Genomic DNA, 54,970 nt, shown 5'->3' with positions numbered 1-54,970 from the left:
CTGGGCCGAGAGGTTCACCAGCGCATCGACATCGCTGGACGGGATGCCCGGCACCAGCGCGGTCAGGCGCGGGCCGATGGCGCGGCGTTCATCCTCGGACAGGATCAGGATGGTGAAATTGCCGTCGCCGCGCGACAGCGAGACGGGGGTGCCGCTGGCGGACTGCAGGCGGGCGGCAAGGGCTGTGATGTCGGCGCGGTCTCGGTCGCGCTGCACCGGCGGCACCGAGTCGCCGAATTCGATGCGCATGCGCACCGGCTGGGCCCAGCGGCGCAGCGGCGCGGGCACCGGGCGCGAGATCAACGCGTCGCCCTGACGCGAATATTCGTCATGCAGCGCGATCTGGACGAAATCCTCGGTCAGGCTTTCGGGGGTCAGCGGGATGCCGATCCCGCCGTCGGTGCGCAACATGCCGCGCGATTTCAGGGTCTGTTCGACCGTCACCAGATAGGTGCGCATGGTGCGGCTGGCCGGGGTTTCGGCGGCGCGGGCGGCGGCGCTGCTGGCGGCGCGGGCCTTTTCGGCGCGGGTGCGGCGCAGTTCGGCCTGATCGACGCGGGGCCGGTCGGGACGGGGCTGCGGCGCGGCGGCCTCGATCACCGGCGGCTTGGCGGGCGGCGTGGGCTGATCGCTGCAGCCGGCCAGCGCCAGCAGGCCCAGCGTGAGAAGCGCCGGCAGGGCGCGGATGGGGCGGCGCGCGGTCATCATTGCTGCGCCGGAGGCTGTGGCCGGCTGGCACGGGCCGAGGCGAGCGTGTCGCGCAGCGCGCGCTCCATCCCCTGCAATTCGGCCTCGGCGGCGGCGCGGCGGGTCTTGCCCTCATCGGCGATGCGCAGGCTGTCCTCGATGGTGGCGATCAGCTCGGCATTGGCGGTCTTGACGCTGTCGATGTCGAAGACGCCGCGTTCGACCTGAGTGCGGATGGTGGCATTCGCCTCGCGCAGGTTTTTCGCATTGGCGGTCAGCAGGTCGTTGGTCAGGTCATTGGCGGCCTTGACCGCGCTGGCGGCGGCGGCGCTGCGGCGGATGGTGACGGCCTGCGCCAGCTGGGTTTCCCAAAGGGGCACAGTGTTGACCAGCGTCGAATTAATCTTGGTGATCAGGGATTTGTCGTTTTCCTGCACCAGCCGGATCGAGGGCAGGGATTGCATGGTGACCTGCCGCGTCAGCTTCAGATCATGCACGCGGCGGTCCAGATCGTCGCGCACCGAGCGCAGGTCGCGCAGCTGCTGGGCGGCGAGGGTCTTGTCCTCTTCGGGGGCGGCGGCGACGGCGGTTTCGGCGGCGGGGATTTCGGTGCGGTCGATCTCGGCCAGTTTCTGCTCGCCCGCAGCGATATAGAGCGCCAGTTCGTTATAGAAATCCAGCGTGCGTTCATAAAGCAGGTCGAGCGACTTGATGTCCTTGAGCAGCCGGTGCTGATGGGCGTCGAGATCGGCGCTGATGCGGTCGATCTGGGTCTGGACCTGTTCGTAATTGGCGACGAATTTCGCAAAGGGCGCGGCGCGGCCGGTCAGGCGTTCCCACCAGCTGCGCTCGCGCCGGATGTCCAGCTCGGAGACGGAAAAGCCGCGGATCGTGGTCACGATCTCGCGCAGCGACTCGCCGGCGGGGCCCACGTCCTTGTTCTTGACATCGGCCAGCATGGCCTGGCTGATTTCTTGCAGCTCGTTCTGGGCGCGGGCGCCGAAATGCACGATCGAGCCGCTGTTGCCGAGGTCGATCTCGGCCTTGCGGCGGGCGATTTCGGGGTTGGCGGATTGGTCGGCGGCCGGCGGGACAGGCGGTTCGGGCAGGACGACTGAGGTCACGCTGTGGATTTCATCCGAGGCGGCGGCGGCGCTGGCCTGGGTCTGATCGGTCATTCGGTCTGTCCTTTCTGCGGTGCAGGAACCACGCGCAGGATAGTTGCATTTGCAGCGTGTTCAATAATTCGCGGGGCATTGGCGGCGAATTCTTGTTGCGGCGCCGCGTGGCGGGCGGGGCACGGGCGCAGGCTTGGCGTTGCGTGCGTGGCGGGGGGCGTGTAGAACCGCCCGAATTATGCGAGGGTCAAGGAGCCGTTTATGCGCAGAGTTGTCGTCACCGGTCTGGGTATGGTCACGCCTCTGGCCTCTGGGGTCGAAGAAACCTGGACGCGCCTGCTGGCCGGGGAATCCGGCGCCGGGCCGATCACGCGTTTCGATACCAGCGGCGTCGTGACGAAATATGCCTGCGAGCTGAAGCTGGGCGATGGCAGCAACGGTACCTTCAATCCCGACCAGTGGATGGAGCCGAAGGACCGCCGCAAGGTCGATGATTTCATCCTTTATGGCATGGCGGCTGCGACGCAGGCAGTGGCGGATTCTGGCTGGGAGCCCGCCAATGAGGAAGACCGCCAGCGCACCGGCGTCATGATCGGTTCGGGCATCGGCGGGCTGTCGTCGATCGCCGATACCGCCGTGCTGATCAAGGAACGCGGCGCGAAACGCGTGTCGCCGTTCTTTATCCCGGGCGCGCTGATCAACCTGGTTTCGGGTCAGGTCTCGATCCGGTTTGGCTTCAAGGGGCCCAACCATGCGGTGGTCACCGCCTGTTCGACCGGCGCCCATGCCATTGGCGATGCGGCGCGGCTGATCATGCTGGGCGATGCCGATGTCATGGTCGCGGGCGGCACCGAAAGCCCGATCTGCGAGATCGGCGTCGCGGGCTTCAACGCCTGCAAGGCGCTGTCCACCAAGCGTGAGGATGATCCCAAGGCCGCGAGCCGCCCCTGGGACGAGGATCGCGACGGCTTCGTCATGGGTGAGGGCGCGGGCGTCGTCGTTCTGGAAGAATACGAGCACGCGAAAGCGCGCGGTGCCAAGATCTATGCCGAGATCCTGGGCTACGGTATGTCGGGCGACGCCTATCACATCACCGCCCCCAGCGAGGATGGCGATGGCGGGTTCCGCAGCATGGCGGCAGCGCTGAAGCGGGCGGGGATCAGCCCTGCCGATCTGGATTACATCAACGCGCATGGCACCTCGACCATGGCCGATGTGATCGAACTGGGCGCGGTCGAGCGGATGCTGGGCGATGCGGCCGGGAATGTGGTGATGTCCTCGACCAAGTCAAGCATCGGGCATTTGCTGGGCGCGGCGGGCGCGGTCGAGGCGATCTTCTGCATTCTGGCGCTGCGCGACCAGATCTGCCCGCCGACGATCAACCTCGACAAGCCGGCGCGTGAGACTGTGGTGGATCTGGCCGCCAATGCCGCCGTGCGCCGCAAGGTGGATTACGTGCTGTCCAACAGCTTCGGCTTTGGCGGCACCAACGCCAGTCTGGTGATGGGGCGCGTGGCCGAATGATCTGGCGCCATATCGCGTCGAACTTTCTGACCCTGCTGATCGTGATCCTGATCGCGGTCGCGGCGGCGATTGCCTGGGCCAAGCATCAATATGCCGCGCCCGGGCCTTCGGCCGTGGCGGCCTGCGTGCGGGTGGCGCCGGGCGCCAGCCTGAGCGCGGTAAGCGAGCAGCTGGCCGGGCAGGGTGTGGTCTCGAACGGTTACATCTTTCGGACCGGGGCGGATTACGCCGGAAAGGCGCGCGATCTGAAATTCGGCAGCTATCTGGTGCCGCCGCATGCCAGTATGGCCGATATCGTTGCCACGATCACCGCCGGCGGGCCCAGCACCTGTGGCACCGAGGTGATCTATCGCATTGGTGTGCGCGAGAATTCGGTCATCCTGCGCGATACCGATGCCGAGACCGGGCTGATGGCCGAGAAGGCGAAATATGTGCCCGGCGTCGAGCCGGCGCCGCAGCTGGTGGCGGATGCCGAGGCCAAGGCCGATACGCGGTTGCGCATCACCGTGGCCGAGGGCGTGACAAGCTGGCAGGTGGTCGAGGGGCTGAAGGCTGCGGGTTTCATGGACGGCTCGGTCGCGAAACTGCCCGAGGAGGGCAGTCTGGCGCCCGATACCTATGACGTGCAGAAGGGCGCTGATCGCGGCACGCTTCTGGCCGAGATGGCGCGGCGGCAGTCGGCATTTCTGGCGCAGGCATGGGACAAGCGCGAGACCGGCTTGCCCTATCAGACGCCCGAGCAGGCGCTGATCATGGCCTCGATCGTCGAGAAGGAAACCGCCGTGCCCGACGAGCGCCGTCTGGTGGCCAGCGTCTTTGTGAACCGCTTGCGCCGGGGCATGCGGCTGGAGACCGACCCGACGGTGATCTATGGCATCACCAAGGGCGAGGGGGTGTTGGATCGCGGCATTCGCGGCAGCGAGCTGCGCCGGCGCACGCCTTACAACACCTATCAGATCGACGGTCTGCCGCCGACGCCCATCGCCAACCCCGGCAAGGCCGCCATCGAGGCGGCGCTGAATCCCGAGGACGCGGATTATGTGTTCTTTGTCGCCGATGGCTCGGGCGGGCATGCCTTTGCCCGCACGCTGGAGGAGCATAATCAGAACGTGAAGCGCTGGCGCGAGATCGAAAAGCAGCGCGGTCAGGCGCTGTCGCCGGTGCAGGGCGATTGAACCACGCGGCCACCGGGGGGCTTTGACAAACCCTCGGTGGCTGGGCACCATTGCGGGCATCGATCATGATAGAGGTGCCGCGATGAAACTGTCCGACCTGTTGACTGGCCTTGCCGAGAACGCCCGCGTCTTTGAGACGCGCGCCCGGAAATGGCAAGATGAGATGGAAGCCAAGGGCGAGGAGCTGATGGCCAGCGCCCGCCGCTGGCAAGAGAGCGCCAAGGCCCGGCAGGAGGATCTGGACAAGCAGATACAAGGCTATCTGGCCGATGCCAGCGAGAATGTCCGCACGCAATGGGCCGAGATGCAGGGCGGCTGGGACGAACAGGTTGCCCGCACCCGCGCCAAGGCCGAGGAGTTGCGCGCCAAAGCGGAAACCATGCAGGCCGAGGATTACGCCGACTGGTCAGAGGCCTATGCCGCGACCGTGGTGAGCTATGCCCAGCAGATGCAGGATCAGGCCAGCACCGCCGTTGCTGCCGCCACCGAGGCGCGCGCCAAGGCGGATGCGTTGAAAAACGGCGTCTGATGCGCGACATTGCCGGCCGATTCCCGGCGCGTTGCGGTGGAAATCGGGCGGGTGTTGCTCGTGCTGAACGCTGCTGTTGCGTGGGTTAGTTCATTGTGTTTCAACGTGAATGAACGGATCGTAAATCAACCATAGGTTTTGCGTTGACTTACCGAACGTTCTAAAGTAGAACTTATCCATGCTGGGAGAAATGGGCAAGCGGCCGGGTCGAAAGACCCCGGGCCGCTTTTTTCATGTCTCGCTCGTGCGGACAGGCACACGAGGGCAGGGCAAACGGAATGACAGTGAATTTCGATCCGGGGCGTGGCGAGCCTGCGGAAGGACCATTCGCGTCCGGCGCCGATGAGGCGCCGGAGCTGGACGTGCTGGCCATCGCGGACGGGCTGTTCCGGTCCTATGCGGCGGATCTGACCCGGCTGCGGGCGCAGATTCAGGCGGGTGAGACGGACGAGTTGAAGGAATCCGGCAAGCTGGTGCGCGCCCTGCGGGACGCGACCCATCTGGTGCTGGAGGAAAGGGGCAAGGTTGACAAGCTTCGCAAGGATGCTGCCGGACAGGTCGGTGCAGGCGCACTCGACCTTGTCGCGGCAAGAGATGAAGTCGGGCGCCGCCTGGCTTGCCTGCGCAGAGCCTCAGGAGGTTGATGCCTTTCTGGAGGGGTTGAGCAGCAATGCCCTGGCGGCGCTGCCCTGGCTTTTCGAGTTCTGGGCGCTGCCGCATCAGTTGCCGCCTGAGGGCGACTGGAAAACCTGGGTCATCATGGGTGGCCGTGGTGCCGGCAAGACCCGGGCCGGGTCGGAGTGGGTGCGCGGTCAGGTCGAGGGCGCAACGCCCGAGGCCCCGGGGCGCGCCCATCGCGTGGCATTGGTCAGCGAGACCTTTGATCAGGCGCGCGACGTGATGGTGTTTGGCGAGTCGGGCATTCTTGCCTGCTCGCCGCCGGATCGTCGTCCGGTCTGGGAGGCGGGGCGGCGGCGGCTGCTCTGGCCGAATGGCGCGACAGCGCAGGTGTTTTCGGCGCATGAGCCGGAAGCCCTGCGCGGGCCGCAATTCGATGCCGCCTGGGTCGACGAGCTTGCGAAGTGGAAAAAGGCCGAGGACACCTGGGACATGCTGCAATTCGCCCTGCGTCTGGGCGAGCATCCACAGCAGGTGGTCACGACCACGCCCAAGAACGTGAGCGTGCTGAAGCGGATTCTGGGCAATGCCTCGACGGTGACGACGCATGCACCGACGGATGCCAACCGCGCCTATCTGGCCGAGAGTTTTCTGGCCGAGGTCGAAAGCCGCTATGCCGGCACGCGGCTGGGCCGTCAGGAGCTGGAGGGCTTGCTGCTGGACGATGTCGAGGGGGCGCTTTGGACCACGGCGATGGTCGAGCGTTGCCGGGTCGAGGCGGCGCCGGCGCTGAGCCGGGTGGTGGTCGCGGTCGATCCGGCAGTGACCGGGGGCGCTGCCTCGGACGAATGCGGCATCGTCGTTGCAGGCGTGGTGTGCGAGGGGCCGGCGACGGATTGGCGGGCCTATGTGCTGGAGGATGCCACGGTGCGCGGCGGGCCTACGGATTGGGCGCGCGCCGCCATCGCGGCGATGGACCGGCACGGGGCCGAGCGGCTGGTGGCCGAGGTGAACCAGGGCGGCGATCTGGTCGAGAGCGTGATCCGGCAGATCGATCCCTTGGTGCCGTTCCGGGCGTTGCGCGCCGGGCGCGGCAAGGGGCTGCGGGCCGAGCCGGTGGCGGCGCTGTATGAGCAGGGCCGGGTGCATCATCTGCGCGGTCTTGGTGCGCTGGAGGACCAGATGTGCCGCATGACCGTCAGGGGCTATGAGGGCAAGGGATCGCCCGACCGGCTGGATGCCCTGGTCTGGGCGATCCACGAGCTGATGATCGAGCCTGCGGCGCATTACCGGCGTCCCTCGGTTCGGGGGCTATAGCCCGAAGGTTTGGGCGGCGCCGGAGGTGGGACCGGGGCTCTGCCCCGGACCCCGGGATATTTCGACACGAAAGAAGGGCCCTTGAGGTCCGCGAAGGGCTGCTGTTGCGGCCCTTTTTCATTGGGATTTCAGGAGGAACCGATGGCATTTTCCTGGTTTGGGCGCGGGGCAGGCGCCCCGGCCGCCGAGGTCGAGAAGAAGGCCAGCGCCACGGGCAAGCTGGTGGCCTTGGCGGCCGGATCGGGGCGGGTGGTCTGGTCGCCGCGCGATACGGTGTCCATGGCGCAGACCGGCTTTGTCGGCAATCCGGTCGGCTTTCGGGCTGTGCGGCTGATCGCCGAGGCGGCGGCGGCGATGCCGCTGCTGTGTCAGGACCGCGAGCGGCGCTATGAGGTGCATCCGGTGCTGGATCTGCTGCGGCGCCCCAATCTGGGGCAGGGCCGGGCCGAGTTCTTTGAGGCGCTTTACGGGCAGATCCTGCTGAGCGGGAATGGCTATCTGGAGGCGGTCGGCGACGGCGCCAAGGGCCTGCCGGGCGAGTTGCATGTCCTGCGCTCGGACCGGATGGCGGTGGTGCCGGGGCAGGATGGCTGGCCTGCTGCCTATGAATATGCCGTGGGCGGGCGCAAGTATCGCTTTGACATGACCGGCAGTCCAGATCCGATCTGCCATATCAAGAGCTTCCATCCGCTGGACGACCATTATGGCCTGTCGCCGATGCAGGCGGCCGCGGTGGCGGTCGACGTGCACAACAGCGCGTCGAGCTGGTCCAAGGCGCTTTTGGACAATGCGGCGCGGCCTTCGGGCGCCATCGTCTACAAGGGGGCGGACGGTCAGGGTGCGCTGGCGCCGGATCAATATGACCGGCTGGTGACCGAGATGGAGCTGCATCATCAGGGCGCGCGCAATGCCGGGCGGCCGATGCTGCTGGAGGGCGGGCTTGACTGGAAGCCGATGGGATTTTCGCCCTCGGACATGGAGTTCCATGAGACGAAGCTGGCGGCGGCGCGCGAGATCGCCCAGGCTTTTGGTGTGCCACCGATGCTGATGGGCATTCCGGGCGAGGCGACCTATTCCAATTATGCCGAGGCCAACCGCGCCTTTTACCGGCTGACAGTCCTGCCGCTGGTGTCGCGGGTGACCAGTGCCGTCGCGTGGTGGCTGTCGGAGCATCTGGGCAGCGAGATCGTGCTGCGGGCCGATCCGGATCAGGTTCCGGCGCTTGCCGAAGAGCGCGACCAGCAATGGAAGCGCATCGGGGAGGCGGCTTTCCTGACCGAGGCCGAGAAGCGCGCCGCCCTGGGGCTGCCGCCGCTGGCCGCGGAGGAGTGACATGGAGGGTTCGCGTTTCGTGAAGGAGCCCTTCGACTGGCACGACCAGCGTTTCGATACGCAGGAGCGGATCATGGCGCTGCAGTTCGGGCAGGTCGACCGCCGGCTGGAGCGGATCGAGGCGCTGATCGAGGGCTTGGAAAAGCGTCTGTGGATGACGGTCTATGGTGTGGTCGGGGTGATCCTGACCCAAGCCGTTCAATCCATCCTGGCCTATACGCCGAAAGGAGGTTGAGGTGAATTCAAAGGATTACGGTCTGGAGTTGAAATATGCTCCGGGCGCGTCCCTGGTGTCGGACGGCACCCGCATCGAGGGTTACGCAAGCCTGTTCGGTCTGACCGATCAGGGCGGCGATGTGGTCGTGAAGGGGGCCTATGCTGCCAGCCTGAAGCGGCTGGCGGCGCGTGGCGACCGGGTGCGAATGCTGTGGCAGCACGATCCGACCCGCCCGATCGGGGTCTGGGACGAGATCCGCGAGGATGACAAGGGCCTGTGGGTCAAGGGGCGGTTGCTTCCCGAGATCGAGCAGGCTCGCGAGGCGGCGGCGCTGATCGTGGCGGGGGCCATCGACGGGTTGTCGATCGGCTATCGCACGATCAGCGCCGAGCGGGACGGCAAGGGGCGCAGGCTGCTGAGCGAGGTGGAGCTGTGGGAAGTGTCGCTGGTGACCTTCCCGATGCTCGCCGAAGCGAAGGTCGGCCGCAAGTCCGACGGCGCATTGGAAATGGCGGCGGCCTTTCGGGCCGCGACGCAGGCGCTGCGCGCCGAGTGAATTTCACCAGATGGAGGGGACCATGACCGAGGTGAAAGCCGCGGCCGGGGCGGACATGCCCGGCGACCTGGGGGCCGAGATGATGGGGTTCGTAAGTGAACTCAAGACATTCCGGCAGGATATTCAGAAACGACTGGAAGCACAGGAAGAACGTATGACCATGCTGGACCGCAAGACCCTTTCGCGCGCCCGCGCCCCTCTGTCGGTCGAGGCCGAAGGGGCCGCGCCGCATCAGAAGGCGTTCGACGCCTATATCCGCCATGGCGACGACGGCGCACTGCGCGGCCTGCCTCTGGAAGGCAAGGCGATGTCCTCGACCTCGGACGCCGGTTTCCTGGCGGCGCCGACCGTGGCGATGCAGGTGCAGGAGGCGCTGAACAGCATGCCCTCGCTGCGCAAGGTGGCCAATGTGGTCACGGTGGAATCGGCCACCTTCGAGATGCTGGTCGATATGGGCGATATCGCCAGCGGCTGGTCGACCGAGGCGACCGCGCAGGCCGAGACCGGCACGCCCACGGTGCAGCGCGTTGTGATCCCGGTGCATGAGCTGTCGGCCATGCCGAAGGCCAGCCAGCGCCTGCTGGATGACGGCGCCTTTGACGTCGAGACCTGGCTAGCGGGGCGCATCGCCGACAAGTTCATCCGCGCCGAGCAGACCGCCTTTATCAGCGGCGATGGCTCGAATAAGCCCAAGGGGTTCCTGACCCATCCGCGCGCGGCCAATGCCTCGGCCAGCAACGTGCAGATCGGCACCATCGCCTCGGGGGCGACCGGCGATTTCGCCGCCACCAATCCGGCGAATGCGCTGATCGATCTGGTCTATGCGCTGGGGGCACAATATCGCGCCAATGCGAGCTTCGTGATGAACTCGAAGACCGCCGCCGCTGTGCGCAAGATGCGTGACACGGATGGCCGCTTCCTGTGGGCCGACAGTCTGGCGATGGGCCAGCCTCCGCAGCTACTGGGCTATCCGGTGCTGCTGTGCGAGGACATGCCCGATATCGCCAATGGCTCGGCCTCGATTGCTTTTGGTGACTTCCGGTCGGGCTATACCATCGTCGAGCGTCCCGATCTGCGGGTGCTGCGCGATCCCTTCTCGGCCAAACCGCATGTCCTGTTCTATGCCACCAAGCGTGTCGGCGGCGGTGTGACCGACGCCCGCGCCATCAAGCTGATGGTCTTCGGCTGATCCCAGGCCGAAGTGGGGGTCGCGCGGGCCCAATTCCGCCTGACCGGCTGAGCAACTGTCCGCGCGCGCGAAGGCGGACACGCGCGGCCCCCTTTTTCGTCCAGTTGATGCAGCGACCGTGCAAACGGGAGGGTCGAAGATGATGCTTGTGGAATTGACAGCGCCCGCCCTTGAGGCGCTGCCCGTCGCGGGGCTGCGCGCCCATCTGCGGCTGGGCTCGGGCTTTGAGATGGCCGAGGATGCGGCCGAGACGGCGGCACTGGCGGGCTTTCTGCGCGCCGCGATTGCCACCATCGAGGCGCGCACCGGCAAGGTGCTGCTGGCGCGCCAATTCCGGCTGCGGCTGGATGACTGGCGCGATCCGGCGGCGCAGCCGCTGCCGCTGGCGCCGGTCAGCTCGGTCGACCGGGTCGAGATCGATGACGGCGCGGGGCAGATCGTTCCAGTCGAACCGGGGCTGTGGCGGCTGTTGGCCGACAGCCAGCGTCCGGCGCTGGCCCCCCGGGGCGGTGCGTGGTTGCCGGGCGTGCCGCAGGGGGGATCGGTGACGATCACCTTTTCGGCCGGTTTCGGGCCGGGCTGGGACGCGGTGCCGGCCGATCTGGCGCAGGCGGTGCTGTTGCTGGCGGCGCGCTATCACGAGGACCGCAGCTTCGAGGGCAGCCAGTCGGCGCTGCCCTTTGGCGTCAGCGCGCTGATCGAGCGCTGGCGGTCGGTCCGGATGCTGGGAGGGCGCGGGGCCACGCGCGGGCATTCATGAGCGGGCCGCGACTGACGGTGCCGCTGGTTCTGGCCTCTCCGGTCCGGGTGGCCGACGGCATGGGCGGCTTCAAGTTGAGTTGGCAGCCGGTCGGGCAGGTCTGGGCCGAGATGCGGTCGGGTGCGGGCGGCGAGCGCTTTGCCGAGGTGGGAGCACAGAGCGTCGTGACCTGGCGGATCACCGTCAGGGCGGCGCCAGTTGGCGATCCTCGTCGTCCGCGCCCTGAGCAGAGGTTTCTGATGGGCGAGGGCGCGGCCCAGCGGCGGTTCCGCATCGAGGCGGTGGCCGAGGCCGATCCTGGCGGCCGCTATCTGGTCTGCGTCGCAAAAGAGGAGCAGGCGGCATGAGCTATGCGGCAACGGCGGCCCTGCAGGCCGCAGTCTATCAGGCGCTGCGCGAGGATAGCGCGCTGGCCGTTTTCGTCGGCGATGCGATCTATGACGCGATGCCGGTGGCGGCGCCGGCGGGCACCTATGTCTCGCTGGGGCCCGAGGAGGTGCGCGATGCCGGCGACATGACGGCGGCGGGATCGCAGCATGATTTCGTCGTTTCGGTGCTGTCGGGGGCCGACGAGGCCAATGGCTTTGGCGCGGTGAAGGCGGCGGCGGCGGCGGTGTCGGAGGCGCTGGAGCAAGGCCCGATCACGCTGGAGCGCGGGCATCTGACCGGCTTGTGGTTCCTGCGCGCCAAGGCGCGCCGGGCGGAAAACGGCGCGGGGCGGCGGGTCGATCTGACCTTTCGTGCCCGCATTGACCTGGGTTGAGGAGAGACGGACATGGCGGTGCAGAATGGGCGCGACCTGCTGATCAAGATGGACATGACCGGGGATGGGCTGTTCGAGACCATCGCGGGCCTGCGTGCGACCCGGATCGCGTTCAATGCCGAGACGGTCGATGTCACCAGCATCGAAAGCGAAGGCCGCTGGCGCGAGTTGCTGGGCGGGGCGGGGATGCGCTCGGCCACGATTTCGGGTTCGGGCGTGTTTCGCGACGGAACCACCGACGAGCGGGCGCGGCAGGTGTTCTTTGATGGCGAGGTGCCGAAGTTTCAGGTCGTGGTGCCGGATTTCGGCACCATCGAGGGGCCCTTTCAGATCACTAGCCTGGAATATTCCGGCAGCTACAACGGCGAGGCGACCTATGAGATTTCGATGGCAAGCGCGGGCGTCATCAGCTTTGCCGCGCTGTGAGATGGCCAATCCCCATGCGGGTGAGGTCGAAATCCGGCTGGATGGCCAGGCGTGGTGCGCCAAGCTGACGCTGGGCGCGCTGGCCGAGCTGGAAGCCGAGCTGGGCGCCGAGAGCATGATCGCGTTGGTCGAACGTTTCGAGAGCGGTGGGTTTTCCAGCCGGGACGTGATGGCGGTGCTGGTGGCGGGACTGCGCGGCGGCGGCTGGCCGGGGGACGGCGCGCAGTTCCTGCGCGCCGATCTGGCCGGGGGGCCGGTCGCGGCCGCGCATCTGGCGGCGCAGCTTTTGGCGCGCGCCTTTCGGATCGAGGGCGCATGAGCGGGCAGGGCCTGGACTGGCCCGGTCTGATGAAGGTCGGCATGGGCCCGGTCCGTCAGGGCGGGCTGGGGCTGCGGCCGGCAGAGTTCTGGGCGCTGACCCCGGCCGAGCTGGCGCTGATGCTGGGGATCGAGGCCGGCGCGCGCGGCATGACCCGCGACCGGCTGGCCGAGCTGGCGGCGCGCTATCCCGACCGGTCGAAACAACCGCGCAACGAGTAAGAGGAGGCGCCCCAGATGGCGGACAAGGACGGGTTCGGTGGCCTGGACGACAGCAGCGACAGCCTCGGGAAAGGGCTGGAGGACAGCGGCCGGGTCACGGCGGCATTCGAGCAGGAACTGTCGCGCCTGCGCGAGTCGATGCTTTACACCAATCGCGAGGTCGGCAGTCTGTCTTCGGGGATCAGCAGCGGCTTGCGCCGGGCCTTCGAGGGGCTGGTCTTTGACGGCGACAAGTTGAGCGATGCGCTGAAGGGCGTGGCGCGCAGCATGGCCGATACCGCCTATGCGGTGGCAATGAAGCCGATCCAGCAGGCCTTGGCGGGCGCGATCTCGCAAGGGGTGACGGGGCTGGTGTCGGGGGCGCTGCCCTTTGCCGATGGCGGGGCGTTCAGTCAGGGCCGGGTGATGCCCTTTGCCAAGGGCGGCGTGGTCAGCGCGCCCACCACATTTCCCATGCGCGGGGCGACCGGCCTGATGGGCGAGGCCGGGCCCGAGGCGATCATGCCGCTGCGGCGTGGCGCTGATGGCAAGCTGGGCGTGGCCGCCGGCGGCGGGGGGCGGCCGGTGAACGTGACCTTCAACGTCTCGACCCCCGATGTTTCGGGATTTGCGCGCAGCCAGAGCCAGATCGCCGCCCAGCTGGGGCGGATGCTGGCGCGCGGCGACAGGAACGGGTGACATATGGCATTTCATGAAATCAGGTTTCCGGCGAACCTGTCGTTTGGTTCGGTCGGCGGCCCGGAGCGGCGCACCGAGATCGTGTCGCTGAGCAATGGCCACGAGGAGCGCCGCAGCCCATGGGCGCATTCGCGCCGGCGCTATGACGCGGGGATGGGGCTGCGCTCGCTGGACGATGTCGGCGCGCTGATCGCATTTTTCGAGGCCCGCGCCGGGCAACTGCACGGGTTTCGCTGGAAGGACTGGTCGGATTACAAATCCTCGGCTGCGAGTGGCGCGCCGGCCTTTTCCGATCAGGTGCTGGGTTATGGCGACGGGGTGCGCAAGCTGTTCCAGCTGCGCAAGTCCTATCAGTCGGGCCCCGCGAGATACTGGCGTCCGATCGCCAAGCCCGTGGCGGGCACGGTGTTGGCCGGCGCCGGCGATGTCGAGCTGCACGAGGGGCAGGATTATGCCGTTGATCTGGGCACCGGCCTGCTGAGCTTTGCCGTGCCGCCCGAGGATGGGGCCAAGGTCACCGCCGGTTTCGAATTCGACGTGCCGGTGCGCTTTGACACGGATCGGATCGCGGTCTCGGTCGCGTCGTTTCATGCGGGGGATCTGCCGCAGGTGCCGGTGATCGAGGTGCGGCTATGAAGGGCGAGACGATAGCGCGGGCCTGGGCGGTGTCGCGGGCGGATGGGCTGGTCCTGGGCTTCACCGATCACGATATGCCGCTGGCCTTTGGCGGGATCGACTTCAGGCCGGACAGCGGGCTATCGGCCAAGGCGGTCGTGCAGGGGGCGGGGCTGTCTGTCGACAATACCGAAGCCGTCGGCGCCCTGTCGGACAGCGCGATCACCGAGATCGACCTGATGGCGGGGCGCTGGGATTCGGCCGAGGTGCGGCTGTGGGAGATGGATTGGCGCTTGCCCGACAATCGGCAGCTGATCTTTCGCGGCAGGCTGGGTGAGGTCAGTCGCAGCGGCGGTGCCTTTCGTGCCGAGTTGCGCGGGCTGTCGGAGCCTTTGAACCGTGCGCAGGGGCGGGTCTATCATCCGCGCTGTTCGGCCGAGCTTGGGGACGGGCAGTGCGGCGTCAACCTGATGACGCCGGGCTATTTCGCCGATGCCGTGGTGCAGAGCGAGCGCGAGGGCCAGCGGCTGGTCGTGACCGGCGCGGGCGGATTTGACCAGCGTTGGTTCGAGCGCGGGGCGCTTGTCGTCCTGTCGGGCGCGGCCAAGGGATTGCGCGGTCAGATCAAGAGCGATCTGGCAGTTCCCGGGGGCGCGCGCGAGCTGGAGCTGTGGGCGGGGCTGGGGCTGCGTCCCGTCGCCGGGGATCGGGTGCGGCTGACGGTCGGTTGCGACAAGCGCGGTGAAACCTGCCGGGCGAAATTCCTGAACTATCTCAACTTTCGGGGATTTCCGCATCTGCCCTCGGAGGATTGGCTGATCGCGCCGCAGGTGAAGTCATGAGCCAGCTGATCGTCGATGCGGCGCGCGCGTGGATCGGCACGCCCTATGTGCATCAGGCCTCGGTCAAGGGGGCGGGGACAGATTGTCTGGGGCTGATCCGGGGCATCTGGCGGCAGTTCTTTGGCCCCGAGCCCGAGAGGATGCCCGCCTATACCGCCGATTGGGGCGAGTGGGGCGATGACGAATTGCTGATCGGCGGGGCGGGGCGGTTGCTTCGTCCCGCAGATCCCGAAGAGGAGCCGGGCGATGTGCTGATCTTTCGCATGAGATCGGGTGCCATCGCCAAGCATATGGGCATACAGGCGCGGACCGGCGCGGCAGCGAGTTTTGTCCACGCCTATGACCGGCATGGCGTGGTCGAAAGCCCGCTTGCGGCGCCGTGGCGGTCGAAGATCGTCGGGAGATACCGGTTTCCGCCACTGAATTGAAGGGGAAGGCGCAATGGCGACGATTCTGCTGGCGGCAGCCGGCGCATCCATCGGGGCAGGTTTCGGAGGCACGATCCTTGGGCTGTCGGGGGCCGTCATCGGCCGGGCGGTCGGCGCGACCCTGGGCCGGGTCATCGACCAGCGGCTGCTGGGCTCGGGTTCGAAGGCGGTCGAGACGGGGCGGGTCGACCGGCTGCGGATCCAGACCGCCGGCGAGGGCACGCCGATTCCGCGGTTGTGGGGGCAGATGCGTGTGCCCGGTCATGCGATCTGGGCGGGGCCTTTGGTCGAGGTGCGGCGCAAACAGGGGGGCGGCGGCAAGGGCGGAACAGGCGCCAGCGTGACCGAGATCAGCTATCGGCTGAGCTTTGCCCTGGCGCTGTGTGAGGGGCCGATCCTGGGCGTCGGCCGGGTCTGGGCCGATGGCGAAGAGGTTTCGCCCGATGATCTGGGGATGCGGGTCTATCCAGGGGACGAGACCCAGCTTCCTGATCCGGCGATCGTTGCCGAGAGGGGCGAGGAAGCGCCGGCCTATCGCGGCATCGCCTATGTCGTGCTGGAGGATCTGGGGCTGGAGCGTTGGGGCAACCGCGTGCCGCAGTTGTCTTTCGAGGTCACGCGGGCGGCAAAGGGGGGGCGCGGCCTGTCGCGGCAAGTGCAGGCGGTGGCGATGATCCCCGGCACCGGCGAGTATTCGCTGGCGACCACGGCGGTCAGCTATGATCTGGGTCTGGGCGAGACCCGGGTGGCCAACCGCAATACACCCATTGCAAGTACGGATTTTCAGGCCTCGATGCGGACCTTGGGGCGGGAGCTGCCGAAGGTCGGGTCGGTGTCGCTGGTCGTGTCGTGGTTCGGCGATGATTTGCGGGTCAACCAATGCTCGGTCCGTCCCAAGATCGAGGACCGGACGCGTGACGGCAAGGAAATGGCTTGGCGTGCCGGGGGTGTCGATCGCGATACGGCAGACGAGGTGGCGCGGACGAATGGCCGTCCGATCTACGGTGGCACGCCGGCAGATGGCTCGGTCCTCGAGGCGCTGCGCGAGATCGCGGCCAGCGGGCGCAAGGCGGTGTTTTATCCCTTCATCCTGATGGAGCAGCTCGCGCGGAACGGCAAACCTGATCCCTGGACCGGGCAGGCCGATCAGCCGGTCATGCCGTGGCGTGGACGCATCACCTCGAGCGTGGCGGCCGGTCTGCCCGGCAGTCCCTCCGGCACTGCAGCCGCTGCGAATGAGGTCGCAGCATTCTTTGGCAGCGCCAAAGTGGCGGATTTCACGGTCTCGGACGGGAAGGTCAGCTATGGCGGTCCGCAGGAATGGTCCTATCGCCGGTTCATCCTGCATTATGCCCATCTTTGTGCGGCAGCAGGCGGGATCGACGCGTTCCTGATCGGATCCGAGATGATCGGGTTGACGCAGATCCGTGGGGCGGGGAACAGCTTTCCGGCCGTGGCGCAGCTGCGCCGTCTTGCCGCCGATGTCCGTGCCATCTTGGGCGAAGGCGTCAAGATCGGCTATGCGGCGGACTGGTCGGAGTATTTCGGCTATCACCCCGGCAATGGCGACGTGTTCTTTCATCTGGACCCTCTGTGGGCGGATGAGAACATCGACTTCATCGGTATCGACAATTACATGCCGCTGTCGGACTGGCGCGATGGCGAGGACCATCTGGATGCGGCGTGGGAGCGGATCGACCATCCCGATTATCTGCGCGGCAATGTCGCGGGTGGCGAGGGGTTCGACTGGTACTATGCCGGTGACAAGGACCGGCTTGCGCAGAAGCGCACGCCGATCCGCGATGGCCTGTTCGACGAGCACTGGATCTGGCGCTACAAGGACATCCGCAACTGGTGGCTGAACGAGCATCATGACCGGAGCAATGGTCAGCGCCGGGCCGAGGCCACCGCATGGGTGCCCCGCTCCAAGCCGATCTGGTTCACCGAGATGGGGTGTGCGGCGCTGGACAAGGCGACCAACCAGCCCAACAAGTTCCTTGATGCCATGAGCTCGGAATCCGTGCTGCCGCATTTCTCGGATGGGCGGCGGGATGATCCTTTGCAGGCGGCTTATATCCGGGCGATCACCGAATATTGGGGGGATGCACGCAACAACCCGGCGCGTGAGGCGCTTGGCCGCATACCGGCCGGGCGCATGATCGACATGGCGCGGGCGCATGTCTGGTGCTGGGACGCGCGTCCCTATCCGGCCTTTCCGGCCCGGACGGACCTCTGGTCGGACGGGCCGGCATGGGAGCGGGGCCACTGGCTGAATGGACGGGCGGGCGCCGTGCCCTTGGGGGACGTCGTTGCCGAGATTTGCCGCGAAGCCGGGGTGATTGCCTTTGACACCGAGGGTCTATCCGGTCTGGTGCGCGGCTATGCGGCGAATGGCGCCGAGTCGGGGCGGGCGGTGTTGCAGCCGCTGATGCTGGCGCATGGTTTCGATGCGCTGGAGCGTGACGGCGTATTGCGCTTTGCCATGCGCAACGCCTTTGTCGATGCCGAGTTGGGCCCGGACGACATGGCAGTGACCGGGGATCTTGCCAATGTCGAGATCACGCGGGCAGCCGATGCCGAGATCGTCGGCCGCGTCCGGCTGACCCATGTCGAGGCGGGGGGCGACTATGCCGCCAGCACGGCCGAGACGCGGATGCCGGGGGGCGAGTTTCTGGCTGTGTCGGACAGCGAGCTGCCGATGACGCTGACGCGTGCCGAGGGGCAATCCGTCGCCGAGCGCTGGCTGTCGGAAACGCTGATCTCGCGCGATACGCTGCGTTTCGCCCTGCCGCCCTCGCTGGATCATCTGGGACCGGGCGACGTGGTGCGACTGGTCGAGGCCAAAGGCGACGCTAAGCGTTGGCGCATTGATCGTGTCGAGCGGGGCGAGGCGATGACCGTCGATGCCGTGCGGGTGGAGCCGGGCGTCTATCGTCCGGCGCGCGTGATCGAGAGCCAGACGATGGTGCGCGCGTTCAACCCGCCGATCCCGGTGTGGCCGGTGTTTCTGGACCTGCCGCTGCTGCGGGGGGACGAGGCGCCGGATGCTCCGTATCTGGCGGTCACGGCGACACCATGGCCCGGGTCGGTCGCGGCATGGGTGTCGAGTCAACAGGTGGGGGGATATGCGCGCAACACGACGCTGCCTACCCGCTCGATCATGGGGGTGACGCTGGGGCCGTTGGCGGCGGCCCGGCCCGGCGCCTGGGATCGGGGGCCGGCGCTGCGGTTGCAGGTCAAGGGCGGGCAGCTGGAATCGGCCAGCGGGACGGCCCTGCTTGGAGGCGTGAACCTTGTTGCGATCGGGGATGGTTCGGCCGAGAACTGGGAGCTGATGCAGTTCCGCGATGCCCGGCTAATTTCGGCGGGGGTGTGGGAGATCTCGGCCCGCCTGCGTGGTCAGGCCGGAACCGACGCGTTGATGCCGCAGGTCTGGCCGGCGGGCAGCATCGTGGTGGTACTGGACGGATCGGCCCGGCAGGTGGATCTGCCACCCTCGGCGCGCAACCAGTTGCGGCACTGGCGTATCGGGCCGGGCACGCGGGCGCCCGACGATGCCAGCTATCGCCATATCGCGGCGGCGTTCCGGGGGGCGGGCTTGCGTCCGCTGTCGCCCTGTCATCTGCGGGCCAACGGCAATGAGGTGACTTGGATCCGACGCACACGCGTGCAGGGCGATGGCTGGGACGGGCCGGACGTTCCGTTGGGCGAGGCGCAGGAGCGTTACTCGGTCCGGCTGGTACAGAATGGCAATGTGCTGGCGCAGGCGCTGGTTGGCGAAGCGCGCTGGGTCGTGCCTTTGGAAAAATGGAATCAGGCAAGGGCAGCAGGTGCCTTTGCCATCGAGATCGCTCAGCTGTCCGACACCTTCGGCGCTGGGCCTATTGCAAGGATGATGATCGATGGCTGATGACATGACCGCAAGAATGGCGCTGCCTTTGCTGATGCCGGCGCAGGCCCAGAAACATGTGACGGTCAACGAGGCGATGCTGCGCCTTGATGGCCAGGTCGATCTGGTGCTGCAGTCGATCAGCCGCAGCACGCCGCCGGAGGCGGTCGTCGAGGGGTTGTGCTGGGGCGTGCCGGTGGGGGCCACCAACGCATGGCAGGCTCAGGGCGGCAAGATCGCCATCGGCGCGAATGGCGGCTGGATTTTTGTCACGCCGCAATTCGGCCGGCGGGCGCTGGTGGCGGACCGGGGGCTGGCCGCGATCCATGACGGGTCGCGCTGGGTCGTCGGCGCCCTGACGCTGGGCCAGCACGGTTCGGGGATGATTGCGGGCCAGTTGTCCGAGGATCTGACCCTGACCACGGGGAGCGTGGCCAATACCAGCATGGTCATTCCGACCGGGGCGATGGTGATCGGTGCAACCGCGCGGGTCCTGAATGCCATCACCGGCTCTCTGACCTCTTGGGCGATGGGCAATGCGGATTCGCTCAATCGCTTTGGTCAGGGGCTGGGCAAGGAGGCCGGCACCTGGGTTCGCGGGATGCTGTCGGCGCCGATGACCTTCTGGACGCCGACCCCGCTGCGGCTGTCGGCCACCGGCGGGCAGTTTTCATCCGGCAAGGTCCGCATCGTCGTGCATTACTGGGAGCTGCGGGTCCCCGACTGATGCCGCAGCGAGGCGGGCTTTCCGGCAGATCGGCTTTCGGCTAATACTGGGGGAACGGAATCTGCAGGGCATATTGTCATGAACCTTCGCAAAGACCTGATCGAACCGCTGTCCGATGAAATGCGGGACGATGCGCCGGGTTCGATCTGGGCACGCATCCAGCGCGAGGCACGTATCGCCGTTCGCGACGAGCCCTTGCTGGGTGCGCTGATCCATGCCGGGCTGCTGCATCACGCCACCTTCGATGCGGCGCTGGCCTATCGCTTTTCGTTGAAACTGGCCTCGCGCGAGATGAGTGAGCAGATCCTGCGCGAGATCGCCGACGGGGCCTATGCCAGCGCGCCGGAATTGTCGCGCGCGGCTCTGGCCGATTTGCTGGCGGTCTATGACCGCGATCCGGCGACGCATCGCCTGATGCAGCCGATCCTGTTCTTCAAGGGGTATCAGGCGCTGCAGGCCTATCGCATCGGGCATTGGCTGTGGCAGCAGGGCCGCTCGGACATGGCCTATTTCGTGCAGATGCGTTGCTCGGAAGTGTTCGGGGTGGATATCCATCCAGCCGCGCGCATCGGTACCGGTGTGATGATCGACCACGCGCATTCCATCGTGATCGGCGAAACGGCGGTGATCGGCAATGACGTGTCGATGCTGCATTCGGTGACTCTGGGCGGCACCGGCAAGGAGGACGGCGACCGGCATCCCAAGATCGGCGATGGCGTAATGATCGGCGCGGGCGCCAAGGTGCTAGGCAATATCCATGTCGGAAGCAATTCGCGCATCGCGGCCGGATCCGTGGTGCTGGCGGACGTGCCGCCCTGCAAGACGGTGGCCGGGGTTCCTGCCCGCATCGTGGGCGATGCCGGGTGCAGCGATCCGTCCACGACCATGAACCAGCTTTTGGGCCACGACGACCTGTTCTGAGGTCAGCTCCAGTCGGAGATGCCGCTGCCGGTCAGATCCTGCAGCGTCATCCCTGCGCGGGCAAGCCGCTCGTCGAGCTGGCGCGCGATCCGGTCGGCGAGTGAAAAGCCCTGATAGATCAGTGCCGAGTAGATCTGGATTGCGGTGGCACCGGCGCGGATCTTTTGCCACGCCTGTTCGGCCGAGCCGATCCCGCCGACGCCGATCACCGGCAGCTTCCCGTCGATCTGGCGGCAAAGCTTGGCCAAGACATGCGTGGATTTGCGGAACAGCGGTTCGCCCGACAGGCCGCCGGCCTCGCCGGCGTGGCGTGGCTGGATTCCATCGCGGGTCAGGGTGGTGTTCGTGGCGATCAGGCCATCGACCGGCGCGGCCAGTGCGACCGCAGCGATATCGGCAAGGGCTGCATCGTCCAGATCCGGCGCAATCTTGACAAAGACCGGCGGGCGATTGGGCAGGGCATTGCGGGCCGCAATCACGCCGTCGAGCAGGGCGGCCAGCGCCTCGGAGCCTTGCAGGTCGCGCAGTTTTTCGGTGTTGGGCGAGGAGACGTTCACCGTCAGGAAATCGGCAGCGGCGCCGGCCATACGGACTACGGCGGCGAAATCGGCGCTTTTATCGGCGCTGTCCTTGTTCGCACCGATGTTCAGCCCGACGGGGATCCCGGCCGGTCGCTTGGCAAGGCGCTGTGCGATGACCTCGGCGCCCTCGTTGTTGAAGCCGAAGCGGTTGATGATGGCTCGGTCCTCGGTCAGGCGGAACAGGCGCGGCTTGGGGTTTCCGGGTTGCGGGCGCGGCGTCGCGGCACCGACCTCGACAAAGCCGAAGCCAGCCTTCATCAGGCCGGGCAGCGCGCGGGCGTTCTTGTCATAGCCGGCGGCAAGACCGACCGGATTGTCGAGCCGCAGCCCCGCCAACGTGAGCCGCAGCCGGTCCGAGGTAAAGGGCCCGCCGGCCAATGGCACCAGCCCGGTTTCAAGCGCCCGGATCGAGAGATCATGCGCCGTTTCCGGCTGCAACAGGTGCAGGGCGCGCAGCCCCAGATTCTCGACCAGCCCGCTCATTCGAGGTCTCCGGTTTCGTGGCCATCGGGGCCCAGCGTGATCGGCCGCGTCCACAGCACGTCCTGCATCTGCAATTCGCGATAGAGATGCGGGAACAGCGCGCCGCCCCGCGACGGCTCCCAGCGCAGCCCGTCGCCCAGCGTGTCGGTTTCGATGGCCAGCAGCTGCAGGTCATCCTGACCCGCGAAATGCTTGTCCAGTGTGGTGGACAGCTGCTCGGCCGTCGAAAGATGGATGTAGCCATCGCGCAGATCGACGGCAGCGCCCAGGCTTTTCCCATTGCGCAGGAAAGCCAGGAATTCCTCGGCGGTGAATATCTTGTAGGCCAGCATGGCGCGGTTCATGCTCTGCGCCCGGTGCGGCGTCAAGCCGGAAACCTTGCCGCACCCGTCGCCGGTTGACGGCGGCGTCGCCATTGCCGAAGCTGTCGGCGGCGCAAACATCGGGCGACATGAGGGTAAAGATGAAACCGTGGCTTCTGGCTTCTGTGGCGGTCATTCTGGGGGCGGGCGCGGCGCAGGCGGATTACACGCTGCACGTCCTGCATATCAACGATTTCCACAGCCGGGTCGAGCCGATCAGCAAGTTCGACAGCACCTGCAGCGCCGAGGATGATGCCAAGGGCGAGTGCTTTGGCGGCATCGCCCGCATCGCGGCCAAGGTCGGCGAATTGCGCGACAAGCTGAAGGCCGAGGGCCAGAACGTGATCTTGCTGGACGCGGGCGACCAGTATCAGGGCAGCTTGTTTTATACGACCTACAAGGGCAAGGATACGGTCGAGCTGATGAACATGGTCGGCTTCGACGCGATGGCGGTGGGCAACCACGAATTCGACGACGGACCGGCGGGGCTGCAATTGCTGGCCGAAGGGGCGAAGTTTCCCGTCATCTCGGGCAATCTGGACGTGTCGCAATCGCCCGAGTTGAAGGGCAAGCTGGGCGATACGGTTACGCTTGAGGTTGGCGGGCAAAAGATCGGCATCGTTTCGGCGCTGGCGATGGACACGCCCGAAACCTCGTCCCCCGGAGACAAGGTGATTTTCAAGGACGATCTGGACAGCCTGAAGGGCGATGTGCAGGCGCTGAGCGATGCCGGCGTGAACAAGATCATCGCCCTGACCCATGAGGGCTACAAGCGCGACCAGCAGATCGCCGCCGAGGTGCCTGGCGTCGATGCTGTCGTGGGCGGGCACAGCCACACGCTGCTGGGGTCAATGGAAAAGGCCGAAGGGCCCTATCCGACCATGGTCAAAGCAGCCGATGGCGGCAAGGTGCCGGTCGTGACCGCCTATGCCTACAGCAAATATCTGGGTCACCTGGTCCTGACATGGAACGATGCCGGCAAGCTGATCAAGGCCGAGGGCGAGCCGATTCTGCTGGATGCCTCGGTGACGCCCGATCCCAAGGTTGCGGCGCGGGTCAAGGAACTGGCCGGGCCGATCGAAAAGCTGAAACAGCAGCGCGTGGCCGAGATCAAGGCGCCCATCGACGGTGATCGCACCAGCTGCCGGCAGCGCGAATGCGAGATGGGCAATGTCGTGACCGAGGCGATGCTGGACCGGGTCAAGAATCAGGGGATCAGCATTGCCATCGAGAACGGCGGCGGGCTGCGTGCCTCGTTGCCGGCGGGTCCGCTCGCCATGGGCGATGTGCTGGCGGTGCTGCCGTTCCAGAACACGCTTTCGACATTCCAGCTGAAGGGCGCGGATGTCGTGGCGGCCTTGGAAAACGGCGCCAGCCAGTATGACGACGGCGCGGGGCGGTTCGCGCAGGTCGCCGGGCTGCGCTATACGGTCGATCCGGCGGCTGCGGCGGGCAGCCGGATCTCGGATGTCCAGATCCGGGATGGTCAGGACTGGAAGCCGATCGACATGAACGAAACCTATGGCGTGGTGTCGAACAACTACCTGCGGCAGGGCGGCGACGGTTATAAGATCTTCGAAACCGGCGCGACCGATGCCTATGACTTTGGCCCGGATCTGGCCGATGTTCTGGCCGAGTATCTGGCCAAGCAGGGGCCGGGCTTTGCCCCGGCGCTGGATGGCCGCATCACGGTGAAATGAGCTTTGGGGCGGCTTGGCCGCCCCGGCGCCGCCTAGCGTCCCTCGAACAACAGGCCGGGGCTGTTGCGATAGATGGCGGCCAGCGCGTGGGCGTGCAGGCCGCTGATGATGCGGCGCACCGGGTCGCCATGCAATTCGGGAAACAGCGCCAGAACCTCGCGCCGCTCGGTCGGGTGCAGCGAGGTCATGGCCTCGATCTCGGTATAGAAGGTTTCGGTCCAGGCGCCGTTGGCCAGCACCAGTTCATGGTGGTCCAGCAGCACATGGACATAGCCGACGCGCTCGGCCTCTTCATCCTGGGTGATGCCGGGCAGGCCCAGAAGGTGGCTGGCGGCGATCAGCACCTCGTCCAGCCCAAAGAGATTGCGCGCCACGTTCGAGCGCACCACCACACGTTGGCGCGGCGAGACCAGCAGATCCTCGGCCGGCGTCGCATCGCCCAGAGCGCCGGCCGCGATGCGGATCGGCCGCAGATGCGGGCGCTGCGCCAATCCCTGCACTCCCAGTTCCATCACCGAAACCCAGCGGATGCGCTGCGCGCCGTGATCGCGGGTGCGCACCAGCCCGCCGGGGCGCAGCGTCTCGACCGGGCGCGGCCCGTCTGGCGTCAGGATCAGCGTGCCACGGCTGAAGCAGGCGGTTCCGCCCTGATGCGGGTCATAGCGGATGCCCTCGGGGGCAAGATCCATGTCGAGAATGCCGCAGGGCCGGTAATGCCCGTTGCAGCGCAGGGTCGGCCAATGCGTGCCGCCCCCGGGCAATTCACGCGGGCGCGGGATCAGCAGCACGCTGTGTCCGCCACCCAGCAGTTCCGGCCGACCGTCGCGGATGGTCGCGGGAAACAGCGCGTAGAACTCCTCTCCATCATCATCGCGCAGGATCGCGGCCTGGCTCAGCGTCAGCTGCGCGCCGGCCGGCAGGGTGCGGGCTGATGGGCCGCTGCCAAAGGTTACGTCGTCGACAAGCCGTTGCGCCGTGGAATTGCCGCGCCGCAGGTCGAGGAAATGCGGATGATCGCTCATCAGGCGCAATTCGTCCATTTCGGTCTGGGCAAAGCTGACCTCATCCATTCCGGCAAAGGGCAAGGGCTCGTCATCCGCCAAATCGGCCCCTTTCCGGATGAGACTGCCCAGAAATGTTGCGACGACAACGCGATATTCCATCCTGCCCTCGGATGCAATTTATGGTTGTGTTTTGTCTATATCGTATGAGGTGGATGTGGCAAGATGCTTTACCTAGTCGCGCAGCTGATTTTCGCCGTCCAGCTCGCTACGCAGGAAACGCTCGAAATCGTCGAGGTCCACGGCGTCGAATTGCCCAAACCCCTGCATCCAGATCGATGCGCTGCGCAGCCCGTCGGGGTCGAGCTTGCACCAGATGATGCGCCCGCGCCTTTCTTGCCGGATCAGCCCGGCGGCAGCCAGCACCGCCAGATGTTTCGAGATCGCGGCAAGGCTGACCTGAAAGGGCGCCGCGACATCCGTGACCGCCATGTCATCCTCAAGCAGCATCGACAGGATGCTGCGCCGGGTCGGGTCGGCCAGCGCGGCAAAGATCATGTCCAGAGGCGGGTTCGGGGCGGTCATCGGCTTTGTTTAACCGAGACGTTGAATATTGGCTATCGCCGAAATGCCAGCCTTTCCCGCGTCGATCCAGATTTTGCAGAATGATAAATCAATGTATTACAGTGGCTTCCGTCTAGAAACCCCTTGCTTGACTCATGCGGCGTCAGCCCCTATCACCTCCCCAGCCGATAACGGGGGTGTGAGCCATGGGTCAGGAACAGGACCATCAGGCAGAGCGCGCCCGGGATGCAGAGCGCCTGCGCGACCTTGAGGCCCGTTTGGGTGAACGGACGGGGCAGGCGCCCGGAATGCGCGGCGAGGAACATTTCAGCCAGGCCAATATGGCGTGGCGCATGGTGACCGAACTGGTGGCGGGATTGGCCATCGGCTTCGGGGTCGGGTTTGGGCTGGACTATCTGTTCGGCACGACGCCGTTCCTGATGGTCGTCTTCGTGCTGTTCGGCCTTGCGGCCGGGGTCAAGACGATGCTGCGGACGGCGAACGAGATTGGCAAGACCCCGGGGCAGCCGGGCGACGACAAGGGTGAATGACGATGGCGACAGAAGAGCAAGGCACGGGTCTGACTTTCCATCCGATGGACCAGTTCATCGTCAAGCCGCTGTTCGGCGGCCATGAAGTGAACTGGTACACGCCCACCAACGCCACCTTGTGGATGGCGCTGGCGGCGCTGGCGATCACGGCGCTGCTGGTGTTCGGAACCCGTGGCCGCGCCATCTTGCCGAACCGCGTGCAATCCATTGCCGAACTGCTTTACGGCATGGTTCACAAGATGGTCGAGGACGTCACCGGCAAGGACGGGCTGAAATACTTCCCCTATGTGATGACGCTGTTCTGCTTCATCCTGTTTGCGAACTTCCTGGGCCTCTTGCCGAAAAGCTTCTCGGCCACCTCGCATATCGCGGTTACCGCGGTGCTGGCACTGCTGGTCTTTGTCGGCGTGACCGTGCTGGGCTTTGTCAAGAATGGCGCGCATTTCCTGGGCCTGTTCTGGGTCAGCTCGGCGCCGCTGGCGCTGCGCCCGGTCCTGGCCGTGATCGAGCTGATCTCGTATTTCGTTCGCCCGGTCAGCCACTCCATTCGTCTTGCGGGCAACATCATGGCCGGCCACGCGGTGATCAAGGTCTTTGCCGCCTTTGCCGCCATCGCCACCATCGCCCCGGTCTCGATCATCGCCATCACCGCCATGTATGGCCTCGAAGTGCTGGTCGCGCTGATCCAGGCCTATGTCTTTACCATCCTGACCTGCGTCTATCTGAAAGACGCCCTGCACCCGGCGCACTAAGCGCCGGCCTGCAGTCAGGACAACAACCGAAACCCTTTCCAAAGCCTCAAGGAGCATGAACATGGAAAATCTGGGTCAACTGGGACAGTACCTCGGCGCCGGTCTGGCTTGCGTCGGCATGGCCGGTGCTGCCATGGGTGTGGGCAATGTTGCCGGCAACTACCTGTCGGGCGCCCTGCGCAACCCGTCGGCCGCCGCTTCGCAAACCGCCACGCTGTTCATCGGCATGGCCTTCGCCGAAGCTCTGGGGATCTTCTCGTTCCTGGTCGCGCTGCTGCTGCTGTTCGCAGTCTGATCCTTTGCCATCCTTGCGGTTGGGTGGGGGCGTGATGCGCCCACCCGATTGTGAAACGACCGGCATGGGGTAGGATATGTTCAGCCTGTTGCAACAGACCGCGCCCGTCGTGGTCGAAGAAACTGAAACGGTGATCATCACCGAGACCGCCCCCGATGCAGCGCATGGTGTGGCGGCACATGGTGCCGAGGCGGTTCAGGCCGCAGCCGGTACTGCCCACGGTGCCAGCGGCGCCGGCATGCCGCAGCTGGATTTCACCACCTTCGGCAACCAGATCTTCTGGCTGCTGGTGGTTCTGGCCGTGATCTACTGGGTGCTCTCGCGCGTGGCGCTGCCGCGTATCGGGGGTGTCATCAGCGACCGGCAGGGCGCCATTACCGGCGATCTGATGGCCGCCGAGGAATTCAAGCACAAGGCCAAAGAGGCCGAGGCCGCCTATGACAAGGCTCTGGCCGACGCCCGGGCCGAGGCCAACAAGATCATCGCAGCCAACAAGGCCGAGATGCAAAAGGAACTCGCCGCTGCCATCGCGCATGCCGATGCCGAGATCTCTGCGCGTTCGGCCGAGTCCGAAAAGCGCATCGGCGAGATACGCGCTTCGGCGGTCGAGGACGCGCGCACCGTTGCCCGCGACGTGACCGAGACGCTGGTGCAGACCTTTGGCGGCGCGGCCGACGCATCTGTGGTCAGCGAAGCGGTTGACCAGCGCCTGAAGGGGGGCCTGCAATGAAACGTCTGAGCGTCCTGCTGGCCCTTCTGGCCAGCCCGGCGATGGCTTCCACGGGGCCATTCTTCTCGCTGCACAACACCGATTTCATCGTGCTGTTGGCCTTCCTGCTGTTCATTGCCGTCCTGGTCTATTTCCGGGTGCCGCAACTGGTCGGCGGCCTGCTGGACAAGCGCGCCGAGGGCATCCGCAACGATCTGGCCGAGGCCCGTAGCCTGCGCGAGGAAGCGCAGGAGATCTATGCGAGCTACGAGCGTCGTCAGCGCGAGGTCAAGACGCAGGCCGAAGAGATCGTCGCCAATGCCAAGCGCGAGGCGGTGCTCGAAGCCGACAAGGCCAAGGCCGCGCTGAAACTGTCGATCGAGCGTCGGTTGAAGGCTGCCGAGGAACAGATCGCCAGCGCCGAAGGTGATGCGGTGCGCGCCGTGCGCGACCGGGCCATCCAGACCGCGATCTCGGCCGCGACCGAGATTCTGGGCAAGCAGGCGACGTCCGACCAGCGCAGCGCCGGCATCGACCGCGCCATCGCCGATGTCGAACGGCGCCTGAACTGAAAACGAACAAGAGGCACCGGCATCGGTGCCCGGACAGTGATCGAAAGGCTCCTGCGGCGGCAACGCCCAGGAGCTTTTTTAATTGGCGCGGGTCTTGCCCGGCTTTGCCCGCCGCACATGAAAAAAGGCCGGCAGCGCGATGGCTGCCGGCCCCGTCATTTCCGTTCCGGTCCTGCGGCTCAGCCGGTCGGAACGATCAGGATCTCGACGCGGCGGTTCTGCGCCCGGCCCGAAGCGGTCTCGTTCGAGGCGACCGGGTTCGAGGCGCCACGGCCGGCGGTCGAAACGCGGTTCGACGACACGCCACCGGCGGTCAGGATGCCCGCGACCGAACGCGCCCGACGCTCGGACAGGTCTTGGTTGTAGGCAGCCGAGCCGGTGCTGTCGGTATGGCCGATGACCTGAATGGTCGAGTTCGGATATTGGTTCAGGTTGCGCGCGATGGTGTAGAGGTCGTTCTGGCCCTGCGCACCCACGGCGGCGGAATCAGTGGCGAACAGCGTCGATTCCGGCATGACCACGGTCAGGTATTTGCCGTTGTTGACCACGCGGATATTGGGGTTGTTCAGCGACTGCTGCAGCGCCTTTTGCTGCTGGTCAAGGATGGCGCCGCCGACCCCGCCGATGGCCGCGCCGACGATGGCGCCCTTCAGCGCGTCCTTGCCTTGGCCATTCTTGTCATGGTCGCGGGTCGCGCCCAGAATGCCGCCGACCACCGCGCCGGCCAGTGCACCTTGCTGGGCGCGGCTCATGCCGGCTCCGGTTCCGGTTCCGGCACCAGTGGCATAGGGATCGCCGCCTTGCGCGCAGGCGCCCAGTGCGAATACGCCAGCCGAAGCGAGAAGCAGCGGGATACGGGTCTTCATGGTTCTACCTTTCTTGATGGGGCGATCTCAAATCGCCTGCCGATCCGGGCGACCCGGAAGGTCGCTGGCTTTGGCGAGCATGCCCAAACGCGGGCAAGATGGCACGAGTTCCGGCGCAACTCCACAGGAATAGACGAAAATCCGGGCACGGCCTCTCACAAACTGGCGATGGAGCGCGGCGCGATGACGGCGCCTTCGCGGGCCAGAAGGGCGCGCTTGATACCGGCGCCCCAGTGATAGCCGCCGATGCCGCCATCGGTGCGGGTGACGCGGTGACAGGGGATCGCCCATGACACCGGGTTCTGCCCGACAGCGGTTCCTACTGCCCGCAGCGCCGTGGGGCGGCCGATGCGATGGGCCAGCATGGCATAGCTGATGACCTTGCCCCGGGGCACCTCGGCCAGCGCCCGCCAGACCTGCACCTGGAATGCGGTGCCCGACAGCCGGACGGTGACGCTGCCGCGATCGTGGACCAGCGCCGCCACCGCCGGGGCCAGAGCCTCGGGCGCCTCGACCAGCCGCGCCGCCGGCCAGCGCCCGACCAGATCGGCCAGCACCGCCTCGGCCGTCATTTCGCCGGCAATGCCCAGCCCCCAAAGCGCGCCGCCGGCGCCAAGCGCGACGACTGTGCCGATGGGCGTGGCAAAGCGCCCGTGGCACAGCGTTGCGCCCTCGGCCGGCGCGGGTTGGGGGGCGATCAGGATGTCCAGCCGCTCAGGCTGGCCGGGATCCAAAGCGGCAAGGGTTCGGGTCATCGCGCTCTCCTCATGGCCCGATCAGATTAGCAGCGGCGGATGCGGAATCCAGCCTTGCGCGACGCGGCTTGCGGTCGCGGGCGGCTTGCGCTGGCCGCCGCGCCGGTGCATCTGTCGGCCATGGCACGCGCAGCATCCCCCCGCATGGCCCCGGCCTTGCCCTATGTCACGCAAGTGGCGATCTTTTCGCGGTTCCGCGAGGCCGAGCCGCATCCGCTGACCGAGCTGGAATATACCAATGCCTTCACCCTGTTGGTGGCGGTGGCGCTGTCGGCGCAAGCGACCGATGTCGGCGTGAACAAGGCCACCAAGGCGCTGTTCGCCCGGGTCTCGACGCCGCAGCAGATGCTGGATCTGGGTCTCGACGCGCTGACCGAGAACATCAAGACCATCGGCCTGTTCCGACAGAAGGCGAAAAACGTCATCGCCCTGTCGCGCATCTTGGTCGAGGAATATGGCGGCGAGGTGCCGCAATCGCGCGCCGCGCTGATGACCCTGCCCGGTGTCGGCCGCAAGACGGCGAATGTGGTGCTGAACAGCGTTTTTCACTTTCCGGCGCAGGCGGTGGACACGCATATCTTTCGCGTCGGCAACCGTACCCGCATCGCACCCGGCCGCGATGTCGAGGCCGTCGAGCGCGCCATCGAGGACAATGTCCCCGTCCCCTTCCAGCAGAACGCCCATCACTGGCTGATCCTGCACGGCCGCTATGTCTGTCAGGCGCGCCGCCCGCGCTGCAAGATTTGCCCCATCGAAGACCTCTGTCCCTACGAGGAGAAGACCGAATGACCACCCCCTATGTGATCGGGCTCGGCAATGCCGTGATGGACGTGATCGCCCCGGCCTCGGACGCGAGCCTCGTGCGGTTGGGGATCGAAAAGGGCATCATGCAGCTGATCGAGCGCGACCGCTCGGAATTTCTGATGGCCGCGCAATCGGCCGAACCCGAGGCCGGCAAGGCCCGGTTGGTGCCGGGCGGCTCGGTGGCCAATACGCTGGCCGGGCTCGGGATGCTGGGCCTGCGCACGGCCTTTGTCGGCAAGGTGGCCGCCGATCCGCTGGGGATCAGCTATGCCGAACAGACCGAGGCGCAGGGCACGGTCTTTGTCAATCCGCCGGTCGCGGGCGATGTGCAGCCGACCTCGCGCTCGATCATCTTCGTGACGCCGGATGGCGAGCGTTCGATGAACACCTATCTGGGGATCTCGGCCGAACTCGGCACCGAAGACGTCAACCCCGCCACCTTCAGCGGCTGCGACTGGCTTTTCCTCGAAGGCTATCTCTTCGACAAGCCCGAGGGCAAGGCAGCCTTCCTCAAGGCGGCGGATGCCTGCCATGCGGCGGGCGGACAGGCCGGGATCGCGCTGTCGGACCCGTTCTGCGTCGACCGCCACCGCGCCGATTTCCGCAAGCTGGTCGCCGGGCCGATGGATTACGTCATCGGCAATGTGCACGAATGGCAATCGCTTTATCAGGTCGAGGACCTCGAACAGGCGCTGGCGCTGGCCTGCGCCGATTGCAGCACGGTAATCTGCACACGCTCGGGCGATGACGCCATCCTGATCCGCAACGGCGAGCGCGTGACGGCGCCGGTCCGTCGCGTGGTGCCGGTCGACGCCACAGGCGCGGGCGACCAGTTCGCGGCAGGGCTGATCTATGGCCTTGCGATTGGAGCCGATCTGGCCGCAGCCGGGCGCATGGGCTGCATCGCCGCCGCCGAGGTTATCTCGCATGTCGGCGCCCGCCCCGAAAGCGATCTGCGCGTGGCATTCCGGCGAGAAGGGCTGATCTGAACCGCGCCCGCCTCATGCCCCGGTGCTGCGCCTGATTGCAGCGCTGGCATGGGTATTGGGAAAATGGTGAAAACCGCGCCACCCGAGCCGTGATGCTGGCCATGGCGCTTCGGCAACCGTTTCACCATCTTCCAAATACCCATGCGGCGGGGCAGCCAGACCGAGGGTGCCGGTCTGACGATACGCCTATCGCTCAGGCGGTCTTGCGCGCGTTGCTGCCGTAGAAGGTCTCGCCACTTTGCGCCATGTCGCGAAGAAGCTGCGGCGGAGCAAAGCGCGGGCCGAATTTCGCGGTGAGCCCGTCCGCGATTTCGACCGCGCGGGGCGCGCCCAGCATGTCGAGCCAGCCGAAGGGGCCGCCCGACCACGGGGCGAAGCCCCAGCCGAGGATGGCACCGACATCGCCCTCGCGGATGTCTTCCAAGACTCCTTCTTGCAGCGCGCGCACGGCTTCCAGGCTTTGTGCAAACATCAGCCGGTGCTGGATCTCGGTCAGCTCGGGTTGCTCGGCGTTTTCGGGCCATTCTGTGGCGAGGCCGGGCCATAGGCCTTGGCGCTTGCCGGTCTCGTCATAATCATAGAAGCCGGCCTTTGCCTTGCGGCCCAGTCGGCCTTGATCGGCCAGCTTGAAAATCACCGCGTCGACCGCGTCATCGGCGTAGCTGTCGCCCATGGCGGCGCGGGTGGCCTTGGCGATCTTGACACCCAGCTCGATCGAGGTTTCGTCCACCAGTTGCAGCGGCCCCAGCGGCATGCCCATCATCCGGGCAGCATTCTCGATCAGCACCGGGCTGACGCCCTCGGCGACCATGCGGATTCCTTCGTTGATATAGGGGATGATGCAGCGGTTGGCGTAGAAGAAGCGGGCGTCGTTGACGACGATCGGGGTCTTGCGGATCTGACGCACGAAATCCAGCGCCTTGGCCACGGCGACGGGGCCGGTCTGACTGCCCTTGATGATCTCGACCAGCCGCATCTTGTCCACCGGGCTGAAGAAATGGATGCCGATGAACCGATCGGGCTGGGCGCTGGCATGGGCCAGATCGCTGATCGGCAGGGTCGAGGTATTGGTGGCAAAGATCGCCTCGGCGGGGAGTGCCGCCTCGGCGCGGCGGGTGACCTCGGCCTTGACCTTGGGATCCTCGAACACCGCCTCGACCACCAGATCGCAGCCGGCCAGCGCTGCGTAATCGGTGGTGGCAGTGATGCGCGCCAGCAGCGCGGCCTTGTCCGTCTCGGTCGCCTTGCGCCGGCTGATGGCCTTGTCCATCAGATCGGCGGAATGGGCCTTGCCGCGGCCGGCGGCCTCTTGGGTGGCGTCGATCAGCACCACCTCGATCCCGGCCATAGCGGCGACATGGGCGATGCCTGCGCCCATCATGCCGGCGCCAAGGACGCCCAGCTTGCGGACCGTCTGATCAGGCGCCTCGGGGCGGTTCGCGCCTTTTTCAAGCGCCTCCTTGTTGATGAACAGGCTGCGGATCATCGCGGTCGAGGACGGGTTCATCAGCACATGGGTGAACCAGCGCGCCTCGATCCTCAGCGCGGTGTCAAAGGGCACCAACGCGCCCTCATAGACCGCCGAAAGCAGCGCCTTGGCCGCCGGATAGACGCCCATGGTCTTGCCATGCACCATGGCCGAGGCACCGACGAAGGTCATGTAGCCGGCCGGGTGATAGGGCTCGCCGCCGGGCATCTTGTAGCCCTTGGCATCCCATGGCTTGACCAGATCCGCGTCCACCGCCTGCAGCACCCAGGCGCGGGCGGCCTGCATCGGGTCGGGTGCCACCTCGTCGATCAGGCCGGCGGCCTTGGCGCGGGCGGGATCGCTGAGCTTGCCTTCCAGCAGGAAGGGCGCGGCCGCCATGGCGCCCAGCTTGCGCAGGAGGCGCGTGGTGCCGCCACCCCCCGGAAAGATGCCGACCATGATCTCTGGCAGGCCGATCCTTGCCTTGGGGTTTTCGGCGGCGAAGATGCGATGCGTCGCCAGCGGCAACTCCAGCCCGATCCCCAGCGCCGTGCCGGGCAGGACGCTGGCGATCGGCTTGCCGCCCTTTTTCGTCTTGGGGTCCATGCCGGCCAGCTCGATCTTGCGCAGCAGCCGGTGCAGGCTCATGATCCCGTCAAAGACCGCCTGTGCGCCGTCGTTCTTCATCGCGGCGATGACGTTCAGGTCCATCCCGGCGGCAAAGTCCTTTTTCCCCGAGGTCAGGATCACGCCCCTGACCTCCGGATCGGCCAGCGCATCGTCGATCAGCCCGTTCAGCTGCGTGGCGCTGTCCAGCGACAGCACGTTCATCGACTTGCCGGGCACGTCCCAGGTGATCGTCGCGACGCCCTCGGCGTCCTTGTGCATGGTGAAATCGGTCATTCCGTCTCTCCCTTGGTCGGGTAGGGGGTGCCGTCCAGGTGCACATACCCCTGGGGCGTCGCCATCAGGTCGAGGCCCGGGTAATGGGTGATATTGGCCGGATCGCGGCTGCCCGCGATCAGATAGACCGCCGGCTGGTCGCTGTCGTTGCGCAGGGCATGGGCGACGGGCGTGTTCGCCGGCCAGCAGCAGGCATCGCCCGGTGCGATCACCGTTTCGACGCCATTTTCGATCACGGTCAGCACGCCCGAGAGCAGATACAGGAACTCGTCCTCATGCTGTTCCCAATGCGGCTGGCTGGACTGGCCGCCGGGATGCAACGTTTCCAGCGCGACGCCGAACTGCGTCAGCCCGCCCGCTTCGGTCAGGTGGCGCCATGCCAGCCGACCGGCGGGCAAGGTATGGGGCGCGGGATAGCTGGCACTCGCGGGCGTTTCGGGGACGGTGCCCCGGCGCAGGATCGCCATCACAGCCTCTCGATGATGGTGGCCGCACCCATGCCCGAGGCGATGCACAGTGTCGCAAGGCCCAGCGTCTTGTCCTGCCGCTCCAGCTCATCAAGCAGCGTGCCGATGATGATGGCGCCGGTCGCACCCAGCGGATGGCCAAGCGCGATGGCGCCGCCGTTCACGTTGACGCGCCCGGCATCGACCTCGAAGGCCTGCATGAAGCGCAGCACGACCGAGGCAAAGGCCTCGTTCACCTCGAAGAGATCGATGTCGGCGATGGCGAGGCCGCTGTCCTTTAGGATCTTTTGCGTCACCGGCACCGGGCCGGTCAGCATGATCGTCGGATCGGTGCCGATCTTGGCGGTGGCACGGATGCGTGCGCGCGGCTTCAGGCCATGGGCCTTGCCGAATTCCGCATTGCCGATCAGCACGGCGGCGGCGCCATCGACGATGCCCGAGCTGTTGCCGGCATGGTGGATGTGGTCGATATGGTCGAGATGCGGGTATTTCAGCATCGCCACCTTGTCAAAGCCGGGCATCATCTCGCCCATGTCCTTGAAGGCGGGCTTCAGCCGGGCCAGATCCTCAAGCGAGGTGCCGGGGCGCAGATATTCGTCGTGCGCAAGGATGGTCAGCCCGTTCTGGTCCAGCACCGGCACGATCGATTTGGCAAAGCGGTCCTCGGCCCAGGCCTGCGCAGCGCGGCGCTGCGATTCCACTGCCAGCCGGTCGGCATCCTCGCGCGAAAAGCCATATTCGGTGGCGATCAGATCGGCCGAGATCCCCTGCGGCACGAAATAGGTCGGGAAGGTCAGATCGGGATCGACGGCGATGGCGGCGCCGTCGCTGCCCATTGGCACCCGGCTCATCATCTCGACGCCGCCGGCGATATAGGCCTGACCCGCGCCGGCCATGATCTGGTTTGCGGCCAGGTTCACCGCCTCCATGCCCGAGGCGCAGAAGCGGTTGATCGACAGGCCCGGAATCGATTCGTCGAGCCCGCTGGCCAGCACCGCCGAGCGCGCAAGACAGCCGCCCTGTTCCTTGACCTGTGTGACATTGCCCCAGATCACATCCTCGACGGCATGGCCTTGCAGCCCGTTGCGCATGCGGATCGCGTCGAGCAGCCGGGCCGAAAGCGCGACCGATGTGACCTCATGCAGGCTGCCATCGGCGCGGCCCTTGCCGCGCGGCGTGCGGGCGGCATCATAGATATAGGCGTCGGTCATGCGTCCTCCTTCGCGGCCCGGTCGGCAGGATTGCCGGGCATCAGGTCATAGGGGTGCTTCCAGCCGGGCAGGGCCTGAATGCGGCCGAGCCATGCGTCGATATGCGGCCAAGCCGCGCGGTCGAAACCGAAAGGCTCGGGGTAATAGAGATAGGAACAGCAAGACAGATCCGCGATGCTTGGCCGGTCCCCCACCAGCCAGTCGCGGCCCGCCAGATGCGTGTCCAGCGTTCTGAGCGCCGCCCGGCAGCGCCCCTGCAGCCAGCCGATCACCTCGGCGGGGCGTTTGTCGGGCGGCAGGAAATTCATCAGGAAACGCAGGGCGCCGAATTGCGACGATCCCTTGTGATTGTCCCAGAACAGCCAGCGCAGCACTTCCTCGCGGTCGCCGTCCAGAAAGCGCCCCGTCCGTTCGGCCAGATGCAGCAGGATGACGCCGGATTGCGTCAGGACGCGGCCATCCTCGACCAGAGCCGGCGCCTCGGCCATCTCGTTCAGCGTCTGGTAGTCCGGGCTGCGGGTGGCGCCGGCAAAGAAATCGACAAAGACGGGCTGCCACGAATATCCGGTCAGCTGCATCATCAGCGCCACTTTGTAGGAATGGCCGGATTCTCCAAAGCAGTGCAGTTGCGCCGTCATCGTGCTCTCCTGAACATGAACCCTTGCCGCAGCTTCGCCGTCGCAGGGGTATTTGTAAAATGGTGAAGCGGTTAGGGGTTTCTTAACCTCCCCATGCCATCGTGATTTTGCGGTACAGGCTGGGGAGCCGATGACCGCAAATGGTGAAAGCGCCCCGGTGGCCCGGTCCTCCCTTGTCCCTCAGGGGATCCCGGCTGGCGGGGCGCGACTTTCTCCATTCACCATTTCCCAAATACCCATGCAGGTCTGGCAACAGGCGCCACTGCCGGGGGATCAGAACTGCGCCGCGTCAAGCGCCATCACAGGTTCGGCGCCCGAGCGGATGCGGGCAAGATGCGTGGCCGTGGCCGGCAGCTGGCGGGCCATATAATAACGTCCGGTGGCGAGCTTGGTTTCGTAAAAGCCCGGGTCGGGGGGGGCAGCCGACAGGGCCCGTTGCGCGGCCGCGGCCATGCGCAGCCACATCAGCCCCAGCGCGACATGGCCGAAGAGATGCATGAAATCATGCGATCCGGCGAGTGCAGCCTGAGGGTTGGTCATGCCCTGTTCCATGAAGTACATGGCTGCTGCCTGCAGATCCTTCGAGGCGGCCTTCAGCGGCTGGCAGAATTGTTCGGTCAGCAGGACATCGTCGCGATGGGCGGCGATCTCGGCCTTGATCAGCTCGAAGAAGGCCATGATCGGCTTGCCGCCCTCGGCTGCCAGTTTGCGGCCGACAAGGTCGAGCGCCTGCACGCCATTGGCGCCTTCGTAGATCATGGTGATGCGGGCGTCGCGCAGGAACTGGGACATGCCCTGTTCCTCGATATAGCCATGGCCGCCAAAGATCTGTTGTGCCTGCACGGTGCTGTCGAAGCCCTTGTCGGTCAGGAAGCCCTTGACCACCGGGGTCAGCAGCGACACCAGCCCGTCGGCTTCGGTGTCGCCGCTGCGATGGCTGCGGTCGATCAGCACGGCGCACCATGCCGCCAGCGCGCGGGCGCCCTCGATGTAGCTTTTCTGGTCCATGAGGGCGCGGCGGATGTCGGGATGCACGATTAGCGGATCGGCGGCGCCATCGGGGTTCTGGGCACCGGTGATGGCGCGGCCCTGCAGGCGTTCGCGGGCATAGGCCACGGCGTTCTGATAGGCGGCCTCGGCCACGGCATAGCCTTGCAGGCCAACGCCGACGCGAGCCTCGTTCATCATGGTGAACATGGCCTTCATGCCCTTGTGCAGATCGCCCAGAAGCCAGCCGCGCGCGCCGTCATAATTCATCACGCAGGTGGCATTGCCGTGGATGCCCATTTTCTCTTCGACCTTGCCGGCCGAGACGGCGTTGTGCGCGCCCAGAGAGCCATCCTCGTTCACCAGAAACTTGGGCACGATGAACAGCGAGATGCCCCGTGTGCCCTCGCCGCCGCCGGGGGCCTTGGCCAGCACCAGATGGATGATGTTTTCAGCCATGTCGTGATCGCCGGCCGAGATGAAGATCTTTTGCCCGGTGATCAGATAACTGCCGTCCGGTTGTGGCTGGGCCCGCGTGCGCAGGAGGCCCAGATCGGTGCCGGCATGAGGCTCGGTCAGGTTCATCGTGCCGGTCCAGGCGCAGCTGACCAGATTGGGCAGGTAAAGCGCCTTTTGCGCCGCGCTGCCATGGGTGGAGATGGCGGAACAGGCACCATGGGTCAGGCCCTGATACATCGCAAAGGCCATGTTCGCCGACGAGAAATATTCGCCCGCCGCCAGCCCCATCACATAGGGCAGGCCCTGACCGCCATATTCGGCGGCGCAGTCGAGCGCGGTCCAGCCGCCGTCGCGCACCAGATCGAAGGCAGCCTTGAACCCGTCGGGGGTGCGCACCTGTCCGTTTTCCAGCCGGCAGCCCTGACGGTCGCCGATGGCGTTCAGCGGCACCAGCGCTTCGGCCGCCAGCGTGCCGGCGGCCTCAAGGATGGCGCCGGTGAAATCGGGGTCCAGATCGGCATAGCCGGGGATGTCCTGCGCCGAGATCTGCAGCAGATCGTGAAGGACGAACTGGGTGTCGCGCAGGGGGGCTTGATAGCGGGTCATAGGTCCTCCGGGGCAGCCGTTCAGGCTTCGGATTTCAGATTGTCGAGCAAGGCTTTGCCGTCGACGATCAACTGGCGCAATTCGGTGATGGCACTGGCCAGCTCGTCCTGCTGGCGGATCATGTCGCCCAGCCGCGCCTGCGCCGTGGCCAGCGTCGCCTCGGTCTGGGTGCGGTTGCGTTCGGCGGGGTCGTAGAGCTCCAGCAATTGCCGGATCTGTTCCAGCGAAAAGCCAAAGCGCTTGCCGCGCAGGATCAGCGTCAGCCGGGCACGGTCGGCGCGGTCGTAAAGCCGGTGCTGGCCGCGCCGCTCGGGCGAGATCAGTTCGCGCGATTCGTAAAAGCGCAGCGTCCGGGGGGTGACGTTGAACCGGTCGCACATCTGCCGGATGGTCATATGCGCGTCGCTCATGGCGCTGCCTCGTCTGCTCCGACCTCTTCGGCAGGACATATAGGGCAAGTTGACCTGCGCGTAAGTTGCGACGTGGCGTCAGCCGGCGTGGGGCCGGTATGGCAGGCTAGGGGCAGGGCCCGGTCAAGCAGGCTTGTCCATCGCCTCCAGCAGCGCGGCGGTGTCGTCGCGCAGCGCCTCAAGCTCGGCCATGGTCTGGTTCAGCTCGTCGCGCTGTTGGGTCAGCACGCCCAGTTGACGATTCGCCAGATCGATCCAGACGCGATACTGTTCGTGCGTGCCCTTTTCGCCGTAGATCAGCAGCCATTGCCGGATGTCCTCCAGCGAAAAGCCAAAGCGGCGGCCGCGCAGGATCAGCTTCATGCGGGCGATTTCCCGCGGCCCGTAAAAGCGCGAACGGCCTTCCTTGCGGGGGTTCAGCAGCTCGATATATTCGTAATAGCGCAGGGTGCGCGGCGTTACATCAAAGCGCGCGCACATGTCCTTGAAACTGATGAATTCGCTGTCGGGCATCGATCAACCTGCCTATGTCGCGGCCAGACTATCGCGCGGGCGTCTCAAACTCAACCGCTGGCCGTCTTGTGGCGCGGGGCGCGGGCGGCTAGCCTTGTCACCAGCAGATATGAGGTCCGCATGGCCCAGCCAGATGCCGCAGCCCAAGACCGGCAACGCCAGATCGCCCGCCAGTTCATCGAGTCTATTCCTCATGCCCGCGTGCTGGGGATGGAACTGCAAGAGCTGGGGCCGGGCAGGGCGGTGATCTCGCTGCCGTGGAACCCGGATCTTGTCGGCGATCCCCGCAGCGGCGTGATCCATGGCGGGGTGATCTCGACGCTGATGGACACCTGCAGCGGTGCGGCGGTCATGGCCCATCCTGACGGCGCCCGCGTCACCGCCACGATCGACCTGCGCATCGACTACATGCGCGCCGCGACCCCGCGTCAGGTCATTACCGCGCGGGCGGAATGCTATCACGTCACCCGCTCGGTCGCCTTCGTGCGCGCCTGGGCCATGGATGCCGACGAGGCGCGGCCCGTGGCCTCGGCCACCGGTGCCTTTACCTTCGAGCGCTAGCCCATGGACCGCAACGAACCCCTTGCCGCCATCAAGTCGCGCCGCAATACCACGCTGAGCGCGCTGTTTTCGGGCGTGCCTTATATCCGCTGGCTGGGCGTGCAATTCGACCGCCGGGGCGACGAGCTGACCGCGATCCTGCCCTATGACGAAAAGCTGATCGGCAACCCGGCGCTGCCGGCGATCCATGGCGGGGTGACGGCGGCCTTTCTGGAGGTGACCTGCATTGTCGAGCTGGCATGGAGCGCGATCTGGCAGGACATGGAGGCAGGCCGCATCGCCCCCGATCCCGCCCGCCCCGAGACCATGCCGCGCCTGCCCAAGACCATCGACTTTACCGTGGACTATCTGCGATCGGGCCTGCCGCGCGATTCCTATGCGCGGGCGCGGGTGGTGCGTCTGGGGCGGCGCTATGCCAGCGTGCAGGTCGAGGCATGGCAGGATCAGCGCGCGCGGCTGTTTGCGCAGGCGACCGGGCATTTCCTGATGCCGCAGGATGACTGAGCGCATCGGCGCGCTGACCAGCCGGCGCGTTCTGGCCATCGCCCTGCCGATCGTTCTGTCCAACGCCACCGTGCCGCTGCTGGGGCTGGTCGATATCGGTGTGATCGGCCAGCTGGGCGAGGCGGCGCCCATCGGCGCGGTCGGGCTGGGTTCGGTGATCCTTGTCTCGGTCTACTGGATCTTTGGCTTTCTGCGCATGGGCACCTCGGGGCTGGTGGCGCAGGCGCGCGGTGCGGGCGATCACGCCGACGAAGGCGCGCATCTGCTGCGTGCGCTGCTGATCGCGCTGGCGGCAGGGCTGGCGCTGGTCGTGGTGCAGCATCCGCTGGCGGCCTTGGCCTTTCGGCTGGCGCCGGGTTCGGTCGAGGTCGAGACGCTGGCGCGGGCTTATCTGGCCATCCGCATCTGGGGGGCGCCGGCGACCATCGGGCTATATGCGCTGACCGGCTGGCTGATCGCGACCGAGCGCAGCCGGGCGGTGCTGGCGGTGCAATTGCTGATGAATGGCGCCAATGTGCTTTTGAACCTGTGGTTCGTGCTGGGGCTGGGCTGGGGCGTGCGCGGGGTGGCTGCGGCCACCTTGATCGCGGAATATGCCGGGCTGGCGCTGGCGCTGTGGCTGGCGCGCGGCGCGCTGCGTCAGGGGCTGGCGGCGGCGGGGCTGTTTGCATCCGCGCCCCTGCGCCGGCTGATGCGGGTGAATGGCGATATCCTGATCCGCTCGGTGCTGCTGCAGGGCTGTTTCACCAGTTTCATGTTCCTTGCCGCCGGGCAGGGTGATGTCACGCTGGCCGCCAACCAGATCCTGTTGCAGTTTCTGGAGGTGACGGCCTTTGCGCTGGACGGATTCGCCTTTGCCGCCGAATCGCTGGTCGGGCAGGCGGTGGGCGCGCGCCGGCCGGACCTGCTGCGGCGGGCGGCATGGCTGGCCTCGGGCTGGGGGCTGGCCGGGGCGGGGCTGCTGGTGCTGGCCTTTGCGCTTGGCGGAGCGATGGCGATTGATCTGCTGACCACCGCCCCGGATGTGCGCGCGGCGGCGCGCGCCTATCTGCCCTGGCTGGTGGTGGCGCCGCTGGTCAGCCTTGCGTCCTATATGTTCGACGGCATCTTCATCGGCGCCACCTGCACGCGCGAGATGCGCAATTCCGTCGCGGTCTCGGTGCTGGTCTTTGCCGGGCTGGTGATGGCGCTGGTGCCGCTGATCGGCAACCACGGGCTATGGGCGGCGCTGATGGTGCTGAACGCGCTGCGCGGGCTGACGCTGTGGCGGCTGTATCCGCGGGTCGAGGCGGCGGCGCGCGCGCCGGTGCCGGGCGCGGCGGCGGGCAGGGCCGTGGGCTAAGGGACGAACGCCGCCGAAAACGGCGGCGTTTCCATGGCATGGGCCTTGTTGGGGCCCTGTCGGGGGGCTTTCGGGCCGATCGCGCGGGGATCAGATCTCGTTCAGGATCTGCTCGCGCGCGGTCACGCGCAGCTCGACCATCTTGGTGCGGATCGCGGTCTCGTCGGCCTTGCCGGCCAGATCGGCGCTGAGCTTGCGATAGACATCCTCATCGCCCGGCTCGTCGAAATCCGAGGTCACGATGGTCAGCGCGTAAGAGCGCGCGTCGTCGCCCGACTTGCCCAACAGGCCCGCCGCCCATTCGCCCAGCAGGCGGTTGCGCCGCGCCTCGGCCTTGAAGTTCAGCTCTTCGTCATGGGCGAACTTGTTCTCATAGGCACGTTCGCGGTCGTCAAAGGTGGTCATGGCGGCCTCCGGCTGCGTCTGGGTGTTCCTGAGGCAAGATATGCAGGTGGCGCCCCTCCATCGCAAGCCCGTATTGCCCCTGACCCCGTTTCTGGCCTATAGCCCGATAAAGACACGGCTACCTTGCGGACGGGAGAACGCGCAGCATGGCACCAAGGCGCAAGAAGATCTACGAGGGCAAGGCGAAGATCCTTTACGAAGGCACCGAGCCCGGCACCCTGATCCAGTATTTCAAGGATGACGCGACCGCGTTCAACGCCCAGAAAAAGGCGACGATCGAGGGCAAGGGCGTCCTGAACAACCGGCTGTCCGAGTTCTTCATGACCGGGCTGACGAATATCGGCGTCCCGAACCACTTCATCCGCCGCATCAACATGCGCGAGCAGCTGGTGCGTCAGGTCGAGATCATTCCGCTGGAAGTGATCGTGCGTAACTTTGCCGCAGGCTCGATCGCCAAGCGTCTGGGCATGGAAGAGGGCACGCCCCTGCCGCGCCCGATCGTCGAATACAGCTTCAAGAACGACGAGCTGGGCGACCCCTTCGTGTCGGAAGAATACATCATCGCCTTCGGCTGGGCCTCGCAGCAGGATCTGGACGATATCGTCAGCCTGGCGCTGCGGGTGAACGACTTCCTGTCGGGCGTGTTCTTTGGCGCCGGGATCAAGCTGATCGACTTCAAGATCGAGATCGGCCGGATCTGGGATGGCGACTTCATGCGCCTTGTCGTCGCCGACGAGATCAGCCCCGACAGCTGCCGGCTGTGGGATGTCAAGACCGGCCAGAAGCTGGACAAGGACGTGTTCCGCCGCGATCTGGGCAGCCTGACCGATGCCTATACCGAAGTGGCGCGCCGGCTGGGCCTGATGCCCGCCAACACCACCTCGCTGACCAAGCCGACCCTGATCAACTGAAGGACTGCCCGAATGAAAGCCCGTGTCACCATCATGCTGAAAGATGGCGTTCTGGATCCGCAGGGCGAGGCGATCCGCCACGCTCTGGGTGGTCTGGGCTTTGCCGGCGTCTCGGGCGTGCGGCAGGGCAAGGTCATCGAGCTGGACCTGGCCTCGGGTGATGCCGAGGCCGCCAGGGCCGAGGTCGCGCGCATGTGCGAGGGCCTGCTGGCCAATACGGTGATCGAGAAATACGCGGTCGAGATCGTCTGACCGGCCGGACCGGGGGCTTCGCGCCCCCGGACCCCCGCGGGATATTTTTCCACGAAAGAGGAACAGGAGGGCTGTCCGGTGATCGACAAGCTGTCCATGTTCATGGTGCTGGCGCGGGCCGAGCATTTCGGCCGTGCCGCCGAAGAGCTGGGCATCACCCAGCCGACCCTGTCCTCGGCCATTAAATCGCTGGAAGAGCAATTGGGCGTGCAGCTGGTGCGGCGCGGATCGCGCTATCAGGGGCTGACGCCGGAGGGCGCGCGCGTGCTGGATTGGGCGCGGCGCATCGTCGGTGATGCCCGCGCCATGCAATCCGAGATGCAGGCGCGCCGGCGCGGGGTGTCGGGCCTGCTGCGTCTGGGGGTGATCCCGACCGCCATGCCGCGCATCGCCGAGTTGACCGGACCGTTTCTGAAGCGCCATCCCAATGCCGGGGTGTCGATCCTGTCGCGATCCTCGGACGAGATCCGCGAGCAGATCGAGGCGCTGGAGCTGGATGCAGGTGTGACCTATCTGGACAGCGAGCCCTTGGGGCGCGTGCAGGCGCTGCCGCTTTATCGCGAGACCTATTGTCTGGTGACGCGCGACGAGGATGCCGGGCCGGTGGACTGGTCCGAGGCGGCGGCGCGCCCGCTGTGCCTGCTGACTCCCGACATGCAGAATCGCCGCATCGTCACCCGTCACCTGCTGGATGCGGGGGCCGAGGCGATGCCGCGCGTGGAATCGACCTCGATGCTGGCGATCCTGGCCCATGTCGCGACCGGGGATTGGGCGGCGATCCTGCCGCGCTCGCTGGCGCAGGGGCTGCCCTTGCCCAGCGGAGTGGTGGCGCGCGATCTGGCGGGCGACGGCCATCTGGTCGGGCTGGTCAGCGCCCGGCGCGAGCCGCATCCGCCGCTGGTCGAGGCGCTTTGGAAAACGGCCGAGTCGATTGAAGAAATCAATTGATGGACGGGACTTCGTGATTGTCCCGGCTATCGTGCGCGGGTAATTTGTCCAGACATTGGAACTGAGCCCGGATCACACCCAGCCATGACAGCCGCTGAACTTGCTGCCGATTTCCGAGACCGCCTTGATGCGATCTTGCTTGCCCATGTCGGCCGCGAGGGTCCGCTGTTGCCGATCCTGCATGACATTCAGGCGGAATGGGGCTTTGTCCCCGAGGCGGCGGAGCCGGTGATTGCGGCCGCGCTTGGCCTGACGCGGGCCGAGGTGCATGGCGTCGTCAGTTTCTATCACGATTTCCGCGACCATCCTTCGGGCAAGCATGTGCTGCGGCTGTGCCGGGCCGAGGCCTGCCAGTCGATGGGGGCGGATGCGCTGGCCGATCAGGTGCGCGCGGCGCTGGGGCTGGACTGGCACGAGACCACGCCGGATGGCCGGCTGACGCTGGAGCCGGTGTTCTGCCTTGGGCTTTGTGCCTGTGCGCCCTCGGCGCAGATGGGCGACCGGCTGGTCGGACGGGCGACGCTGGACAAGGTGCGCAAGCTGGTCGAGGAGGCGCGGGCATGAGGGTCTGGGTTCCTCTGGATGCGGCCGCCAAGGCCTTGGGCGCCGATGAAGTAGCTGCGGCGCTGGCGGCAGATTTCACCGTCACCCGCAATGGCACGCGCGGCATGATCTGGCTTGAGCCGCTGGTCGAGGTCGAGCGGGACGGCGTGCGGTATGGCTATGGCCCGGTCGAGGCGGGCGATGTCGCCGGGCTGGTCGAGGCGCTGAAAAGCGGCGCCGATCATCCGCTGGCGCTGGGTCCGGTCGAGGAACTGCCGTGGATGAAGGCGCAGCAGCGGCTGACCTTTGAACGGGTGGGCGTGATTGATCCGCTTTCGGTCGAGGAATATCAGGCGCTTGGCGGGCTTGACGGCTTGCGCCGCGCCATCGGGCTGGGCCCCGAGGCCATTGTGGCCGAGGTGACCGAATCCGGTCTGCGCGGGCGCGGGGGCGCGGGCTTTCCGACCGGCATCAAGTGGAAGACCGTGGCCGGTGCCAAGGCGCCGCGCAAATATATCGTCTGCAACGCCGATGAGGGCGACAGCGGCAGCTTTGCCGACCGCATGATCATGGAAGGCGATCCGCTGGTCCTGATCGAGGGGATGGCGATTGCCGGCATCGCGGTAGGCGCGGTGCAGGGCTATGTCTATTGCCGCAGCGAGTATCCCGACAGCATCCGCGTGCTGGATGCCGCCATCACCAAGGCGCGGCAGGCCGGGATCTTGGGGGATTCGGTTCTGGGCTCGGGCTATGCCTTTGACATGGAGGTGCGGACGGGTGCCGGTGCCTATGTCTGCGGCGAAGAAACCAGCCTGCTGAACAGCCTTGAAGGCAAGCGCGGCACCGTGCGGGCCAAGCCGCCGATCCCGGCGCTGGAGGGCTTTCTGGGCCGCCCGACCGTGGTGAACAACCTGATCTCGCTGGCGACCGTGCCGTGGATTTTGGCGCATGGCGGGGCGGAATATGCGAAACTGGGCATCGGCCGGTCCAAGGGCACGATCCCGATCCAGCTGTCGGGCAATATCAAGCATGGCGGGCTGTTCGAGGCGCCCTTTGGCATGACCCTGCGCCAGATCATCGAGGAATTCGGCGGCGGCAGCGCCTCGGGTCGTCCGGTCAAGGCGGCGCAGGTCGGTGGGCCGCTGGGGGCCTATGTCCCGCATTGGAATTTCGACATCCCCTTTGGCTATGAGGAACTGGGCGCCAAGGATGCGCTGCTGGGCCATGCCGGCATCACCGTGTTCGACGACAGCGCCGACATGCTGAAGCTGGCGCGCTTTGCCATGGAGTTCTGCGCCGAGGAAAGCTGCGGCAAATGCACGCCCTGCCGCATCGGCTCGGTGCGCGGGGTCGAGACCATCGACCGCATCGCCGCCGGTGACACCGATGGCATCGCCATCCTGAAAGACCTGTGCAACACGATGAAATGGGGCTCGCTTTGCGCGCTGGGGGGCTTTGCGCCCTTCCCGGTGATGTCGGCGCTGACGCATTTCCCTGATGAATTCACCGGCAAAGGCCGGACTTACCCGGAGGCCGCAGAATGAAAGACTTCATCATTCCCAGCCGCGACATGGGCACGCCGGCGGTAAAATCGGATGTGACCGTGACCCTGACCGTGGACGGCATCGCCGTCAGCGTCCCGGCCGGCACCAGCGTCATGCGCGCCGCCGCCGTCGCCGGGATCTCGGTGCCCAAGCTTTGCGCGACCGATCACGTCAGCGCCTTTGGCTCGTGCCGGCTGTGCGTCGTGCAGATCGACGGCATGCGCGGCACCCCCGCCAGCTGCACCACCCCGGTGTCGGAAGGCATGGTCGTCCACACCCAGACCGATGAGATCGCGACCATCCGCAAGGGCGTGATGGAGCTTTACATCAGCGACCATCCGCTGGATTGCCTGACCTGCGCCGCCAATGGCGATTGCGAATTGCAGGACATGGCCGGCGCCGTCGGCCTGCGCGAAGTGCGCTATGAGCCGGGCGCGAGCCATTTCGCCAAGCGCTCGGCCGAGGGGCCGAACCCGGAATGGCGGCCCAAGGATCAGTCGAACCCCTATTTCACCTTCGATCCGGCGAAATGCATCGTCTGTTCGCGCTGCGTGCGCGCCTGCGAGGAAGTGCAGGGCACCTTCGCCCTGACCATCGAGGGGCGCGGTTTCGACAGCCGCGTCAGCGCCGGGATGCAGAGCGATGATTTCCTGTCCTCGGATTGCGTCAGCTGCGGCGCCTGCGTGCAGGTCTGCCCGACGGCGACCCTGATCGAAAACAAGGTGATCGAGATCGGCACCCCCGAGCATATCGTCAAGACCACCTGCGCCTATTGTGGCGTCGGCTGCTCCTTTGACGTGCATATGCGCGGCGAGGAGGTGGTGCGCATGGTGCCGTCGATGGATGGCAAGGCCAACCGCGGCCACAGCTGCGTCAAGGGCCGGTTTGCCTGGGGCTATGCCACGCATCAGGACCGCAAGCTGGAACCGATGATCCGCGAAAAGATCACCGATCCGTGGCGCGTGGTCAGCTGGGACGAGGCGCTGGGTTTTGCCGCGAGCCGCCTGCGCCAGACGCAGGCCGATTACGGCCGCGACAGCATCGGCGTCATCACCTCGTCGCGCTGCACCAACGAGGAAACCTATCTGGTCCAGAAGCTGGCGCGTGCGGTCTTTGGCAACAACAACACCGACACCTGCGCTCGCGTCTGCCATTCGCCGACCGGCTATGGGCTGAAGACCGCCTTTGGCACCTCGGCAGGCACGCATGATTTCGACTCGGTCGAGGAAACCGATCTGGCGCTGGTCATCGGCGCCAACCCGACCGACGGGCACCCGGTGTTCGGCTCGCGCCTGCGCAAGCGGCTGCGGCAGGGCGCCAGCCTGATCGTCATCGACCCGCGCGAGATCGACCTGCTCAAGACCCCGCATATGGGGCTGGGCCTGCATCTGCCGCTGCGGCCGGGCACCAACGTGGCCGTCGTCACCTCGATGGCGCATGTGATCGTGGCCGAAAAGCTGTATGACGAGGCCTTCATCCGCGAGAAATGCGACTGGGACGAATTCCTTACCTATGCCGAATTCGTGCTGGATCCCAAACACGCGCCCGAAGAGGTCGAAAAGCTCAGCAAGGTTCCGGCCGATCTGATCCGCAACGCTGCCCGCGCCTATGCGGCGGCGCCGCGCGCCAGCATCTATTACGGCCTTGGCGTGACCGAGCATTCGCAGGGCTCGACCACGGTCATGGCGATTGCCAACCTGTCCATGCTCTGCGGCAATATCGGCGTGCCGGGCACCGGCGTGAACCCGCTGCGCGGTCAGAACAACGTGCAGGGCTCCTGCGACATGGGCAGCTTCCCGCATGAATATCCGGGCTACCGCCATGTGTCCGACACCGAAACGCGCGAGCTTTACCAGCGCGTCTGGGGCGTCGAGCTGTCGCCCGAACCCGGCCTGCGCATCCCCAACATGTTCGACGAAGCTCTGGCCGGCCGCTTCCGTGGTCTTTACTGTCAGGGCGAGGACATCGTGCAGTCCGATCCCGACACCCGGCATGTGACCAGCGCGCTTTCGGCCATGGACATCGTCATCGTGCATGACCTGTTCCTGAACGAGACCTCGAACTATGCCCATGTCTTCCTGCCGGGCTCGTCCTTCCTTGAAAAGGACGGCACCTTCACCAATGCCGAGCGCCGCGTCAATTTGGTGAACCGGGCGATGACGCCCAAGAACGGCTATGAGGATTGGGAAATCACCCAGATGCTGGCCAACCGTCTGGGCGGCCATTGGGCCTATACCCACCCGCGCGAGATCATGGCCGAGATCGCCCTGACCACGCCCAGCTTTGCCGGCGTGACCTATGACCTTTTGGAACGCGAAGGCTCGGTGCAATGGCCCTGCAACGAGGCCGCGCCCCTGGGTACGCCCCTGATGCATATCGACGGCTTTGTGCGCGGCAAGGGCAAGTTCATGCACACCGAATATGTCGCGACCGAGGAACGCACCGGGGCCCGCTTCCCGTTGTTGCTGACCACGGGCCGGATCCTGTCGCAATATAACGTCGGCGCCCAGACCCGGCGCACCGATAACGTCGCATGGCACCCCGAGGATATTCTGGAAATCCACCCCTCGGATGCCGAGAACCGTGGCGTGCGCGAAGGCGACTGGGTGCGGGTGGCCTCGCGCGCGGGGGAAACCACGCTGCGCGCCCATATCACCGAACGCGTGGCGCCGGGCGTGGTCTATACCACCTTCCACCACCCGACGACGCAGGCGAACGTTGTGACCACCGACAACTCGGACTGGGCCACCAACTGTCCCGAGTTCAAGGTGACGGCGGTGCAGGTCAGCCCCTCGAACGGGCCGTCCGACTGGCAGTCCGAATACCAGACCCATTCGGACCTGTCGCGCCGCATCCTGCCCACCGCAGCCGAGTGACATGCGCGACGTGACGGGGGTCCTTCGTTGGGACGGTAGCGGCTGGCAACAGGTGGTGCCGCCCGATGCGCCGCAGGAAATGCCGGTCGCCATCGTCATCGACGGCATGAGCCAGGCGGTGCTGATGGCGACGCCGCGCGACCTGCGCGACTTTGCCCTGGGTTTTGCGCTGACCGAGGGGCTGATCGCCGGCCCGGCCGATGTCGAGGATTTCGAAGAGGCCGAGGTCGAGGCGCAGGGCCTGCCCGCGCGCGAGGCGCGGCTGTGGCTGCGTCCGGGCCTTGCCGCCGGTCTGGCCGAACGGCGCCGCCATATGGTCGGGCCGGTCGGCTGCGGGCTGTGCGGCGTCGACAGCATCGCGCAGGCGCTGCCGGCGGTGGTGCCTGTCGTCTCGGACTGGAGCATGCCGCCTGCCGATGTCGCCCGTGCCATGGCGGCGCTGGCGCAGGGCCAAAGCCTGCGCCGGGCCACGCCCGCGATCCATGCCGCCGCCTTCTGGAACGGGCAGACCGCCATCACCCGCGAGGATGTCGGCCGCCACAATGCGCTGGACAAGATCGCCGGCGCGCTGGCCCGGGCCGGCTCCGATGCCGGGCAGGGGGCCATCGTCATGTCCTCGCGCCTGTCGGTGGATCTGGTGCAAAAGGCCGCCCGGATCGGTGCGCCGGTGCTGATCGGCGCCAGCGCCCCCACCGGCCTTGCGCTGGACTGGGCCGAGCGCGCCGGCATCACCATGATCGGCCGCGCCCGTGGCGCCGAGTTCGACCTTTACACCCATCCCCGACGCATTGCCGGAGCCTGACCTTGCACTATGACACGATGAAGCTGATCCGCATGGCCGGCCAGATGGCCGACTTCTTTCGCAACCAGCCCGACCGCCCGGCGGCCGAGGCGGTGGCCGAACATATCAACTCCAACTGGGCGCCGCAGATGCGCAGCGATTTTCTGGACCTGATCGCCTCGGGGGCCGAGGCCGATCCGATCGTGCGCGATGCCGCCGCCTTCGTGCAGCTGCCCGCCGCCTGATTTTTGCCCCTGCCGCCGGCCATGGCGCCATGCTAGCGTGGCGCCATGGCACAGATACCTTCCCGACAGCAGATTCTCGACTGGGTTGCGGCCCATCCCGACGCCACCGCCAAGCGCGACATTGCCAAGGCCTTTGGCATCAAGGGCGCCGAGCGCATCGAGCTCAAGCGCATCCTGAAAGAGCTTGAGGCCGAGGGCCTGCTGGAACGCCGCCGCCGCCATTACCACGATGCCGAAAAGCTGCCGCCGGTCACCGTGGTGCAGCTGCTGCCGCCCGACAAGGATGGCGATATCTTCGTCAAGCCTTTGGAATGGCAGGGCGAGGGCGCGATGCCACGCATCCTTTACGCCGCGTTGAAATCCGATCCGGCGATGGCTGCGGGCGAACGCATGCTGGCCCGCCTGATCGAGACCCGGGGCGAGGATCACGACTATCAGGCTCGCCTGATCCGCCGCATCGGCACCACCAGCCACAAGATCGTCGGCATCTACCGCGCCAGCAGCGGCGGCCCCGAGGCCGGTGGCCGCGTCCTGCCCATCGACAAGGGCGCCGACAAGGAATGGTCGGTCCCCGCGCGCGAGGTGCATGGCGCGCAGAATGGCGAACTGGTCGAGGCCGAACAGATCAGCCCGCGCGGCCGTCTGGGCCTGCCGATGGCCCGGGTGCTGGAACGTCTGGGTGATCCCTCGGCCCCGCGCGCGGTCAGCCTGATCGCCATCCACCAGCACGGCATCCCCGACGATTTCCCCGATGAGGTGATGGCCGAAGCCGACGCCGCCAAGCCCGCCGGCATGAAGGGGCGCGAGGATCTGCGCCATCTGCCGCTGGTCACCATCGACCCCTCGGACGCGCGCGACCATGACGATGCCGTCGCCGCCGAAATCCGCGAGGATGGTGGTGCCGATATCTGGGTCGCCATCGCCGATGTGGCGCATTACGTCACGCCGAATTCGGCGCTGGACCGCGAGGCGCGCAAGCGCGGCAACTCGACCTATTTCCCCGACCGCGTGGTGCCGATGCTGCCAGATATCCTGTCGGGCGACCTGTGCTCGCTGCACGAAGGCGTTGATCGTCCCATCATCGTGGTGCGGATGCGGCTGGACGCGCAGGGCAACAAGGCCAGCCACAGCTTTCATCGCGCCATGATGCATTCGGCGGCCAGCCTCAGCTACGAACAGGCGCAGGCGGCGGCGGATGGCAGTCCCGATGAGGCGACCGCGCCGCTTCTGGACAACGTGATCAAGCCGCTCTGGCACGCCTATGCGCTGCTGAAAGCCGCCCGCGAACGGCGCCAGCCGCTGGAACTGGACTTGCCCGAGCGCAAGATCATCCTGACCCCGGATGGCCGGGTGAAATCGGTGAATTTCCGTGACCGCTTCGATGCGCACAAGCTGATCGAGGAGTTCATGGTGCTGGCCAATGTCGCCGCCGCCGAGGAACTGGAACGCCTGCGCCGCCCGCTGCTCTATCGCGTTCATGAGGAACTCTCGGCCGAGAAGCTCGACGCGCTGCGCGAAGTGGCCGAGGCCTCGGGCTTTACCTTGGCCAAGGGGCAGGTGCTGCAGACGCGCCACCTGAACCGCCTGCTGGAACAGGCCGAGGGTTCGGATTTCGACGAGCTGATCAACATGACCGCGCTGCGCTCGATGCAGCAGGCCTATTACCACCCCGAGAATTTCGGCCATTTCGGGCTGGCCCTACGCAGCTATGCGCATTTCACCTCGCCAATCCGGCGCTATTCCGACCTGATCGTGCATCGGGCGCTGATCCTTGGCCATAAATGGGGCAAGGACGGGCTGTCGGAATGGGATATCGAAAACCTCTCCGACACCGCCAAGCAAATCAGCGACACCGAGCGCCGCTCGATGGCGGCAGAACGTGACACCACCGACCGCTATCTGGCCGCCTATCTGGCCGACCGGGTCGGGGCCGAATTCAGTGGCCGCATCAGCGGTGTGCAGAAATTCGGCGCCTTCGTGCGGCTGGACGAGACCGGCGCCGACGGCCTGCTGCCCATCCGCGAGATCGGCCGCGAGTACTTCCACTACGACCCCGATGCGCAGGTGCTGATGGGCTCGGAAACCGGGCTGGAAATCGGCATCGGTCAGCGCGTCACCGTGCGCCTGTCCGAGGCGGTGCCGCTGACCGGCGGCTTGATGCTGGAACTGCTGGAACTCGAGGGCAAGCCCTTGCCGCAGGGCGGCGGCGGGCGGCGGGCTTCGGGCAAGGGTCCATTCCGCAAACGCGCCACGCAATCGCGTCTGGCCGAGGTCAAGCGCGCGCAGAAACGTCGCCGCAGACGGGACTGAGATGCTGAACAGAAAGGCTGCGCCGTGGATCGTCACCGGGATGATCGTCAACGCGGCGGCCATATGGCTGCTGTGGATCGGGCGCGCGCCGATCTGCACCTGCGGCTATGTCAAGCTCTGGCACGGCCAAACCGTCAGTAGCGAGAATTCGCAGCATATCGCCGACTGGTATACGCCATCGCATGTCATCCATGGCTTCCTGCTTTATGCCGGGCTCTGGCTGATCGCGCGGCGCCTGCCGCTGGCCTGGCGGCTCAGCCTCGCCACGCTGATCGAGGCTGTCTGGGAGATCGTCGAAAACTCGGACGCCATCATCGAACGCTATCGCACCGTCACCATCGCGCTCGATTATTACGGCGACAGCGTGCTGAACTCGGTCAGCGACATCCTTGCGATGATGCTGGGCTTTTTCCTCGCCAGCCGCCTGCCACTCTGGACCTCGCTCACCCTCGTCATCGGCTTCGACCTGTTCACGACATGGCTGATCCGCGACGGGCTGACGCTCAATGTGCTGATGCTTGTCTGGCCGTTGCAGGCCGTCCGCGACTGGCAGGCGGCGCTATAGAAAAGCGGGCGACCTCGCGACCACCCGCTTTCATCATTTCCCAAATACCCCGGGGGAGCCCCGCAGGGGCGGGGGCAGAGCCCCCTTCCGCGATCAGCCGATCGCGGCCGCCTTCACGTCGTCGTCGATCTTGTCGGCATATTGGGCAAAGTTGTCGCTGAACATGCCGATCAGCTTCTTGGCCTGCGCGTCATAGGCGGCCGGATCGGCCCAGGTCTGACGCGGATCCAGCAGCTTGTCCTCGACGCCGGGGACCGAGACCGGAACCTCGAAGCCGAAATTCGGATCCTTGCGGAACTGCACGTCGTTCAGAGAACCGTCCAGCGCGGCGGTCAGCAGGGCGCGGGTCGCCTTGATCGGCATCCGCTTGCCGGTGCCAAAGGCGCCGCCGGTCCAGCCGGTGTTGACCAGCCAGCAATGCGCGCCGGTGGCGGCAATCTTTTCCTGCAGCAGCTTACCATAGACTTCCGGCCGGCGCGGCATGAAGGGCGCGCCAAAGCAGGTCGAGAAGGTCGGCGTCGGCTCGACCACGCCCACCTCGGTGCCCGGTGTCTTCGAGGTGAAGCCCGACAGGAAGTGATACATCGCCTGCGCCGGGGTCAGCCGCGCGATCGGCGGCAGCACGCCGTAAGCGTCACAGGTCAGCATGATCACGTTCTTGGGCATGCCGCCCAGCGAGGTTTCCGACGCGTTCGAGATCTGCTCCAGCGGATAGGCGCAGCGCATGTTGTCGGTCAGCGAGTTGTCCTCGAAGTCCAGCTCCAGCGTGTCGGGATCATAGACCATGTTCTCGACCACGGTGCCGAACTTGAAGCAGGTGGCATAGATCTCGGGCTCGGCCTCGGCCGAGAGGTTGATGGTCTTGGCGTAGCAGCCACCCTCGAAGTTGAAGATGCCGTGATCGGACCAGCCATGTTCGTCATCGCCGATCAGGATGCGCGAGGGATCGGCCGAAAGCGTGGTCTTGCCGGTGCCCGACAGGCCAAAGAACACCGCCGCATCCTCGGGATTGCCGATGGCGTGGTTGGCCGAGCAATGCATCGGCATCACGCCTTTTTCCGGCAGGATGTAGTTCAGCAGCGTGAACACCGATTTCTTGTTCTCGCCGGCATAGGCGGTGTTGCCGATCAGGATAAGCTTCTTGTCGAAGTTCAGCGCGATCACGGTTTCCGAGCGGCAGCCGTGGCGGGCCGGATCGGCCTTGAACGAGGGGCAGTTGATGATGGTGAATTCCGGCACGAAGCTGGCCAGCTCGGCCGCTTCGGGGCGGCGCAGCAGGTGACGGATGAACAGACCATGCCAGGCCAGCTCGGTCACGACGCGCACGTCCAGACGCAGCGCCGGATCCGCGCCGCCGTAAAGGTCCTGGACGAAATAGTCCTTGCCCTTCATGTGTTCCAGCATGTCGGCATGCAGGCGGTCAAAGGCTTCGGGCTCCATCGGGCGGTTGTTTTCCCACCAGATGGTGTTTTCGACCGAAGGCGTGCGCACGACATGCTTGTCCTTGGGCGAACGGCCGGTATGAACGCCGGTCGAAACCAGGAAGGTGCCGCCCAGACCCAGCTTGCCCTCGGCCCGCTGCACGGCGGCTTCGATCAGCGCCGGCTCCAGCAGGTTGTAATAGACATTGCCGAGCCCCGAGATCCCTTGATCCTCGAGACGGCAATTCGGGTTGAAGCGCGGGTC

General features: G+C 66.3%; 60 protein-coding genes (2 of these 60 cut by a window edge). 43 read left to right on the top strand and 17 right to left on the bottom strand.

The features are described 5' to 3' along the window. Both GL279_RS04840 and GL279_RS04835 read right to left on the bottom strand, forming a co-directional pair. Positions 1-708, bottom strand: partial view of a DUF2927 domain-containing protein gene (locus GL279_RS04840; protein WP_246175154.1) — the 5' portion only. Its footprint begins 327 nt before the window's first position; 708 of the gene's 1,035 nt are visible here — the first part of the coding sequence; its start codon is at positions 706-708; the stop codon falls past the left edge of the window. After that, positions 705-1,865 (bottom strand): toxic anion resistance protein, encoded by a 1,161-nt coding sequence (locus GL279_RS04835; RefSeq protein ID WP_155063469.1) that lies wholly within the window; start codon positions 1,863-1,865, stop codon positions 705-707. The genes GL279_RS04840 and GL279_RS04835 overlap by 4 nt, the downstream gene beginning before the upstream one ends. 201 nt (positions 1,866-2,066) lie before the next feature. On the opposite strand from GL279_RS04835, the gene fabF reads away from it, so the two are divergent. The 22 genes from fabF to cysE all read left to right on the top strand — a co-directional run bounded on the left by fabF (position 2,067) and on the right by cysE (position 20,851). Then, complete coding sequence (gene fabF / locus GL279_RS04830; RefSeq protein ID WP_155063468.1) at positions 2,067-3,329, top strand: beta-ketoacyl-ACP synthase II; 1,263 nt, start codon at positions 2,067-2,069, stop codon at positions 3,327-3,329. Then, positions 3,326-4,504 (top strand): endolytic transglycosylase MltG, encoded by a 1,179-nt coding sequence (mltG, locus tag GL279_RS04825; protein ID WP_155063467.1) that lies wholly within the window; start codon positions 3,326-3,328, stop codon positions 4,502-4,504. Before fabF ends, mltG begins: the two co-directional genes overlap by 4 nt. An 82-nt stretch (positions 4,505-4,586) precedes the next feature. Further along, positions 4,587-5,033 carry a hypothetical protein gene (locus tag GL279_RS04820; protein WP_155063466.1) on the top strand — a complete coding sequence of 149 codons (447 nt, stop codon included), beginning with the start codon at positions 4,587-4,589 and terminating at the stop codon, positions 5,031-5,033. Positions 5,034-5,311: 278 nt separating this feature from the next. After that, positions 5,312-5,677, top strand: coding sequence for a permease (locus GL279_RS04815; protein ID WP_155063465.1), 366 nt, complete (start codon positions 5,312-5,314; stop codon positions 5,675-5,677). Beyond that, the gene (locus GL279_RS04810) at positions 5,628-6,968 is read left to right on the top strand and encodes a DNA-packaging protein (RefSeq protein WP_155063464.1); all 1,341 of its coding nucleotides are present in this window, start codon (positions 5,628-5,630) and stop codon (positions 6,966-6,968) included. Before GL279_RS04815 ends, GL279_RS04810 begins: the two co-directional genes overlap by 50 nt. 141 nt (positions 6,969-7,109) lie before the next feature. Further along, on the top strand, positions 7,110-8,300 hold the full coding sequence (locus tag GL279_RS04805; RefSeq protein WP_155063463.1) for a phage portal protein: 1,191 nt from the start codon (positions 7,110-7,112) through the stop codon (positions 8,298-8,300). A 1-nt stretch (position 8,301) separates the two neighbouring features. Beyond that, entirely contained in the window at positions 8,302-8,535 is a 234-nt protein-coding gene (locus GL279_RS04800) for a GTA head formation protein, RCAP_rcc01685 family (protein WP_155063462.1), read from the top strand. Between the two features lies 1 nt (position 8,536). After that, a complete protein-coding gene (locus GL279_RS04795) occupies positions 8,537-9,073 on the top strand; it encodes an HK97 family phage prohead protease (protein ID WP_343039708.1) in 537 nt (178 codons plus the stop codon). A 22-nt stretch (positions 9,074-9,095) separates the two neighbouring features. Continuing rightward, positions 9,096-10,262 carry a phage major capsid protein gene (locus GL279_RS04790; protein ID WP_155063461.1) on the top strand — a complete coding sequence of 389 codons (1,167 nt, stop codon included), beginning with the start codon at positions 9,096-9,098 and terminating at the stop codon, positions 10,260-10,262. 139 nt (positions 10,263-10,401) lie between these two features. Further along, the gene (locus tag GL279_RS04785) at positions 10,402-11,022 is read left to right on the top strand and encodes a head-tail connector protein (RefSeq protein ID WP_155063460.1); all 621 of its coding nucleotides are present in this window, start codon (positions 10,402-10,404) and stop codon (positions 11,020-11,022) included. Next, positions 11,019-11,369, top strand: coding sequence for a head-tail adaptor protein (locus GL279_RS04780; protein ID WP_155063459.1), 351 nt, complete (start codon positions 11,019-11,021; stop codon positions 11,367-11,369). The genes GL279_RS04785 and GL279_RS04780 overlap by 4 nt, the downstream gene beginning before the upstream one ends. Further along, the gene (locus GL279_RS04775; protein ID WP_155063458.1) at positions 11,366-11,785 is read left to right on the top strand and encodes a DUF3168 domain-containing protein; all 420 of its coding nucleotides are present in this window, start codon (positions 11,366-11,368) and stop codon (positions 11,783-11,785) included. The genes GL279_RS04780 and GL279_RS04775 overlap by 4 nt, the downstream gene beginning before the upstream one ends. A 12-nt stretch (positions 11,786-11,797) precedes the next feature. Further along, entirely contained in the window at positions 11,798-12,211 is a 414-nt protein-coding gene (locus GL279_RS04770; protein WP_155063457.1) for a phage major tail protein, TP901-1 family, read from the top strand. A 1-nt stretch (position 12,212) separates the two neighbouring features. Continuing rightward, a complete protein-coding gene (locus GL279_RS04765; protein WP_155063456.1) occupies positions 12,213-12,530 on the top strand; it encodes a gene transfer agent family protein in 318 nt (105 codons plus the stop codon). Then, on the top strand, positions 12,527-12,751 hold the full coding sequence (locus tag GL279_RS04760) for a phage tail assembly chaperone (protein WP_155063455.1): 225 nt from the start codon (positions 12,527-12,529) through the stop codon (positions 12,749-12,751). The genes GL279_RS04765 and GL279_RS04760 overlap by 4 nt, the downstream gene beginning before the upstream one ends. Before the next feature lie 15 nt (positions 12,752-12,766). Continuing rightward, entirely contained in the window at positions 12,767-13,429 is a 663-nt protein-coding gene (locus GL279_RS04755) for a phage tail tape measure protein (protein ID WP_155063454.1), read from the top strand. Positions 13,430-13,432: 3 nt separating this feature from the next. Then, on the top strand, positions 13,433-14,065 hold the full coding sequence (locus GL279_RS04750; protein ID WP_155063453.1) for a DUF2460 domain-containing protein: 633 nt from the start codon (positions 13,433-13,435) through the stop codon (positions 14,063-14,065). After that, complete coding sequence (locus GL279_RS04745; protein ID WP_155063452.1) at positions 14,062-14,886, top strand: DUF2163 domain-containing protein; 825 nt, start codon at positions 14,062-14,064, stop codon at positions 14,884-14,886. The genes GL279_RS04750 and GL279_RS04745 overlap by 4 nt, the downstream gene beginning before the upstream one ends. Beyond that, entirely contained in the window at positions 14,883-15,314 is a 432-nt protein-coding gene (locus GL279_RS04740; RefSeq protein ID WP_155063451.1) for an NlpC/P60 family protein, read from the top strand. The genes GL279_RS04745 and GL279_RS04740 overlap by 4 nt, the downstream gene beginning before the upstream one ends. A gap of 13 nt (positions 15,315-15,327) precedes the next feature. After that, positions 15,328-19,224: a baseplate multidomain protein megatron gene (locus GL279_RS04735; protein WP_155063450.1), complete on the top strand. Its 3,897-nt coding sequence runs from the start codon at positions 15,328-15,330 to the stop codon at positions 19,222-19,224. Beyond that, positions 19,217-19,930 (top strand): DUF2793 domain-containing protein, encoded by a 714-nt coding sequence (locus GL279_RS04730; protein WP_155063449.1) that lies wholly within the window; start codon positions 19,217-19,219, stop codon positions 19,928-19,930. The genes GL279_RS04735 and GL279_RS04730 overlap by 8 nt, the downstream gene beginning before the upstream one ends. A 120-nt stretch (positions 19,931-20,050) precedes the next feature. Beyond that, entirely contained in the window at positions 20,051-20,851 is an 801-nt protein-coding gene (cysE, locus tag GL279_RS04725) for a serine O-acetyltransferase (RefSeq protein WP_246175170.1), read from the top strand. A 2-nt stretch (positions 20,852-20,853) separates the two neighbouring features. On the opposite strand, the gene GL279_RS04720 is transcribed toward cysE, so the two are convergent. Together GL279_RS04720 and GL279_RS04715 are read right to left on the bottom strand one after the other, a co-directional pair. Then, on the bottom strand, positions 20,854-21,915 hold the full coding sequence (locus GL279_RS04720; protein ID WP_155063447.1) for a quinone-dependent dihydroorotate dehydrogenase: 1,062 nt from the start codon (positions 21,913-21,915) through the stop codon (positions 20,854-20,856). Further along, positions 21,912-22,283, bottom strand: a complete 372-nt coding sequence (locus GL279_RS04715; RefSeq protein ID WP_343039707.1) for a DUF952 domain-containing protein — start codon at positions 22,281-22,283, stop codon at positions 21,912-21,914. Before GL279_RS04715 ends, GL279_RS04720 begins: the two co-directional genes overlap by 4 nt. Before the next feature lie 95 nt (positions 22,284-22,378). On the opposite strand from GL279_RS04715, the gene GL279_RS04710 reads away from it, so the two are divergent. Beyond that, positions 22,379-23,977, top strand: a complete 1,599-nt coding sequence (locus GL279_RS04710; protein WP_155063446.1) for a bifunctional metallophosphatase/5'-nucleotidase — start codon at positions 22,379-22,381, stop codon at positions 23,975-23,977. Between the two features lie 32 nt (positions 23,978-24,009). Here GL279_RS04710 and GL279_RS04705 read toward each other — a convergent pair whose 3' ends face one another. Next, on the bottom strand, positions 24,010-25,080 hold the full coding sequence (locus tag GL279_RS04705) for a Hint domain-containing protein (protein ID WP_170293921.1): 1,071 nt from the start codon (positions 25,078-25,080) through the stop codon (positions 24,010-24,012). A gap of 132 nt (positions 25,081-25,212) precedes the next feature. Continuing rightward, positions 25,213-25,563 carry an ArsR/SmtB family transcription factor gene (locus GL279_RS04700; RefSeq protein ID WP_155063444.1) on the bottom strand — a complete coding sequence of 117 codons (351 nt, stop codon included), beginning with the start codon at positions 25,561-25,563 and terminating at the stop codon, positions 25,213-25,215. Positions 25,564-25,748: 185 nt separating this feature from the next. On the opposite strand from GL279_RS04700, the gene GL279_RS04695 reads away from it, so the two are divergent. From GL279_RS04695 to GL279_RS04675, 5 genes are all read left to right on the top strand, one after another. Further along, positions 25,749-26,093, top strand: coding sequence for an AtpZ/AtpI family protein (locus tag GL279_RS04695; RefSeq protein WP_155063443.1), 345 nt, complete (start codon positions 25,749-25,751; stop codon positions 26,091-26,093). 2 nt (positions 26,094-26,095) lie between these two features. After that, positions 26,096-26,845, top strand: a complete 750-nt coding sequence (locus tag GL279_RS04690; protein ID WP_155063442.1) for a F0F1 ATP synthase subunit A — start codon at positions 26,096-26,098, stop codon at positions 26,843-26,845. Positions 26,846-26,906: 61 nt separating this feature from the next. Beyond that, positions 26,907-27,140 carry a F0F1 ATP synthase subunit C gene (locus tag GL279_RS04685; protein WP_074965990.1) on the top strand — a complete coding sequence of 78 codons (234 nt, stop codon included), beginning with the start codon at positions 26,907-26,909 and terminating at the stop codon, positions 27,138-27,140. 76 nt (positions 27,141-27,216) lie between these two features. Next, entirely contained in the window at positions 27,217-27,870 is a 654-nt protein-coding gene (locus GL279_RS04680; protein ID WP_155063441.1) for a F0F1 ATP synthase subunit B', read from the top strand. Then, entirely contained in the window at positions 27,867-28,421 is a 555-nt protein-coding gene (locus tag GL279_RS04675) for a F0F1 ATP synthase subunit B (RefSeq protein WP_155063440.1), read from the top strand. The genes GL279_RS04680 and GL279_RS04675 overlap by 4 nt, the downstream gene beginning before the upstream one ends. A 179-nt stretch (positions 28,422-28,600) precedes the next feature. Here the strand turns inward: GL279_RS04675 and GL279_RS04670 are convergent, their stop codons facing one another. Continuing rightward, positions 28,601-29,287 carry a YiaD family glycine zipper/OmpA-like lipoprotein gene (locus tag GL279_RS04670; protein WP_155063439.1) on the bottom strand — a complete coding sequence of 229 codons (687 nt, stop codon included), beginning with the start codon at positions 29,285-29,287 and terminating at the stop codon, positions 28,601-28,603. 155 nt (positions 29,288-29,442) lie between these two features. Further along, a complete protein-coding gene (locus GL279_RS04665) occupies positions 29,443-30,042 on the bottom strand; it encodes a methylated-DNA--[protein]-cysteine S-methyltransferase (protein WP_155063438.1) in 600 nt (199 codons plus the stop codon). 144 nt (positions 30,043-30,186) lie between these two features. Here GL279_RS04665 and nth point away from each other — a divergent pair, with 144 nt between their 5' ends. Both nth and GL279_RS04655 read left to right on the top strand, forming a co-directional pair. Next, complete coding sequence (gene nth / locus GL279_RS04660; protein ID WP_155063530.1) at positions 30,187-30,831, top strand: endonuclease III; 645 nt, start codon at positions 30,187-30,189, stop codon at positions 30,829-30,831. Beyond that, positions 30,828-31,835, top strand: a complete 1,008-nt coding sequence (locus GL279_RS04655) for an adenosine kinase (protein WP_155063437.1) — start codon at positions 30,828-30,830, stop codon at positions 31,833-31,835. The genes nth and GL279_RS04655 overlap by 4 nt, the downstream gene beginning before the upstream one ends. A gap of 193 nt (positions 31,836-32,028) precedes the next feature. Here GL279_RS04655 and GL279_RS04650 read toward each other — a convergent pair whose 3' ends face one another. The 7 genes from GL279_RS04650 to GL279_RS04620 form a co-directional block, all read right to left on the bottom strand. After that, on the bottom strand, positions 32,029-34,206 hold the full coding sequence (locus GL279_RS04650; protein WP_155063436.1) for a 3-hydroxyacyl-CoA dehydrogenase NAD-binding domain-containing protein: 2,178 nt from the start codon (positions 34,204-34,206) through the stop codon (positions 32,029-32,031). Then, positions 34,203-34,673 carry a cupin domain-containing protein gene (locus tag GL279_RS04645; RefSeq protein WP_155063435.1) on the bottom strand — a complete coding sequence of 157 codons (471 nt, stop codon included), beginning with the start codon at positions 34,671-34,673 and terminating at the stop codon, positions 34,203-34,205. The genes GL279_RS04650 and GL279_RS04645 overlap by 4 nt, the downstream gene beginning before the upstream one ends. Next, complete coding sequence (locus GL279_RS04640) at positions 34,673-35,884, bottom strand: acetyl-CoA C-acetyltransferase (RefSeq protein ID WP_155063434.1); 1,212 nt, start codon at positions 35,882-35,884, stop codon at positions 34,673-34,675. Before GL279_RS04640 ends, GL279_RS04645 begins: the two co-directional genes overlap by 1 nt. Beyond that, positions 35,881-36,522: a glutathione S-transferase family protein gene (locus tag GL279_RS04635; protein WP_155063433.1), complete on the bottom strand. Its 642-nt coding sequence runs from the start codon at positions 36,520-36,522 to the stop codon at positions 35,881-35,883. Before GL279_RS04635 ends, GL279_RS04640 begins: the two co-directional genes overlap by 4 nt. A 273-nt stretch (positions 36,523-36,795) precedes the next feature. Next, entirely contained in the window at positions 36,796-38,574 is a 1,779-nt protein-coding gene (locus GL279_RS04630) for an acyl-CoA dehydrogenase C-terminal domain-containing protein (RefSeq protein WP_155063432.1), read from the bottom strand. A gap of 20 nt (positions 38,575-38,594) precedes the next feature. Further along, positions 38,595-38,984 carry a MerR family transcriptional regulator gene (locus GL279_RS04625; RefSeq protein ID WP_155063431.1) on the bottom strand — a complete coding sequence of 130 codons (390 nt, stop codon included), beginning with the start codon at positions 38,982-38,984 and terminating at the stop codon, positions 38,595-38,597. A 123-nt stretch (positions 38,985-39,107) separates the two neighbouring features. Continuing rightward, positions 39,108-39,497 carry a MerR family transcriptional regulator gene (locus GL279_RS04620; RefSeq protein ID WP_155063430.1) on the bottom strand — a complete coding sequence of 130 codons (390 nt, stop codon included), beginning with the start codon at positions 39,495-39,497 and terminating at the stop codon, positions 39,108-39,110. Between the two features lie 120 nt (positions 39,498-39,617). On the opposite strand from GL279_RS04620, the gene GL279_RS04615 reads away from it, so the two are divergent. From GL279_RS04615 to GL279_RS04605, 3 genes are read left to right on the top strand one after another with little or no spacing between them, the layout of a single operon-like run. Then, on the top strand, positions 39,618-40,058 hold the full coding sequence (locus GL279_RS04615; protein ID WP_155063429.1) for a PaaI family thioesterase: 441 nt from the start codon (positions 39,618-39,620) through the stop codon (positions 40,056-40,058). Between the two features lie 3 nt (positions 40,059-40,061). Further along, positions 40,062-40,562 carry a PaaI family thioesterase gene (locus tag GL279_RS04610; protein WP_155063428.1) on the top strand — a complete coding sequence of 167 codons (501 nt, stop codon included), beginning with the start codon at positions 40,062-40,064 and terminating at the stop codon, positions 40,560-40,562. Then, positions 40,555-41,904: an MATE family efflux transporter gene (locus GL279_RS04605; RefSeq protein WP_155063427.1), complete on the top strand. Its 1,350-nt coding sequence runs from the start codon at positions 40,555-40,557 to the stop codon at positions 41,902-41,904. Before GL279_RS04610 ends, GL279_RS04605 begins: the two co-directional genes overlap by 8 nt. A 90-nt stretch (positions 41,905-41,994) precedes the next feature. Here GL279_RS04605 and GL279_RS04600 read toward each other — a convergent pair whose 3' ends face one another. After that, on the bottom strand, positions 41,995-42,309 hold the full coding sequence (locus tag GL279_RS04600; protein WP_155063426.1) for a DUF1476 domain-containing protein: 315 nt from the start codon (positions 42,307-42,309) through the stop codon (positions 41,995-41,997). Between the two features lie 146 nt (positions 42,310-42,455). Between GL279_RS04600 and purC the strand changes: the two genes are divergently transcribed. From purC to GL279_RS04550, 10 genes are all read left to right on the top strand, one after another. Continuing rightward, positions 42,456-43,220: a phosphoribosylaminoimidazolesuccinocarboxamide synthase gene (gene purC, locus GL279_RS04595; protein ID WP_142662508.1), complete on the top strand. Its 765-nt coding sequence runs from the start codon at positions 42,456-42,458 to the stop codon at positions 43,218-43,220. Positions 43,221-43,232: 12 nt separating this feature from the next. Further along, on the top strand, positions 43,233-43,472 hold the full coding sequence (purS, locus tag GL279_RS04590; RefSeq protein WP_155063425.1) for a phosphoribosylformylglycinamidine synthase subunit PurS: 240 nt from the start codon (positions 43,233-43,235) through the stop codon (positions 43,470-43,472). 78 nt (positions 43,473-43,550) lie between these two features. Further along, positions 43,551-44,420 (top strand): LysR family transcriptional regulator, encoded by an 870-nt coding sequence (locus GL279_RS04585; RefSeq protein ID WP_343039706.1) that lies wholly within the window; start codon positions 43,551-43,553, stop codon positions 44,418-44,420. 84 nt (positions 44,421-44,504) lie between these two features. Beyond that, a complete protein-coding gene (locus GL279_RS04580) occupies positions 44,505-44,984 on the top strand; it encodes a formate dehydrogenase subunit gamma (RefSeq protein ID WP_155063424.1) in 480 nt (159 codons plus the stop codon). Continuing rightward, complete coding sequence (locus GL279_RS04575; protein WP_155063423.1) at positions 44,981-46,507, top strand: formate dehydrogenase beta subunit; 1,527 nt, start codon at positions 44,981-44,983, stop codon at positions 46,505-46,507. Before GL279_RS04580 ends, GL279_RS04575 begins: the two co-directional genes overlap by 4 nt. Then, a complete protein-coding gene (gene fdhF / locus GL279_RS04570; protein WP_155063422.1) occupies positions 46,504-49,383 on the top strand; it encodes a formate dehydrogenase subunit alpha in 2,880 nt (959 codons plus the stop codon). Before GL279_RS04575 ends, fdhF begins: the two co-directional genes overlap by 4 nt. Position 49,384: 1 nt before the next feature. Then, on the top strand, positions 49,385-50,185 hold the full coding sequence (fdhD, locus tag GL279_RS04565) for a formate dehydrogenase accessory sulfurtransferase FdhD (RefSeq protein WP_155063421.1): 801 nt from the start codon (positions 49,385-49,387) through the stop codon (positions 50,183-50,185). A 2-nt stretch (positions 50,186-50,187) separates the two neighbouring features. Beyond that, positions 50,188-50,409, top strand: a complete 222-nt coding sequence (locus GL279_RS04560) for a formate dehydrogenase subunit delta (protein WP_246175153.1) — start codon at positions 50,188-50,190, stop codon at positions 50,407-50,409. 45 nt (positions 50,410-50,454) lie between these two features. Beyond that, positions 50,455-52,719 (top strand): ribonuclease R, encoded by a 2,265-nt coding sequence (gene rnr, locus GL279_RS04555; protein WP_155063420.1) that lies wholly within the window; start codon positions 50,455-50,457, stop codon positions 52,717-52,719. Between the two features lies 1 nt (position 52,720). Then, positions 52,721-53,284 carry a DUF2585 domain-containing protein gene (locus GL279_RS04550; RefSeq protein ID WP_155063419.1) on the top strand — a complete coding sequence of 188 codons (564 nt, stop codon included), beginning with the start codon at positions 52,721-52,723 and terminating at the stop codon, positions 53,282-53,284. Between the two features lie 93 nt (positions 53,285-53,377). Here the strand turns inward: GL279_RS04550 and GL279_RS04545 are convergent, their stop codons facing one another. Continuing rightward, on the bottom strand, positions 53,378-54,970 hold the 3' portion of the coding sequence (locus GL279_RS04545) for a phosphoenolpyruvate carboxykinase (protein ID WP_155063418.1). It continues 6 nt past the right edge of the window; only the last 1,593 of its 1,599 coding nucleotides appear in the window; its start codon lies beyond the right edge, outside the window; the stop codon is at positions 53,378-53,380.

It is taken from the genome of Paracoccus limosus, assembly GCF_009711185.1.
Lineage (GTDB): Bacteria > Pseudomonadota > Alphaproteobacteria > Rhodobacterales > Rhodobacteraceae > Paracoccus > Paracoccus limosus.
The sequence above is the reverse complement of the archived record's forward strand: the minus strand, read 5'-3'. Positions and strand labels throughout refer to the sequence as shown.

Bases quoted from the DNA above. Each gene is read 5' to 3' on its own strand.
- GL279_RS04835 (WP_155063469.1), bottom strand. From the start codon at position 1,865: ATGACCGATCAGACCCAGGCCAGCGCCGCCGCCGCCTCGGATGAAATC.
- fabF (WP_155063468.1), top strand. From the start codon at position 2,067: ATGCGCAGAGTTGTCGTCACCGGTCTGGGTATGGTCACGCCTCTGGCC.
- mltG (WP_155063467.1), top strand. From the start codon at position 3,326: ATGATCTGGCGCCATATCGCGTCGAACTTTCTGACCCTGCTGATCGTG.
- GL279_RS04820 (WP_155063466.1), top strand. From the start codon at position 4,587: ATGAAACTGTCCGACCTGTTGACTGGCCTTGCCGAGAACGCCCGCGTC.
- GL279_RS04815 (WP_155063465.1), top strand. From the start codon at position 5,312: ATGACAGTGAATTTCGATCCGGGGCGTGGCGAGCCTGCGGAAGGACCA.
- GL279_RS04810 (WP_155063464.1), top strand. From the start codon at position 5,628: ATGAAGTCGGGCGCCGCCTGGCTTGCCTGCGCAGAGCCTCAGGAGGTT.
- GL279_RS04805 (WP_155063463.1), top strand. From the start codon at position 7,110: ATGGCATTTTCCTGGTTTGGGCGCGGGGCAGGCGCCCCGGCCGCCGAG.
- GL279_RS04800 (WP_155063462.1), top strand. From the start codon at position 8,302: ATGGAGGGTTCGCGTTTCGTGAAGGAGCCCTTCGACTGGCACGACCAG.
- GL279_RS04790 (WP_155063461.1), top strand. From the start codon at position 9,096: ATGACCGAGGTGAAAGCCGCGGCCGGGGCGGACATGCCCGGCGACCTG.
- GL279_RS04785 (WP_155063460.1), top strand. From the start codon at position 10,402: ATGATGCTTGTGGAATTGACAGCGCCCGCCCTTGAGGCGCTGCCCGTC.
- GL279_RS04780 (WP_155063459.1), top strand. From the start codon at position 11,019: ATGAGCGGGCCGCGACTGACGGTGCCGCTGGTTCTGGCCTCTCCGGTC.
- GL279_RS04775 (WP_155063458.1), top strand. From the start codon at position 11,366: ATGAGCTATGCGGCAACGGCGGCCCTGCAGGCCGCAGTCTATCAGGCG.
- GL279_RS04770 (WP_155063457.1), top strand. From the start codon at position 11,798: ATGGCGGTGCAGAATGGGCGCGACCTGCTGATCAAGATGGACATGACC.
- GL279_RS04765 (WP_155063456.1), top strand. From the start codon at position 12,213: ATGGCCAATCCCCATGCGGGTGAGGTCGAAATCCGGCTGGATGGCCAG.
- GL279_RS04760 (WP_155063455.1), top strand. From the start codon at position 12,527: ATGAGCGGGCAGGGCCTGGACTGGCCCGGTCTGATGAAGGTCGGCATG.
- GL279_RS04755 (WP_155063454.1), top strand. From the start codon at position 12,767: ATGGCGGACAAGGACGGGTTCGGTGGCCTGGACGACAGCAGCGACAGC.
- GL279_RS04750 (WP_155063453.1), top strand. From the start codon at position 13,433: ATGGCATTTCATGAAATCAGGTTTCCGGCGAACCTGTCGTTTGGTTCG.
- GL279_RS04745 (WP_155063452.1), top strand. From the start codon at position 14,062: ATGAAGGGCGAGACGATAGCGCGGGCCTGGGCGGTGTCGCGGGCGGAT.
- GL279_RS04740 (WP_155063451.1), top strand. From the start codon at position 14,883: ATGAGCCAGCTGATCGTCGATGCGGCGCGCGCGTGGATCGGCACGCCC.
- GL279_RS04735 (WP_155063450.1), top strand. From the start codon at position 15,328: ATGGCGACGATTCTGCTGGCGGCAGCCGGCGCATCCATCGGGGCAGGT.
- GL279_RS04730 (WP_155063449.1), top strand. From the start codon at position 19,217: ATGGCTGATGACATGACCGCAAGAATGGCGCTGCCTTTGCTGATGCCG.
- cysE (WP_246175170.1), top strand. From the start codon at position 20,051: ATGCGGGACGATGCGCCGGGTTCGATCTGGGCACGCATCCAGCGCGAG.
- GL279_RS04720 (WP_155063447.1), bottom strand. From the start codon at position 21,915: ATGAGCGGGCTGGTCGAGAATCTGGGGCTGCGCGCCCTGCACCTGTTG.
- GL279_RS04710 (WP_155063446.1), top strand. From the start codon at position 22,379: ATGAAACCGTGGCTTCTGGCTTCTGTGGCGGTCATTCTGGGGGCGGGC.
- GL279_RS04700 (WP_155063444.1), bottom strand. From the start codon at position 25,563: ATGACCGCCCCGAACCCGCCTCTGGACATGATCTTTGCCGCGCTGGCC.
- GL279_RS04695 (WP_155063443.1), top strand. From the start codon at position 25,749: ATGGGTCAGGAACAGGACCATCAGGCAGAGCGCGCCCGGGATGCAGAG.
- GL279_RS04690 (WP_155063442.1), top strand. From the start codon at position 26,096: ATGGCGACAGAAGAGCAAGGCACGGGTCTGACTTTCCATCCGATGGAC.
- GL279_RS04685 (WP_074965990.1), top strand. From the start codon at position 26,907: ATGGAAAATCTGGGTCAACTGGGACAGTACCTCGGCGCCGGTCTGGCT.
- GL279_RS04680 (WP_155063441.1), top strand. From the start codon at position 27,217: ATGTTCAGCCTGTTGCAACAGACCGCGCCCGTCGTGGTCGAAGAAACT.
- GL279_RS04675 (WP_155063440.1), top strand. From the start codon at position 27,867: ATGAAACGTCTGAGCGTCCTGCTGGCCCTTCTGGCCAGCCCGGCGATG.
- GL279_RS04670 (WP_155063439.1), bottom strand. From the start codon at position 29,287: ATGAAGACCCGTATCCCGCTGCTTCTCGCTTCGGCTGGCGTATTCGCA.
- GL279_RS04665 (WP_155063438.1), bottom strand. From the start codon at position 30,042: ATGACCCGAACCCTTGCCGCTTTGGATCCCGGCCAGCCTGAGCGGCTG.
- nth (WP_155063530.1), top strand. From the start codon at position 30,187: ATGGCCCCGGCCTTGCCCTATGTCACGCAAGTGGCGATCTTTTCGCGG.
- GL279_RS04655 (WP_155063437.1), top strand. From the start codon at position 30,828: ATGACCACCCCCTATGTGATCGGGCTCGGCAATGCCGTGATGGACGTG.
- GL279_RS04650 (WP_155063436.1), bottom strand. From the start codon at position 34,206: ATGACCGATTTCACCATGCACAAGGACGCCGAGGGCGTCGCGACGATC.
- GL279_RS04645 (WP_155063435.1), bottom strand. From the start codon at position 34,673: ATGGCGATCCTGCGCCGGGGCACCGTCCCCGAAACGCCCGCGAGTGCC.
- GL279_RS04640 (WP_155063434.1), bottom strand. From the start codon at position 35,884: ATGACCGACGCCTATATCTATGATGCCGCCCGCACGCCGCGCGGCAAG.
- GL279_RS04635 (WP_155063433.1), bottom strand. From the start codon at position 36,522: ATGACGGCGCAACTGCACTGCTTTGGAGAATCCGGCCATTCCTACAAA.
- GL279_RS04630 (WP_155063432.1), bottom strand. From the start codon at position 38,574: ATGACCCGCTATCAAGCCCCCCTGCGCGACACCCAGTTCGTCCTTCAC.
- GL279_RS04625 (WP_155063431.1), bottom strand. From the start codon at position 38,984: ATGAGCGACGCGCATATGACCATCCGGCAGATGTGCGACCGGTTCAAC.
- GL279_RS04620 (WP_155063430.1), bottom strand. From the start codon at position 39,497: ATGCCCGACAGCGAATTCATCAGTTTCAAGGACATGTGCGCGCGCTTT.
- GL279_RS04615 (WP_155063429.1), top strand. From the start codon at position 39,618: ATGGCCCAGCCAGATGCCGCAGCCCAAGACCGGCAACGCCAGATCGCC.
- GL279_RS04610 (WP_155063428.1), top strand. From the start codon at position 40,062: ATGGACCGCAACGAACCCCTTGCCGCCATCAAGTCGCGCCGCAATACC.
- GL279_RS04605 (WP_155063427.1), top strand. From the start codon at position 40,555: ATGACTGAGCGCATCGGCGCGCTGACCAGCCGGCGCGTTCTGGCCATC.
- GL279_RS04600 (WP_155063426.1), bottom strand. From the start codon at position 42,309: ATGACCACCTTTGACGACCGCGAACGTGCCTATGAGAACAAGTTCGCC.
- purC (WP_142662508.1), top strand. From the start codon at position 42,456: ATGGCACCAAGGCGCAAGAAGATCTACGAGGGCAAGGCGAAGATCCTT.
- purS (WP_155063425.1), top strand. From the start codon at position 43,233: ATGAAAGCCCGTGTCACCATCATGCTGAAAGATGGCGTTCTGGATCCG.
- GL279_RS04580 (WP_155063424.1), top strand. From the start codon at position 44,505: ATGACAGCCGCTGAACTTGCTGCCGATTTCCGAGACCGCCTTGATGCG.
- GL279_RS04575 (WP_155063423.1), top strand. From the start codon at position 44,981: ATGAGGGTCTGGGTTCCTCTGGATGCGGCCGCCAAGGCCTTGGGCGCC.
- fdhF (WP_155063422.1), top strand. From the start codon at position 46,504: ATGAAAGACTTCATCATTCCCAGCCGCGACATGGGCACGCCGGCGGTA.
- fdhD (WP_155063421.1), top strand. From the start codon at position 49,385: ATGCGCGACGTGACGGGGGTCCTTCGTTGGGACGGTAGCGGCTGGCAA.
- rnr (WP_155063420.1), top strand. From the start codon at position 50,455: ATGGCACAGATACCTTCCCGACAGCAGATTCTCGACTGGGTTGCGGCC.
- GL279_RS04550 (WP_155063419.1), top strand. From the start codon at position 52,721: ATGCTGAACAGAAAGGCTGCGCCGTGGATCGTCACCGGGATGATCGTC.